Annotated in this window: 49 protein-coding genes and 3 pseudogenes (1 of these 52 cut by a window edge); 31 read left to right on the forward strand and 21 right to left on the reverse strand. The window is 70.0% G+C overall.

Going from position 1 to position 57,671, the window contains the following annotated elements; translation table 11 throughout:
* The 6 genes from ACQPXS_RS18330 to ACQPXS_RS18355 form a co-directional block, all read left to right on the forward strand.
* On the forward strand, window positions 1-312 hold the 3' portion of the coding sequence (locus ACQPXS_RS18330; RefSeq protein ID WP_433450399.1) for a glutamate ABC transporter substrate-binding protein. It extends 723 nt beyond the left edge of the window; only the last 312 of its 1,035 coding nucleotides appear in the window; its start codon lies beyond the left edge, outside the window; it ends in the stop codon at window positions 310-312.
* A 41-nt stretch (window positions 313-353) separates the two neighbouring features.
* Window positions 354-1,634: a hypothetical protein gene (locus ACQPXS_RS18335; protein WP_351797609.1), complete on the forward strand. Its 1,281-nt coding sequence runs from the start codon at window positions 354-356 to the stop codon at window positions 1,632-1,634.
* Window positions 1,631-4,111 carry a tetratricopeptide repeat protein gene (locus ACQPXS_RS18340; RefSeq protein WP_433450400.1) on the forward strand — a complete coding sequence of 827 codons (2,481 nt, stop codon included), beginning with the start codon at window positions 1,631-1,633 and terminating at the stop codon, window positions 4,109-4,111. Before ACQPXS_RS18335 ends, ACQPXS_RS18340 begins: the two co-directional genes overlap by 4 nt.
* A 3-nt stretch (window positions 4,112-4,114) precedes the next feature.
* Window positions 4,115-5,479, forward strand: a complete 1,365-nt coding sequence (locus tag ACQPXS_RS18345; RefSeq protein ID WP_433450402.1) for a PP2C family serine/threonine-protein phosphatase — start codon at window positions 4,115-4,117, stop codon at window positions 5,477-5,479.
* Between the two features lie 95 nt (window positions 5,480-5,574).
* Window positions 5,575-6,915 (forward strand): VWA domain-containing protein, encoded by a 1,341-nt coding sequence (locus tag ACQPXS_RS18350; protein ID WP_433450404.1) that lies wholly within the window; start codon window positions 5,575-5,577, stop codon window positions 6,913-6,915.
* A 35-nt stretch (window positions 6,916-6,950) separates the two neighbouring features.
* Window positions 6,951-8,351, forward strand: coding sequence for an FHA domain-containing protein (locus tag ACQPXS_RS18355; protein WP_433450405.1), 1,401 nt, complete (start codon window positions 6,951-6,953; stop codon window positions 8,349-8,351).
* A 16-nt stretch (window positions 8,352-8,367) separates the two neighbouring features.
* Here the strand turns inward: ACQPXS_RS18355 and ACQPXS_RS18360 are convergent, their stop codons facing one another.
* Both ACQPXS_RS18360 and ACQPXS_RS18365 read right to left on the reverse strand, forming a co-directional pair.
* Window positions 8,368-9,345: a methyltransferase domain-containing protein gene (locus tag ACQPXS_RS18360; RefSeq protein WP_365323614.1), complete on the reverse strand. Its 978-nt coding sequence runs from the start codon at window positions 9,343-9,345 to the stop codon at window positions 8,368-8,370.
* A gap of 463 nt (window positions 9,346-9,808) precedes the next feature.
* A pseudogene (locus ACQPXS_RS18365) lies at window positions 9,809-10,399 on the reverse strand (sugar transferase); the annotation flags it as partial.
* A 257-nt stretch (window positions 10,400-10,656) separates the two neighbouring features.
* On the opposite strand from ACQPXS_RS18365, the gene ACQPXS_RS18370 reads away from it, so the two are divergent.
* From ACQPXS_RS18370 to ACQPXS_RS18420, 11 genes are all read left to right on the forward strand, one after another.
* Window positions 10,657-11,655, forward strand: coding sequence for a UDP-glucuronic acid decarboxylase family protein (locus ACQPXS_RS18370; RefSeq protein ID WP_433450406.1), 999 nt, complete (start codon window positions 10,657-10,659; stop codon window positions 11,653-11,655).
* 206 nt (window positions 11,656-11,861) lie between these two features.
* The gene (locus ACQPXS_RS18375) at window positions 11,862-12,617 is read left to right on the forward strand and encodes a WecB/TagA/CpsF family glycosyltransferase (protein WP_433450408.1); all 756 of its coding nucleotides are present in this window, start codon (window positions 11,862-11,864) and stop codon (window positions 12,615-12,617) included.
* The gene (locus tag ACQPXS_RS18380) at window positions 12,614-13,426 is read left to right on the forward strand and encodes a class I SAM-dependent methyltransferase (RefSeq protein WP_433450409.1); all 813 of its coding nucleotides are present in this window, start codon (window positions 12,614-12,616) and stop codon (window positions 13,424-13,426) included. The genes ACQPXS_RS18375 and ACQPXS_RS18380 overlap by 4 nt, the downstream gene beginning before the upstream one ends.
* Window positions 13,427-13,470: 44 nt before the next feature.
* On the forward strand, window positions 13,471-14,715 hold the full coding sequence (locus tag ACQPXS_RS18385) for a glycosyltransferase family 4 protein (protein ID WP_433450410.1): 1,245 nt from the start codon (window positions 13,471-13,473) through the stop codon (window positions 14,713-14,715).
* Window positions 14,709-15,896, forward strand: a complete 1,188-nt coding sequence (locus ACQPXS_RS18390; protein WP_433450411.1) for a glycosyltransferase — start codon at window positions 14,709-14,711, stop codon at window positions 15,894-15,896. Before ACQPXS_RS18385 ends, ACQPXS_RS18390 begins: the two co-directional genes overlap by 7 nt.
* A 377-nt stretch (window positions 15,897-16,273) precedes the next feature.
* Window positions 16,274-17,356, forward strand: coding sequence for a glycosyltransferase (locus ACQPXS_RS18395; protein ID WP_433450412.1), 1,083 nt, complete (start codon window positions 16,274-16,276; stop codon window positions 17,354-17,356).
* Complete coding sequence (locus ACQPXS_RS18400) at window positions 17,353-18,207, forward strand: glycosyltransferase family 2 protein (RefSeq protein ID WP_433450413.1); 855 nt, start codon at window positions 17,353-17,355, stop codon at window positions 18,205-18,207. The genes ACQPXS_RS18395 and ACQPXS_RS18400 overlap by 4 nt, the downstream gene beginning before the upstream one ends.
* Entirely contained in the window at window positions 18,198-19,436 is a 1,239-nt protein-coding gene (locus ACQPXS_RS18405; RefSeq protein ID WP_433450415.1) for a glycosyltransferase family 4 protein, read from the forward strand. The genes ACQPXS_RS18400 and ACQPXS_RS18405 overlap by 10 nt, the downstream gene beginning before the upstream one ends.
* Before the next feature lie 150 nt (window positions 19,437-19,586).
* Window positions 19,587-20,693: a glycosyltransferase family protein gene (locus ACQPXS_RS18410; protein ID WP_433450416.1), complete on the forward strand. Its 1,107-nt coding sequence runs from the start codon at window positions 19,587-19,589 to the stop codon at window positions 20,691-20,693.
* 99 nt (window positions 20,694-20,792) lie between these two features.
* The gene (locus ACQPXS_RS18415) at window positions 20,793-21,176 is read left to right on the forward strand and encodes a hypothetical protein (protein WP_433450417.1); all 384 of its coding nucleotides are present in this window, start codon (window positions 20,793-20,795) and stop codon (window positions 21,174-21,176) included.
* A gap of 16 nt (window positions 21,177-21,192) precedes the next feature.
* Window positions 21,193-22,143, forward strand: coding sequence for a transposase (locus tag ACQPXS_RS18420; RefSeq protein WP_433450418.1), 951 nt, complete (start codon window positions 21,193-21,195; stop codon window positions 22,141-22,143).
* A 53-nt stretch (window positions 22,144-22,196) separates the two neighbouring features.
* On the opposite strand, the gene ACQPXS_RS18425 is transcribed toward ACQPXS_RS18420, so the two are convergent.
* Both ACQPXS_RS18425 and ACQPXS_RS18430 read right to left on the reverse strand, forming a co-directional pair.
* The gene (locus ACQPXS_RS18425; RefSeq protein ID WP_433450419.1) at window positions 22,197-23,711 is read right to left on the reverse strand and encodes an oligosaccharide flippase family protein; all 1,515 of its coding nucleotides are present in this window, start codon (window positions 23,709-23,711) and stop codon (window positions 22,197-22,199) included.
* 309 nt (window positions 23,712-24,020) lie between these two features.
* Window positions 24,021-25,382, reverse strand: coding sequence for an O-antigen ligase family protein (locus ACQPXS_RS18430; protein ID WP_433450420.1), 1,362 nt, complete (start codon window positions 25,380-25,382; stop codon window positions 24,021-24,023).
* A 509-nt stretch (window positions 25,383-25,891) separates the two neighbouring features.
* Between ACQPXS_RS18430 and ACQPXS_RS18435 the strand changes: the two genes are divergently transcribed.
* Window positions 25,892-26,689 (forward strand): hypothetical protein, encoded by a 798-nt coding sequence (locus ACQPXS_RS18435; RefSeq protein WP_433450421.1) that lies wholly within the window; start codon window positions 25,892-25,894, stop codon window positions 26,687-26,689.
* A 237-nt stretch (window positions 26,690-26,926) separates the two neighbouring features.
* Window positions 26,927-27,232 (forward strand): annotated as a pseudogene (locus ACQPXS_RS18440) (transposase); the annotation flags it as partial.
* A 21-nt stretch (window positions 27,233-27,253) separates the two neighbouring features.
* On the opposite strand, the gene ACQPXS_RS18445 reads toward ACQPXS_RS18440, so the two are convergent.
* The 5 genes from ACQPXS_RS18445 to gmd form a co-directional block, all read right to left on the reverse strand.
* Window positions 27,254-27,862, reverse strand: a complete 609-nt coding sequence (locus ACQPXS_RS18445) for an IS3 family transposase (RefSeq protein ID WP_433450422.1) — start codon at window positions 27,860-27,862, stop codon at window positions 27,254-27,256.
* Window positions 27,862-28,125, reverse strand: coding sequence for a hypothetical protein (locus ACQPXS_RS18450; RefSeq protein ID WP_433450423.1), 264 nt, complete (start codon window positions 28,123-28,125; stop codon window positions 27,862-27,864). The genes ACQPXS_RS18445 and ACQPXS_RS18450 overlap by 1 nt, the downstream gene beginning before the upstream one ends.
* Complete coding sequence (locus ACQPXS_RS18455) at window positions 28,122-28,430, reverse strand: transposase (protein WP_433446195.1); 309 nt, start codon at window positions 28,428-28,430, stop codon at window positions 28,122-28,124. The genes ACQPXS_RS18450 and ACQPXS_RS18455 overlap by 4 nt, the downstream gene beginning before the upstream one ends.
* Window positions 28,431-28,504: 74 nt before the next feature.
* Complete coding sequence (locus ACQPXS_RS18460) at window positions 28,505-28,933, reverse strand: hypothetical protein (RefSeq protein WP_433450424.1); 429 nt, start codon at window positions 28,931-28,933, stop codon at window positions 28,505-28,507.
* 319 nt (window positions 28,934-29,252) lie between these two features.
* The gene (gmd, locus tag ACQPXS_RS18465) at window positions 29,253-30,278 is read right to left on the reverse strand and encodes a GDP-mannose 4,6-dehydratase (protein ID WP_433450425.1); all 1,026 of its coding nucleotides are present in this window, start codon (window positions 30,276-30,278) and stop codon (window positions 29,253-29,255) included.
* A 275-nt stretch (window positions 30,279-30,553) separates the two neighbouring features.
* Between gmd and ACQPXS_RS18470 the strand changes: the two genes are divergently transcribed.
* Window positions 30,554-31,558, forward strand: coding sequence for a GDP-L-fucose synthase family protein (locus ACQPXS_RS18470; protein ID WP_433450427.1), 1,005 nt, complete (start codon window positions 30,554-30,556; stop codon window positions 31,556-31,558).
* A gap of 67 nt (window positions 31,559-31,625) precedes the next feature.
* On the opposite strand, the gene ACQPXS_RS18475 is transcribed toward ACQPXS_RS18470, so the two are convergent.
* The 3 genes from ACQPXS_RS18475 to ACQPXS_RS18485 are packed head-to-tail and all read right to left on the reverse strand — an operon-like array spanning window position 31,626 to window position 35,027.
* The gene (locus ACQPXS_RS18475) at window positions 31,626-32,435 is read right to left on the reverse strand and encodes a glutaminyl-peptide cyclotransferase (protein ID WP_433450428.1); all 810 of its coding nucleotides are present in this window, start codon (window positions 32,433-32,435) and stop codon (window positions 31,626-31,628) included.
* Window positions 32,428-34,254 carry a DUF4012 domain-containing protein gene (locus ACQPXS_RS18480; RefSeq protein ID WP_433450430.1) on the reverse strand — a complete coding sequence of 609 codons (1,827 nt, stop codon included), beginning with the start codon at window positions 34,252-34,254 and terminating at the stop codon, window positions 32,428-32,430. The genes ACQPXS_RS18475 and ACQPXS_RS18480 overlap by 8 nt, the downstream gene beginning before the upstream one ends.
* Window positions 34,255-34,313: 59 nt before the next feature.
* A complete protein-coding gene (locus ACQPXS_RS18485) occupies window positions 34,314-35,027 on the reverse strand; it encodes an LPXTG cell wall anchor domain-containing protein (protein ID WP_433450432.1) in 714 nt (237 codons plus the stop codon).
* A gap of 340 nt (window positions 35,028-35,367) precedes the next feature.
* On the opposite strand from ACQPXS_RS18485, the gene ACQPXS_RS18490 reads away from it, so the two are divergent.
* The 6 genes from ACQPXS_RS18490 (at window position 35,368) to ACQPXS_RS18515 (ending at window position 45,560) form a co-directional block, all read left to right on the forward strand.
* Complete coding sequence (locus ACQPXS_RS18490; RefSeq protein WP_433450434.1) at window positions 35,368-36,813, forward strand: polysaccharide biosynthesis tyrosine autokinase; 1,446 nt, start codon at window positions 35,368-35,370, stop codon at window positions 36,811-36,813.
* Window positions 36,810-37,388: a low molecular weight phosphatase family protein gene (locus ACQPXS_RS18495; protein ID WP_433450436.1), complete on the forward strand. Its 579-nt coding sequence runs from the start codon at window positions 36,810-36,812 to the stop codon at window positions 37,386-37,388. The genes ACQPXS_RS18490 and ACQPXS_RS18495 overlap by 4 nt, the downstream gene beginning before the upstream one ends.
* A 407-nt stretch (window positions 37,389-37,795) precedes the next feature.
* A complete protein-coding gene (locus ACQPXS_RS18500; RefSeq protein ID WP_351797555.1) occupies window positions 37,796-38,200 on the forward strand; it encodes a globin in 405 nt (134 codons plus the stop codon).
* A gap of 152 nt (window positions 38,201-38,352) precedes the next feature.
* Window positions 38,353-41,709: an FtsX-like permease family protein gene (locus ACQPXS_RS18505; protein WP_433450437.1), complete on the forward strand. Its 3,357-nt coding sequence runs from the start codon at window positions 38,353-38,355 to the stop codon at window positions 41,707-41,709.
* A gap of 34 nt (window positions 41,710-41,743) precedes the next feature.
* Window positions 41,744-44,458 carry an FtsX-like permease family protein gene (locus ACQPXS_RS18510; RefSeq protein WP_433455854.1) on the forward strand — a complete coding sequence of 905 codons (2,715 nt, stop codon included), beginning with the start codon at window positions 41,744-41,746 and terminating at the stop codon, window positions 44,456-44,458.
* A gap of 139 nt (window positions 44,459-44,597) precedes the next feature.
* Window positions 44,598-45,560 carry an ABC transporter ATP-binding protein gene (locus ACQPXS_RS18515; RefSeq protein WP_433450438.1) on the forward strand — a complete coding sequence of 321 codons (963 nt, stop codon included), beginning with the start codon at window positions 44,598-44,600 and terminating at the stop codon, window positions 45,558-45,560.
* Window positions 45,561-45,572: 12 nt separating this feature from the next.
* Here ACQPXS_RS18515 and ACQPXS_RS18520 read toward each other — a convergent pair whose 3' ends face one another.
* The 5 genes from ACQPXS_RS18520 to ACQPXS_RS18540 form a co-directional block, all read right to left on the reverse strand.
* Window positions 45,573-46,250, reverse strand: a complete 678-nt coding sequence (locus tag ACQPXS_RS18520; protein WP_433450440.1) for a hypothetical protein — start codon at window positions 46,248-46,250, stop codon at window positions 45,573-45,575.
* Window positions 46,247-46,669 carry an acyl-CoA thioesterase gene (locus tag ACQPXS_RS18525; RefSeq protein WP_351797547.1) on the reverse strand — a complete coding sequence of 141 codons (423 nt, stop codon included), beginning with the start codon at window positions 46,667-46,669 and terminating at the stop codon, window positions 46,247-46,249. Before ACQPXS_RS18525 ends, ACQPXS_RS18520 begins: the two co-directional genes overlap by 4 nt.
* A gap of 6 nt (window positions 46,670-46,675) precedes the next feature.
* The gene (ettA, locus tag ACQPXS_RS18530) at window positions 46,676-48,340 is read right to left on the reverse strand and encodes an energy-dependent translational throttle protein EttA (RefSeq protein WP_351797545.1); all 1,665 of its coding nucleotides are present in this window, start codon (window positions 48,338-48,340) and stop codon (window positions 46,676-46,678) included.
* 1,453 nt (window positions 48,341-49,793) lie between these two features.
* On the reverse strand, window positions 49,794-50,213 hold the full coding sequence (locus ACQPXS_RS18535) for an arsenate reductase ArsC (RefSeq protein ID WP_433450442.1): 420 nt from the start codon (window positions 50,211-50,213) through the stop codon (window positions 49,794-49,796).
* 43 nt (window positions 50,214-50,256) lie between these two features.
* Window positions 50,257-50,892 carry a low molecular weight phosphatase family protein gene (locus tag ACQPXS_RS18540; RefSeq protein ID WP_433450443.1) on the reverse strand — a complete coding sequence of 212 codons (636 nt, stop codon included), beginning with the start codon at window positions 50,890-50,892 and terminating at the stop codon, window positions 50,257-50,259.
* A 102-nt stretch (window positions 50,893-50,994) separates the two neighbouring features.
* Between ACQPXS_RS18540 and ACQPXS_RS18545 the strand changes: the two genes are divergently transcribed.
* Complete coding sequence (locus ACQPXS_RS18545; protein ID WP_433450444.1) at window positions 50,995-51,309, forward strand: ArsR/SmtB family transcription factor; 315 nt, start codon at window positions 50,995-50,997, stop codon at window positions 51,307-51,309.
* Between the two features lie 63 nt (window positions 51,310-51,372).
* Window positions 51,373-52,176 (forward strand): aquaporin, encoded by an 804-nt coding sequence (locus tag ACQPXS_RS18550; RefSeq protein WP_433450446.1) that lies wholly within the window; start codon window positions 51,373-51,375, stop codon window positions 52,174-52,176.
* A gap of 59 nt (window positions 52,177-52,235) precedes the next feature.
* Here ACQPXS_RS18550 and ACQPXS_RS18555 read toward each other — a convergent pair whose 3' ends face one another.
* Entirely contained in the window at window positions 52,236-52,604 is a 369-nt protein-coding gene (locus tag ACQPXS_RS18555; RefSeq protein ID WP_433450447.1) for an ArsR/SmtB family transcription factor, read from the reverse strand.
* A 193-nt stretch (window positions 52,605-52,797) separates the two neighbouring features.
* Between ACQPXS_RS18555 and ACQPXS_RS18560 the strand changes: the two genes are divergently transcribed.
* From ACQPXS_RS18560 to ACQPXS_RS18570, 3 genes are all read left to right on the forward strand, one after another.
* Window positions 52,798-54,165 carry an FAD-dependent oxidoreductase gene (locus ACQPXS_RS18560; RefSeq protein ID WP_433450449.1) on the forward strand — a complete coding sequence of 456 codons (1,368 nt, stop codon included), beginning with the start codon at window positions 52,798-52,800 and terminating at the stop codon, window positions 54,163-54,165.
* 25 nt (window positions 54,166-54,190) lie between these two features.
* Complete coding sequence (locus ACQPXS_RS18565) at window positions 54,191-54,655, forward strand: ArsI/CadI family heavy metal resistance metalloenzyme (RefSeq protein WP_351803970.1); 465 nt, start codon at window positions 54,191-54,193, stop codon at window positions 54,653-54,655.
* 435 nt (window positions 54,656-55,090) lie between these two features.
* Window positions 55,091-55,612, forward strand: a complete 522-nt coding sequence (locus ACQPXS_RS18570; protein WP_433450451.1) for a DinB family protein — start codon at window positions 55,091-55,093, stop codon at window positions 55,610-55,612.
* A gap of 315 nt (window positions 55,613-55,927) precedes the next feature.
* Here the strand turns inward: ACQPXS_RS18570 and ACQPXS_RS18575 are convergent.
* The 3 genes and pseudogenes from ACQPXS_RS18575 to ACQPXS_RS18585 all read right to left on the reverse strand — a co-directional run.
* A pseudogene (locus ACQPXS_RS18575) lies at window positions 55,928-56,194 on the reverse strand (NUDIX hydrolase); the annotation flags it as partial.
* Between the two features lie 131 nt (window positions 56,195-56,325).
* The gene (locus ACQPXS_RS18580; protein ID WP_433450452.1) at window positions 56,326-56,823 is read right to left on the reverse strand and encodes an SRPBCC family protein; all 498 of its coding nucleotides are present in this window, start codon (window positions 56,821-56,823) and stop codon (window positions 56,326-56,328) included.
* 74 nt (window positions 56,824-56,897) lie between these two features.
* Window positions 56,898-57,524 carry a TetR/AcrR family transcriptional regulator gene (locus tag ACQPXS_RS18585; protein WP_433450454.1) on the reverse strand — a complete coding sequence of 209 codons (627 nt, stop codon included), beginning with the start codon at window positions 57,522-57,524 and terminating at the stop codon, window positions 56,898-56,900.
* Window positions 57,525-57,671: the final 147 nt, after the last annotated feature.

Consider the following 57,671-nt stretch of genomic DNA (forward strand, 5'->3'; position numbering starts at 1 on the left):
AACCAGCTCGACTGCCTGGTCAGGCTGCAACTCGGCGAGGTGGACGCGGTGGTGACCGACGGCGCACTCGCCGCCAGCCAGGCCGCGCAGGACCCGACCGTCGAACTGAAGGGCGGGGCGTTCACCACCGAGTACTACGGCGTGGCGATGAAGAAGGACGCCTCCGATCTGGTACGCCGGGTCAATCGCGTTCTGGTGGGCTACCGCGCCGGTGGCTGGCAGGCGTCGTACGACAAATGGCTGTCGGCGACACTGGGGAAGGACTCCAGCGCGTCCAAGCCGCCCGCGCCGCAGTACCTGCGCACGAACTGAGCCACATCCGACCGAGACCTGGAAGCAGCGAGAGGTGATCGATGGGCGTCACGGACCCCGCCGGGCCGGTGATGGACCGGGACGAGGTGGACCGTGCGCTGGCGCGGCTCGGCCAGGAGCACGAGGCGATCGAGACCTCGCTGCTGGCGCTGCAGGACCACGCGGGCCGCAGGCTCCTCGAAGGCGCCGAACTCACCGGCGTCACCAAGGAACGCTGGCAGGCCACGGAGGCGCGGATCACCCTGCTGTGGGGGTACTTCGACGCCTACGCGGCCGCGCTGCGCTCCGCCCGCGAGATCCGCGCCCGGCGCCGCTGGTCCAGCCGCGAGGACCTGGTGGAGCTGACCGAGCTGCTGCGCGGCGAGTCCGTGACCGTCCCCGGAGCCGGGAACGGCGTGCTCAGCGAGTCCTACTCGCTCTCGGCGCTGGTGGACCGGATGAACGAGCTGTACGCGACCAGCCTGGACCTGGTGGTGGCCTGCGACGCGGTGTGGTCGGCGCTGCCCGCGCGGATCGATTTACTCGCCGCGGAACTCCAGCGCACCCGCAAGCTCGCGCACTCCGTCGGCGTACGCCCCGGCGAGCACCCGGCCGGCGACGACCTGGAGCGGATCACGCGCACGCTGACCAGGCTGAGGGAGGACGTCGTCTCCGACCCGCTCGCCTTCTGGGTGCCGAACGAAGGCAGTTCGGCGCCCGGCGGCGGCCGCCCGGACACCACGGTGTACGACCGTGAGGCGCGCGCCCTGGAGGACGTGCGCCGGGAGATCGACGCCGTGCTGACCGTCCGGCAGGACGCGGAGGCCCGGCTGATCCGGCTGCGGGACGTGCTCTCGCGCGCCGACCGCACCCTCGCCGAGGCCCGCACCGCGCGCGGCGAGGTGCTGGCGAAGATCGCCGCGACCGAGGTGCCGGTGGTCAGCGGCCCGCCGACCGTGCTCCAGGAGCAGCTGGCGACGGCGGCCGAGTACCGCAGGCAGGCCCAGTGGCACCGGCTCTCCCCGCTGCTCGAGTCCCTGGAGGAGAAGGCGGAGGACGAACTGCTGCGGGCCCGCGAGTCGTTGACCGCGGTCACCGCGCCGCTCGCGGTCCGCGCCGAGCTGCGCGGCCGGCTCGACGCGTACAAGGCGAAGGTGGCCCGGCACGGGCTCGCGGAGGACCCGTTCCTGGTCGAGCGGTACGACGCGGCCCGCCGGATGCTGTGGAGCGCGCCCTGCGACCTGCGGGTGGCCGAACAGGCCGTGCTGCGCTACCAGCAGTTGGCGGCCGAGCTGCTCGGCGGCGCGGGCGCGCCGGAGGACCGTAAGGGGGACCAGTCATGAGTCAGGCGGGGCAGACCTGTCAGCGGCCGGGCTGCGAGGGGTCGTACGAGGACGTCGGCGGCGGCGAGCTGTACTGCGACACCTGCGGACTCGCGCCGGTGGTGTCGGCTGGGGGTCCCTCCTCTGGGGGAGGGCTGGTCGGCTCGTCGGCGACCGGGGTGACCAGGGGCGCGGCGGACAGCGGCAGTTCGCGCAGCAGCTCGCGCACGTCCTCGCAGTCGTCGAAGTCGCGCCGCTCGGTGTCCGGGCGGCTCTCGCGGTCCCTGTCGGGCCGCTCCAGCGGGCGTTCGGTGTCGGTGCGCAGCTCCGGCTCCTCCTCCGGGGCCTCCACCCGCGGGCGGCTCGGCGCCGGTCTGGTGCACGTGCCGCAGGTGCCGCGCCCTGATCCGCGCGCGATGGTGCTGGAGAACCCGGAGGTGCCGGAGCGGAAGCGATTCTGCTCGCGCTCGGACTGCGGGGCGCCGGTGGGGCGCTCGCGGGGTGACCGTCCCGGCCGCACGGAGGGTTTCTGCACCAAGTGCGGGCACCCGTACTCCTTCGTGCCCAAGCTGAAGGCCGGGGACATCGTGCACGGCCAGTACGAGGTCGTGGGCTGCCTCGCGCACGGCGGGCTCGGCTGGATCTACCTCGCCGTGGACCGGGCCGTCTCCGACCGCTGGGTGGTGCTCAAGGGTCTGCTGGACACCGGGGACCAGGACGCGATGGCCGCCGCGATCTCCGAGCGGCGCTTCCTTGCGGAGATCGAGCACGCCAACATCGTGCGGATCTACAACTTCGTGGAGCACCTGGACCAGCGCACCGGCTCCCTCGACGGCTACATCGTCATGGAGTACGTCGGCGGCAAGTCCCTGAAGGAGATCGCCAACGCCCGCCGTACGCCGCAGGGCCGCCGGGACCCGCTGCCGGTGGAGCAGGCGTGCGCGTACGGCATCGAGGCGCTGGAGGCGCTCGGCCACCTGCACAGCCGTAATCTCCTGTACTGCGACTTCAAGGTCGACAACGCCATCCAGACCGAGGACCAGCTCAAGCTGATCGACATGGGCGCCGTGCGCCGCATGGACGACGACGAGTCGGCGATCTACGGCACGGTCGGCTACCAGGCGCCCGAGGTCGCCGAGGCCGGCCCGTCGGTGGCGAGCGACCTGTACACGGTGGGCCGTACCCTCGCGGTGCTCACGTTCGACTTCCAGGGCTACACGAACGTCTACGTGGACTCGCTGCCCGACCCGGACACCATCGACGTCTTCCGCCGCTACGAGTCCTTCTACCGGCTGCTCGTCCGCGCCACCGACCCCGACCCGGCCCGCCGGTTCGCCTCCGCGCAGGAGATGGCCGAGCAGCTGACCGGTGTGCTGCGCGAGGTGGTCTCGCTGCAGACCGGGCAGGCGCGGCCGGCGCTGTCGACGCTGTTCGGGCCCGAAGTGAAGGTGACCGACCGGGAGTTGTTCCCCCGGCTGGACGGGGATGTGTCCCGGCTGGGGGCGCGGGAGGTGCGCAAGGCGGCTTCCGCTGTCCCGGAGCTGCCCCCGGCCGTCCTCGTCAGGCCCGTCGACGCCCCGGCCACCGCGCTCGCCCTGCCGGTCCCGCTGGTCGACCCGAACGACCCCAACGCGGGTTTCCTGGCCGGTCTGATGACCTCCGCGCCGGCCGAGCTGATCGCCGCGCTGGACGCGGCGCCCACGCAGACCGTGGAGACCCGGCTCAGGCAGATCCGCGCCCGGCTGGAGAGCGGCGACCACCAGGCCGCGCTGATGAGCCTGGCCAAGCTGGAGGAGGAACGGCCCGACGACTGGCGGGTGGTGTGGTACCGGGGCGTGGCCGCCCTGGTCACCGGCGACTTCGAGGGCGCCGCGCTCTCCTTCGACGCGATCTACGACGCCTTCCCTGGCGAGGCCGCGCCCAAGCTGGCGCTCGGCCTGTGCGCGGAGGTGCTCGGGCAGCTGGACAACGCGGCCGAGTACTACCACCTGGTGTGGGCGACCGACCCCAGCTATGTGAGCGCCGCCTTCGGGCTCGCCCGGGTGCAGCTGGCGGCCGGGAACCGGCACGAGGCCGTGCGGACCCTGGAGTCGGTGCCGGAGTCCTCCATCCACTACACGGCCGCCCGGGTCGCCGCCGTCCGGGCGCGGCTCAGACAACGCACCGCGACCGCCGGTGACGTACCGTTCCTGGACGACCTGACGGCCGCCGCCGGGCAGGTCGAGGCGCTGGACGCGTACGGTCTGGACCCGGCGCGGCGCGAGCAGTTGTCGGCGGAAGTCCTCGGCTCGGCGCTGGACTGGATACTCTCCGGTGGCCAGGGCACCCCGCCCGCCGCCGGTGGACGGGTGCTGCTGGGCAGCGGTCTGGACGAGCGGGGCCTCCGCTTCGGCCTGGAGCGCGCCTACCGCACGCTGGCCCGGCTGGCGCCCGGCGGCGAGGAGAGGATCGAGCTGGTGGAACGGGCCAACCGTTACCGCCCCCGGACGTGGGTGTAGTTGATGTCGCAGATGCCCCAGCAGGCCGCACTGTCGAAGTGCCCGAGCTGCGCGGAGCCCGTCGAGCCGGGTGACCTCTTCTGCGGAGCGTGCGGGTACGACCTCTCCGTCGTACCCGAGCCGCCGCAGGACCATCCGACGCTCACCATGAACGGCTCCGCGACCGGCCCCTCCGGGGACGGCGTGGCCTGGCCCGACCCCGAGCCGGACGGCTCCGGCACCCCGCCGGCGGCGCATCTGCCGGCCGACCTGGCCGGCACCGACTCCGGCGGCGGGCCCCTGCCCGAGCACGAGCACGAGTCCGGCACGGACCCGCACGCGCAGGGAGCGCGGCAGCCGGCCGGTTCCGGGGTGCGCTTCGACCGGCCCGCTGAGCCCGACGAGTACCCGCTGCAGGCGCCCGACCCGCGGGTGGCCGAGAACCCCGGGAGCACAGCCGTGCCGGAGGAGCCCGCGCAGGTGTGCGTGGCCTGCCGGGCCGGCCGGGTGGACAGCGACGGCTACTGCGAGAACTGCGGGCACGCCCAGCCCCGCGAACGCGACCACATGGAGCGCGAGTCGGGCCCGGTGGCCGCCGTCAGCGACCGGGGCCTGCGCCACCACCGCAACGAGGACGCCTTCGCCGTCGGCCACACCGCGCTGCCCGACGGCACCCCGGCCACCCTCGCCATCGTCTGCGACGGCGTGTCCTCCGCGACCCGACCCGACGACGCCTCGACCGCCGCCTCCCAGGCGGCCGGCGACGCGCTGCTGGCCGCCCTGCCGCGCGGCACGCATCCGCAGACGGCCATGCACGAGGCGATCGTCGCCGCCGCACAGGCCGTGAACGCGCTCGCCGAGGAACCCGCCACGGCCCGGGAGCACGCCCCCCACCAGAACGCCCCGGCGTGCACGATCGTCGGCGCGGTGGTCGCCTCGGGGCTGCTGGTCGTCGGCTGGGTCGGCGACAGCCGCGTCTACTGGGTGCCGGACGACCGCAGCGCGCCGGCGGCCCGGCTGACCGAGGACGACTCCTGGGCCGCGCAGATGGTCGCCGCCGGCCTGATGAGCGAGGCCGAGGCGTACGCCGACGAGCGCGCCCATGCGATCACCGGCTGGCTCGGCGCGGACGCCTACGAACTGGAGCCGCACACCGCGTCCTTCAAGCCGGACCGGCCCGGAGTCGTGGTGGTGTGCACCGACGGCCTGTGGAACTACGCCGAGACGGCCGAGGAGATGTCCGAGGTCGTGCCCGCCGACGCGGCCGCGCGGCCGCTGCACAGCGCCCGGGTCCTGGTCGGCCACGCCCTGGACGGCGGGGGCCACGACAACGTAACAGTGGCCGTCGTGCCGTTCCCGGCGCCGCCGCAGGGGGCAGGATCGGCCTGAGGGCCCGAGGTCTGGGGCCGCGAGCCGGAGGGGACCGGCCCGTTCACAGCCATCGCCCTGCGTCGGCAGAGCGGTCAAGGGGGATTTGAGTACGCATGGCCAATTTCGCGAAGTCGCATGTGCCGCAGTTCTCGATGGACGTCTATCAGAACGAGTACCTGCCGGAGGGCGGGCGCGAGGTCAACGCGATCGTCACGGTGACCTCGACCGGCGGCGGCACGGTCGGCAGCGCCGTGGCGCCGCTGTACCCGCGGGGCCGGGGCCCCTCGGCCGCCGTGGCGCTCATGGTCGACTGCTCCGGTTCGATGGACTACCCGCCGACCAAGATGCGCAACGCCCGGGACGCCACGGCCGCCGCCATCGACACCCTGCGCGACGGCACGCACTTCGCGGTGATCGGCGGCACCCACGTGGCCAAGGAGGTCTACCCGGGCGGCGGACGGCTCGCGGTCGCCGACGCCGGCACCCGCGAGCAGGCCAAGCAGGCGCTGCGCAAGCTCGGCGCGGGCGGCGGCACGGCCATCGGCACCTGGCTGCGGCTCGCCGACCGGCTGCTGAACTCGGCGGACGTCACCATCCGGCACGGCATCCTGCTCACCGACGGCCGCAACGAACACGAGTCGCCCGAGGACCTGCGGGCGGCGCTGGAGGCGTGCGCCGGACGGTTCACCTGTGACGCGCGGGGCGTGGGCACCGACTGGGAAGTGAAAGAAGTCACAGGGATCGCCTCCGCGCTGCTCGGCACCGCCGACATCGTCGCCGATCCGGCCGGGCTCGCCGCCGACTTCACGCGGATGATGGAGACGGCGATGGGCAAGGAGGTCGCCGACGTCTCCCTCAGGGTGTGGACGCCGGTCGGCACGACCATCCGGTTCGTCAAGCAGGTCGCGCCCACCGTGGAGGACTTGACCGCCCGCCGCACGGAGGCCGGACCGCGCGCCGGGGACTACCCGACCGGGTCCTGGGGCGACGAGTCCCGCGACTACCACCTGTGCGTCGAGGTCCCGGCGGCCGGCCTCGGCCAGGAGATGCTCGCCGCGCGGGTCTCCCTGGTCGTGCCGCAGGGGGACGGATCGGTACAGAACCTCGGCGCGCAGGGCCTCGTACGGGCGGTGTGGACCGACGACATGGCGGCCTCCACCTCGATCAACCCCCAAGTCGCCCACTACACCGGACAGGCCGAACTGGCACAAGCCATCAAGCAAGGGCTCGATCTTCGCAAGGCGGGCGATTTCGACGGCGCAACGGCCAAACTGGGGCGTGCGGTTCAGCTCGCCAACGCCTCCGGGAACGCCGATACTGCGAAACTGCTTGCGAAGGTGGTGGACGTGGTCGACGCCGCGACAGGTACTGTGCGGTTGAAGGCGAAGGTCGCGGAGGCCGATGAGATGACTCTGGAGACCCGGTCCACAAAGACTGTTCGTGTAAAGAAGTGACCCAGTAGGACATCCGGAGAAGGGGAAGCACCGACATGCCGACCTGCCCGAACGGACACCAGTCGGGTTCCGACGACTGGTGCGAGGTCTGCGGTCACCGCATGGCCGGTGCCGTACCTCCGCCCCCGCCGCCCCCGCCCGCGGGCGGTTACGGCTTCCCGCCCCCGCAGGGCGGCCCGGCCGGCTCACGCCCGCCGGCCGCGTCGGCCCCGGAGCCGGAGCTGTGCCCGCAGTGCCGTACGCCCCGCGAGGGCGGCGCGCCCTTCTGCGAGGAGTGCCGGTGGAACTTCCTGACCAACACGGCCACCTCGTACACCCCGGCCGCGCCGCGCCCGCCCCAGCCGCGGTTCCAGCCGCCGAGCGCGACCTACGGCGGCAATGACGGGTACGAGTACCAGGGCTCGCGGCCCTCGCAGATGAACCGGCCCGCCGAGCCGATCCCGTCCTTCGGCAGCGAGCCGTCGGGCCCGACGCCGTTCGCCGGCGAGCGCGGCCCCTCCGGCCCGCCGACCTCGCCGGGTCCCTCCGGCCCGGGCGGTCCGGGTGGCTTCGGGGGCCCGGGCCAGGGTGGCCCGGGTGCCGGCAGTCCCTCCGGTTTCGGCGGCGGTCAGGGGCAGGGTCCCGGCGGCCCCGGCGGTCCCTCCGCCTTCGGCGGCCCGGGCCGGCCTCAGGGCCCCGGCGGCCCCGGTGGTCCCCCCGGTCCGCCCCAGGGCGGTCCCGGCGCGCCCGGTCCCTCCGGCTTCGGCGGCGCCCCCTCGCGCCCGGTGCCGCCGCCCGGCCCGTCCGGTCCCGGCGGTGCCCCGCAGGCCTTCCAGCAGCCCGGTCCGCCCGCGCCGCCCGCTTTCCCGGGCGAGGCCGGCGATCCCCGCCCGGCACCCGCGTCTCCCGGCCCCTCCTTCGGCGGTGACGACGACTGGGTGATCTCCCCGCCGTCGGCCTCCGGCCCCGGCGGCGGCCAGGGCGGCGGGTACGGCTACCCGCAGCCCGGCGCCGCGCAGGCCCCGTCCGTCCCGGGTTTCCCGCAGCAGCGGGCCACCTGGACGGCGACCATCGGCCCGGACCGCGCGTACTTCATGGCGATGATGCAGCGCTCGGGGCCCGAGGCCGCGGGCCTGAACCTGCCCGCCTACTCGCCCGAGCAGCAGCGCACGCTCGGCGGGAACCAGGTCACCATCGGCCGCCGCCGGCACTCCACCGGCGACACCCCCGACATCGACCTGTCGGTGCCGCCGGAGGACCCGGGCGTCTCGCACCAGCACGCGGTGCTGGTGCAGCAGCCCGACGGCAGCTGGGCGGTCGTCGACCAGAACTCGACCAACGGCACCACGGTCAACATGTCCGAGGAACCGATCCAGCCGTTCGTGCCGGTTCCGCTGCAGGACGGCGACCGGGTGCACGTGGGCGCCTGGACGACGATCACCATCCGCCGGGCCTGAGCACCACCGGGGGCGGTCACGGGAGGGGCCAGGCGTACGGCCCCTCCGGCTCGCCCAGCCAGGCCCAGGCGTGCGCGCCGTCGACCGTGACGCCGTACCGCTCCCGCTCCGGCTCGCCCTCGCGCTCCCACAGCGTGTAGGCCGCCTGCGGGTCGAGGGTGCCCCGGGTCAGCGCGAGCAGGAAGCGGAACGTCTCCTGCTCGCGGGCCCGGCCCGGCAGCCCGGCGAGCGACACGCCCTCCGGACCTCCCCGGCCCCCGCCGCGCAGCGGCACGAAGAAGGCCGCCGTGGGCAGGAAACGGCCCTCGCCGTGGGTCGCGTCCCGGACGGTCAGCGCGAGCAGGCCGGTGGCCAGCGGGGTCAGGATGCGGGCGCCGGGGCGGCACTGGGCGAGCCAGGCGCGCGGGACCGTGGACAGCTCGCAGGTGGCGATGATCCGGTCGAACGGGGCGCGTTCGGGCACACCGCGCGCGCCGTCGCCGGTGACGACGGCCGGATGGAATCCGGCCGCGTCCAGGTGCCGGCGGGCCGACTCGGTGATCTCCGGTTCCAGATCGACGGTGGTGACCAGGTCGTCGTCGCCGAGCCGGTGGGCGAGCAGGGCCGCGTTGTAGCCGGTGCCGGCCCCCACCTCCAGGACCCGGTCGCCGTCCTCGACCTCCAGCGCGGCCAGCATCCGCGCCATCAGGGAGGGCTGGCTGCTGGAGGAGACCAGCTCGCCGTCGCGCAGCCGGGTGGCCAGCGGAACGTCCTCGTAGACACCGCGCACCCAGCGCTCGCGGGCCTCGGCGTCGGGGCTCTCGCCCCAGCGGCGCTCATAACCGCGCGGCCCGGCGACGTAGTAGTACGGCACGAACAGGTGCCGGGGCACCGCCGCGAACGCCTCCCGCCACACCGGGTCCCCGGCCCAGGCCCCCTCGGCGTCGATCTCCCGCACCAGCGCGGCCCGCGCGGCGGCGGCCAGATCGTCGGTCTCGGCGTCGTAGGCACCCATGGGTCCACAGTAGGGGCGGCGCGTCCGCGGTACGGGCGGGCCGGGCCGCAGTCCCGGAAATCGTGAGTCGTGTCCGCGTGAAGGCGCCGGCGCTCGGCACAGTCGCCGTGCGATTCGTGTGCCGATGTGGAAATCGGCGACCACCGGCTTAAGTCCGGGCTGTCACGGGTGCTTGCCACACAGAGGCCGACGCGCGAGGGGGCCGCTCGCGTCCGACAGGAGGTGCGTCCGGAAGCCCCGGCAGAAACCGGCGGCGCACCCGGTGTCCCCTCGCGGCGCTCCGCGTCGTCCGGCCGCCGCGGCCCTGGCTCGCCCGCCGGGTGACCACCTCGCGCAGCCGGCCGGCGGTCACCGCGGTGATGACGCCGGCGGGCTGCTGATCCGCGCCGTGCCCGCGCCCGGAGAATGTGACAGAGCAGCGGCCGGGGGTGTTCCAGGCACCGGGACGCAGCCGGTCGCTCACTCAGTAGGCACCGCTACCACGCAGCACAGCAGGGAGGGTACGAAAGAGGATCGCCAGATCCAGCTTGAGGGACCAGGTGTCGACGTACTGCAGGTCCAGCCGAACGGCCTCCTCCCATGCCAGGTCGGACCGCCCGCTGATCTGCCACAGTCCGGTGAGTCCCGGCCGCACCCGCAGGCGATGGCGCGCCTCGCCGGTGAACGCCGAGTCCTCCACCGGTAGCGGCCGGGGACCGACCAGGGACATCTGACCCTTCAGCACATTGACCAACTGCGGCAGCTCGTCGAGGGAATAGCGGCGCAACCAGCGTCCGGTCGCGGTCACGCGCGGGTCGTCACGGACCTTGAACAGGTGCCCGTCGGACTCGTTGCGAGCCGCCATGGACGTCCGCATCTTCTCGGACCCGACTCGCATCGTGCGCAGTTTGAGGATCTCAAACTCCTTGCCCTGCCAGCCCGTTCGCCTCTGGCGGAAGAGAAGGGGGCCCGGTGTGTCCACCTTCACGGCGACGGCGGCGACCAGGAAGAGCGGCGCTAAGAGCAGGAGCAGCACGGTGGCCCCCACCGCGTCGATGGTGCGTTTGATCGCCCGGTCTGTCCACACGGAGTGCCGCGGCAGTGCCGAGCCATGACGAGCGGCTTCTACAGCGGATACGGATGCCGCCACCTACTACCTCCTTTGGGTTGAACAGGTGAAATGCCATCAGCTAGAGACATGTCAACAAACCCAATGCCCCCATTGGTGCATGAGTGAGTAATAGATAGATACACGACGTCAACCTGATCTTCGGAAGCGACATCGCAACTTGCCACCGTCCGGTCTTGGGCGGTGCAGCCGAAAGGACCTGCATGCGTGCAGTAGTGACGGGCGGGGCCGGATTCATCGGTTCCCACTTGTGCGAACGACTGCTCCACCAAGGCCACGAGGTGGTCTGTGTGGACAACTTCGTGACCTCCAGCCCCCGCAACGTCGAACACCTCGGAACCGAGGGGAACTTCCGGCTGGACCGACGGGACGTCACCCAGGGCCTGGAAGTGCCCGGTCCCGTGGACGCCGTGTTCCACCTGGCGTCACCGGCCTCGCCCGCGGACTACCTGAAGCTGCCCCTGGAGACGCTGCGCGCCGGGTCGGCCGGCACCTGGCACGCCCTGAACCTCGCCGCCACGAAGGGCGCCCGCTTTCTGCTGACCTCCACCTCCGAGTCGTACGGCGACCCGCTGGTCCACCCCCAGCCGGAAAGCTACTGGGGCAATGTCAACCCGGTCGGTCCCCGGTCGGTGTACGACGAGGCGAAGCGCTTCGGTGAGGCACTGACCATGGCCTACCGCAGGCACCGCGGTGTGGACGCGAAGATCGTGCGCATCTTCAACACCTTCGGCCCGCGGATGCGTGCGGACGACGGAAGGGCCATCCCCACCTTCGTCGGCCAGGCACTGCGCGGAGAGCCGATCACGGTCACCGGGGACGGCAGCCAGACCAGGTCGCTGTGTTACGTGGACGACCTGGTCGACGGACTGCTGCGCATGCTGGCGAGCGACCACGGCGGCCCGGTCAACCTGGGCAACCCCCACGAGGTCTCCATGTTCGAGCTGGCCGAGTGGATCAGGAAGCTCACTCGGACCACCTCTGAGATCACGCTGATTCCCCGCCCCCAGGACGACCCGGAACGACGCCGTCCGGACATCACCCTGGCTCGCGAACTGCTGGACTGGGAGCCCTCGACCCCGGTGGAACAGGGCCTTCGCGACACCATCACCGACTTCCGGCTCCGCCTGGTCTCCGGGAGCCTCGCCGAGCGCGAGAGACGAACGGTCCCCTCACCGCTGACGGCCTCGGCCCGCTCATGATCGCTCCAGCGGGCACGCAACACGCGCCGGTCCCGCACACGGCCCCCGTGGTCCGATGCATGGGAGTGCCCATCACCGCACACACACGGGAAAGCGCCGCCCGGGACGTCGTACATCTCGCCCGACGGATCCGCGCGACTCGCCTTGCAGACCAAGGAGTTGCAGCCGACGCACCCCATGTCACCGACGCGACCGCCCGTGGCGACGTGCACCTGTGCAACGCCTACACACTCGCACTCGCCGACCGGGACCCGGAGTTGCACGGCATCCTCCGCGCGGCGCCCCTCAACCTCCCGGACGGTCAGCCCGTCGTCTGGGCCAACCGGCTCCTCCACCGGAAAACGACGCTGCCGGCCACCCGCGTCTACGGTCCCGACCTCTTGCTGGACGTCTTCGCCCTCGGCCGGCGGAGCGGACTGCGCCACTATCTGCTGGGCTCCACCCCGCACGTGCTGGAGGCGTTACGGCGGGAGCTGCGACAACGTTTTCCGGATGCCCTGATCACCGGCACCTGCTCCCCGCCCTTCCGGCCCCTGACTTCTCAAGAAACGCGGAAACAGCAGGAAGCCATCCGCTCGGCCGAGGCGGACATCGTGTGGGTGGGACTGGGCACTCCGAAACAGGACCGATGGGCCGCCGAACTGTGCACCGCACTGCCCGTCGTGGCCGTCGCGGTGGGCGCGGCCTTCGACTTCATCGCCGGCACCAAACCGCAGGCACCACATTGGATGCGGCGCAGTGGGCTGGAGTGGGTGTTCCGTCTCGGTTGCGAGCCGCGACGCCTGTGGCGGCGGTACCTGTTCGGCAACGCGCGGTTCCTGTGGGGGGTGGCACGGCAGGCGATCCGGCCCGTGAACGAGAACGGCGGGAGAACACCATCGGCGGCCAGTCGCCTGAATTCAAGCCGACTCGTCGAACAGGGCAGGGACATTCCCGGCCGCATTCCTAAGGTACGGCCATGACGTCCACTCAGCCGAAGCCCTCGATGAGCGAACTCCAACAGCGTGACCACGGAGTTGGGCACGACTATGCCAAGGGCTCTCCGCACATTCGTCACCACGCCATTCGGGACCGGCTCATCACGGGTTTGCACACCCTGGTGCAGGAGGTCATCGACCGGAACGGACGATGCCGCGTACTCGAACTGGGAGCCGGCCACGGCACCTTCACCGATCACCTCCTGGCCGCAGGCGCACAGGTCACCGTGACGGAGATAAGCGAGCCGAGTGTGCGGTTTCTCGACAGCCGGTTCAGCCGCAATCCGAATGTCACGGTGGTTCACGACCAGGACGGCACCGCGGCATGCCAGGCGGGTCCGGTGGACGCGGTCGTGTGCGTCTCCGTTCTGCATCACATCCCGGACTACCTGGGCACGGTCAAACAGCTCGTCGAGAACATCACTCCCGGAGGGGCGTTTTTCAGCGCCCAGGATCCCCTGTGGTATCCGCGTCGCTCACGAACGTCCATGAGCCTGGACCGCAACGCGTACTTGCTGTGGCGCCTCGGTCAGGGCCAGTTCCGGCGGGGCCTTTCCACTCGTCTGCGGCGGATGCGCGGCGTCTATGACGAGGCCAACGAGGCCGACATGGTCGAATACCACGTCGTCCGCGACGGCGTGGACGAGGAGGCGCTGCGGGACCATCTTGCGTCGGCCTTCGAGGAAGTCGAGGTACAGAGTTACTGGTCGACGCAGTCAGGGGTGTTGCAGGCCATCGGAGAACGGATCTTCCCGCCGAGTACCTTCGGCGTCGTCGCCAGAGAACGCCGGTGATGCCCCGTGGATGGCCCACACCGGATTATGCCGAAGGTGGACAGGTGAACGCTCATTCCCCGATTGATCCGCCACCCGCTGGTTCCGCACCCTATCGGGTGGCGCTGGTGCACAGCTTCTACTCATCGGGCCAGCCCAGCGGGGAGAACGTTGCCGTGCTCGACCAAGCGGAAGCGCTGCGCTCCGCCGGGCATGAGGTCACCGTGGTCTCGGCACACACCGACGAATTGCAGAGTGAGCGTGGGTACAACGTGCGCGCGGCCGCCCGTGTTGCCACCGGTTTCGGCCGGTCACCGCTGGCCGCCCTCAGCCGTTTCGCTCCTGATGTGGTTCACGTCCACAACCTCTTTCCCAATTTCGGGACCCACTGGCTCCACCGTTGGCCGGGCGCCGTCGTTGCCACTCTCCACAACTACCGGTTGGCCTGTGCCAGCGGAACGCTCTTCCGAGACGGAAAGATGTGCACCGCATGCCCCGACGGCGATCGATGGGCGGGGCTGCGACACCGTTGCTACCGAGGCAGACGCGGCGCCACGCTCCCCATTGCCTGGGCCGGCCGGGGTGGTGCGGATGCCCATCCCCTGCTGCGCCGCGCCGAGCGGCTCGTGATGCTCTCCGAGCTCAGCCGGGACCTGTTTCTGCGATTTGGTGTACCTCGGGAGAAACTCACCGTGGTACCCAACTTCGTCAACCTGGAGGACCCGGCCGGACGGAGGGAATCAGGTGGGGTAGCAAAGGGAACTGCCCCCCGCTGGCTCTACGTCGGCCGACTCAGCGAGGAGAAGGGTATCCTGCCCCTGCTGCGGAACTGGCCGGAGAACGAGCCTCTCGACGTCATCGGGTCTGGGCCACTGGAACTGGCCTGCAGAGCTGCCGCGCCCGGGAACGTCCGATTCCTCGGTAAGTTCTCGCGCAAGCAGATCGCGGCCCATCTGGCAGGTTGTATGGGTTTGATCTTTCCCAGTGTCTGGCCCGAGACGGCACTGTCGCTCGCCTGTCAGGAGGCTCTCGCCGCCGGGGTGCCCGTACTCGCACGCGAGGGCTCGGCGGCGGCAGACAGTGTGAAGCAGGACGCCACAGGCCTTGTCTACAGCGATACTGACGAACTGCCGCGAGCCCTCTCCGAGGCACGTCGACACTTCCCCCGACTACGGGACCACTGCAGGCAGGTTCACACCGAGCGATACACTCCGCGATCTTGGACGAGCCGTATGGAGGCCGTGTACGCACAGGCGCTGGAACAGATCACGGTCCAACGGACGGTCCGTGCTACGGAGACGACATGCTGAGCGCTGGAAGCACCCGACGTGTTGTCGTGGTGCAGCCGTACGTTCCCGGCTACCGGACGTCCTTCTTCAATCACCTGCATGCTCGTCTGGATGCTTCAGGCGTCGCCCTGGAAGTACTGCACGGACCTCCACCGCCTCAGCATGCGGCCCGGCGAGACGCGTCTTCCTGCGCCTGCGCGGTGCAGGTGCCGTCTCGGCGGCTAACAGCCCCTGGTGGGCGGTCCCTTTTCTGGAATCAGGTGCTCCGCCGCACGGCTTCCGCCGACGTGATCGTGCTGGAACAAGCGCTGCGCAATCTGGATGCGTATCCGCTCCTGCTGAGACAGCTGGCCGGGCGAACGACCGGGCGGGGTCCCCGAGTGGCCTTCTGGGGACACGGACGGACCTACACCAAACCGCACAGTCGTCTGGAGACCACCGCAAAGAATCTGGTGACCAGACTGGGCTCATGGTTCTTCGCGTATACGAAATCCGGAGCCACATATGTTGCAGCGCAAGGTTTCCCCCGGCAGCGAATCACCATTGTGCGTAATTCCGTCAATACCGTTGAACTAACAACCGGCCTCGCTCGAGCGACACGGCCGGGAACACCTGAGTTCGCCGAGGCAGAGCTGCTACGCGAACGGTACGGCTTGGTCGCCGGGCGCACGGCTCTGTTCATCGGCGGGTTGGACACTCCGAAACGCATCCCTTTCCTGTTGGAATGTGTCGACAGGATCGCTGCCGAACTTCCCGGTTTCCGCCTGTTGGTCGCCGGCGAAGGCTCCGATCGTTATCTGGTGGACCAGGCGGCATCTCAGCCTGGCAGTCCGGTCGTCACCATGGGACACGTCGACACGCGGAGGACGGCGCTGCTCGGTGCGGTGAGCGACGTCATGTTGATGCCCGGGCGGGTGGGACTGTGCGCAGTGGACTCGTTCGCCCTGAAGACACCCATCGTCACCACCGACTGGCCCTGGCATGCTCCCGAGTTCGAGTATCTGGAGGACGGTCGCAATGCTGTGGTCACGCGTGACAATGTCGCGGCGTATGCCGCGGCGGTAAAGGCGCTGCTGAGCGACCGCGCACGGCTGGCATCCCTTCGACTGGCGTGCAGCGAAGAGGCGACTGACTACACGGTGGACGGCATGGCGGCGCGTTTTTGCGACGGTCTGCTCAAAATGCTTGAGCGAGACGCCTGAAATGGGGTGAGGTGAAGGGACTCGTGACAGCGCTGGCGGCAGACGGTGGAATCTTTTCGCAACCAGAGTGTCCGGGCAATAGACTGCGGATCTTCATGCCACGCTGTCGCCATGTCATTGCCCGATGAAAGCGTCAAATTTGCCATGGGCGCGCTGCATCGGCCAGTAGACGTGTGGCTTCTCGGGGCGGTCAACACATGGGATGTCCATGGGACTTCCAGGCACTGCGTGACGAATGGAGCCTGGCGGGTTCGGCGACATCCGCGGTTCGGTCCGGGGGAGCGATTCAGACAGTGCCGCACCTCGCTCGCTGGACTCAACGGAGGTCTGGAATGGATCAGCCTCGATCCGGCTCCATGTGCGTACGCGTTCTGCACGTGCTGAACCAGCTTCGGGCGTCAGGCGCCGAGGTGATGCTCCACAGGGCCGCCGGGCAGTGGAAACACCATGGCATCGAGGCGGAGGTACTGGCTGTCGCCCCGGCCCCGGGGCCATTCGCGGCCGACCTCCGAAGCGTGGGCTACGCGGTGGCGCACGAGCCGGACGAGCAACTGATCCGCGTACCGCCTCGACTCGCACGCCGTGTGCGCGACGGCGGCTTCGACGTCGTTCATCTGCACGCCGAGCGGGCCAGCTTCTACTTCGGGCTCGCCGCCCGCACCACCGGAGCCGGGGTCGTCCGCACGGTGCACAGCGTCTTCGGGTTCGACGGCGTCCTCCGTGCGCAGCGAGAGCTGCAACGCAGGATCCTCCGCCGTATGGGTGTCGTTCACGTCGGTGTCAGCCGTGGGGTCGCTGACAATGAGCAGTTTCGCTTCAGGAACCCCGCGCAGATCGTGAACAACTGGTACGGGGATGAGTTCGTCCCGCCCACGCCGGCTCAGCGCGAGGCTGCGCGCCATGCACTTGGCCTCGCGATCGGCGCCCCAGTGGCGGTCAGCGTGGGCAACTGCGCGCCCGTCAAACGCCATGAAGCGCTCCTGAAGGCACTCGCGCACCCGGCGAGTCCGCCCGGTCTGGTGTATCTGCATGTGGGAGAGGAAGAGGGCGGACACGCCGAGCGGCGGCTCGCCGAGCGCCTGGGCCTCTCCGACCGGACCCGCTTCCTGGGACGCGTCCATCCGTTGCACGCGCTCTACGCGGCGGACGTCTTCGTCATGACGTCGGCCTACGAGGGGCTCGGGCTCGCCGCGGTCGAAGCCGTTGCCACCGGGTTGCCGACGGTGTTTGCGGACGTCCCGGGGCTGCGGGAGGTGGCTCAAGCCGCCCCCTCCGCCTGGCTGACAGACATCACTCCCGCACAGCTCGCCGAGACGATCGGCAGGGCGGTCCGTAGCGCGGAGAACCGCTCCGCCGCCGACGACCTCCGCGCCTTCCGGGACCGGTACGACATGCAGCGCGGCGTGGCCCACTACTCCCGGATCTACCGCAGCCTTGCAGCGGCCGGAGAGCCGCGATGACCACCGTTGTCACGCTGATGACCTGCCACAACCGCCGGGAGACGACTACCGGCTGCCTTCGCTCGCTGCGCGGGCAGAACGGTCCGGGAGTGGCCCTGCGGGTCGTGCTCACCGACGACGGCAGCACCGACGGGACGGCCCGGGCGGCCCAGGAGGTGTGGCCCGGTATCCATGTGGTGCGCGGTGATGGATCGCTGTTCTGGGCGCGCGGCATGGCCGTGGCCGAGGCCGCCGCCCCCGCATACGACTTCTTCCTGTGGCTGAACGACGATGTCGTCCTGGACGACGGCGCTCTGTCGCAGTTACTCACCACGTACCGTGCCCTGGCCGAGGTGCAGGAAGAGGTGATCGTCGTCGGCGCGGTGCGGGACCCGTCCAGCGGGACCGTGACGTACTCCGGGGTCAGGCGGAACAGCCGGCTGCACCCGATGCGCTTCGATCCGGTCGTTCCGGGTGACACGCCGGTCCCAGCCGACACCATGCACGGCAACGTGGTGCTCGTCCCGCGGAGCGTGGTCGCGCGGGTCGGCCCGATCGATGGCGGCTTCGGCCATGGCATGGCCGACTTCGACTACGGCCTGCGGGCACGGGCTCTGGGGGTCCGGATCTGGGTCGCCCCCGGAACGGTGGGCACGTGCGCCCGGAATCCGGCGCCCGCGCACGCCGATTCCTCCCTTCCGTTCCGTGCCAGGTGGAAACTGATCCGTTCGCCCAAGGGACTGCCACCCGGCAGTTGGCGGCGCTTCACCCGCCGGCACGCCGGGCCGATGTGGCCGGTGTTCTGGCTCCTGCCGTACGCACGCCTTCTCATCGTCCCTCACGCACGCAGGAGGAGTCGGCCATGCACGTGACCATCGCCGGTCCTGTCGATCTTCCGTTGCTCGCACGGCTTCTCGAGGAATCCGCCGAGGCCCTCCCGTCGGGACTGGGCGGAACGGTCCTGGCGTCGCTTGTCGCGGAACTGTCCAGGTCGGGCCATGAGGTGACGGTCGTGACGCTGGGCCCCGGAATCAGCAGGCCGGTACAACGGCGGATCGGCGCCGTCGACATCCGAATGGGCCCCTACCGGTCCCGGCACCGTGCCGCGGACGCGTTCCGCCAGGAGCGCCGAGCCGTCAGGGACCTCCTCGACGGGCTGAAAACCGATGTCGTCCACGCGCACTGGACGTACGAGTTCGGACTCGGCGCACTCGCCTCCCGGCATCCGGTCCTCGTGTCCGTCCACGACTGGGCGCCCGCGATTCTGCGGCATCACCGGGACCACTACCGAGCGGTGCGGCTGGCGATGCAGATCCGCTGTCTGGCCAAGGCCCGTCACCTCGCCGTCGTCTCGCCGTACATCAAGAAGGCGCTCAGGCGCCACGGCCGCGGCGCGGCCCTGCTGCCGAACGGCCTGCCGACAAGGTTCCTCGCCACAGAACCGGGCCGATCGGCCGGGTCGGTGCGCCGCATCCTCTCCGTCAACTCCGGGTTCTCGGCCTGGAAGAACGTCACCTCCCTGCTACGAGCGTTCGTCCATGTCCGCCAGCACCTGCCGGGAGCGGAACTCGTCCTTGTCGGCAGCGAATTCGAACCGGGCGGCAGCGCGGAGGCCTGGGCGCGGTCAGCCGACCTCGCCCAGGCGGTGGTGTTCGCCGGCCCGACGCCTCTGGAGAAGATCATCGAGCTGATGGACACCTCTGACCTCTTCGTGGCGCCGACCCTGGAGGAGTCGTTCGGGATGACCGTCCTAGAAGCCATGGCCAGAGGTGTTCCGGTGGTCGGAGGCCACGCATCGGGCGCCGTTCCCTGGCTGCTGGACTTCGGCCGGGCCGGTGAACTGACGGACGTTCGACGTCCGGAGCGGATCGCGGACGCGGTCGTGATACTGGCGGGCGATCCCCGACGCAGGGCGCGGCTGCGGCTTGCCGGGCTGGAACGGGCCAGGTCGTTCGGCTGGTCCTCCCTCGTGCCGTGGTACGAGGAGCAGTACCGGCGTGTCGCCCGCGACCGCCATGTGAACGTGCTGGGCCCTTCCGCGCGACAGGCCCCGGCAGTCCCCGCTGTGTCTCCGCCCGCCTCTCCCAACTCCAATGCATAGAGGGGAATCTGTGTAACCGAGGCGGTGGCGGCCAGAGAGCATCCGGTGCGGTATTCGCTCGGCATGACGATCCCTCCTACCGCCTTGGTGGTAACACACACCTCGTTCGTCGCACGCGCATGCTCAAGTGAAAGGGAACTGGGCACCGACATGAGCCTGCCCGTAGTTCTACATCTCAGTAATGAAGCGTCGGTCGGTCCGACTCTCGGCTTCGGCAGCGACTTCGGCGAGCTGGAAGTTGAGTCGCTGCTCCATTATGTGCCAGTGACACCAATGGAATTCCTGCCACGAGGGCTGTCGCGGGCACTCCAGGAGGTGTCGAGACGCGCTGTCGAGGCCAAGCCCGACGTGATCTTTGTGCAATCGCCGCACGGCTTCCCGTGGACCGAGAAGTCTGTAGCACGGCTGCTGCGGCAAGTCGGCCACCCGCCTGTCATCTACTGGGAAGGCGACGGGTGGGGAGGGCGCAGGACGCTGCCCGAAGGCAGCAGGGCGTGGTTGCGTCACGCCGATACGGTCTTCTCGGTAGCCCTCGGCCCACAGGCACAACTGCTCGGTAGCCACAGCAGGCATCCGGTGCGATACGTCTGCAGCGTCATGTCCACCTGGCTGCAGGTGTCCGGGCCGGTGACACCGATCGAGGAGGCGGAACACGATGTGATGCACATCGGAGGTTGCTACACACGCCTCGGGTTCTTCGCATGCATCGACGGAGCGCTGGAACGCCGTCGCTTGGTACGCAGGCTCTCCCGCGAGCACGGCCGCCGTCTCGCCGTCTACGGTCCGGGGTGGCGCGGGCCGAGCGCAAGAGGGCGTCTCGCCTACAGTGAACAGATCCGGACGCTGCGCCGGTCGCGGCTCAGCGCCAATTGGCAGCACTTCCCCCACTACCCGGGCTACTTCTCCGACCGGCTGCCGATCAGCCTGTATGCGGGACGTCCGCACATCAGCTCACGGCCACCGGGCGTCACCTGGCTCCCCGGTCCCGACCAGGGCCTGCATCTAGTAAACAGCGTCGACGAGGCCGTGAGTCGAGTACGTGACCTGCTGCGCACGGATCCAGCCGAGTTGCATGCGGCAGGACTTGCGGCTCACCACTGGGTGCGGTCCCGGCTGACCAGCAGAAACGCGCTGCGTTATATGCTCGGTGACTATCTTCCCGTGCCGCCTCCCCCCGCCGACCCCTGGCAGGCGATCGCGGCGATGGACGGCCTGGTTTCCGCACGAGGCCACGTGCGTACGGCGTCCACTGGCTGACCAGTACATCGGCGTCGATGCCCTCTCTGTCAGCCTTGGGTGAGACGTCCCGCTTCGTCGGGTTGGCCTGAGAGGGCACAACAGGAGAACCACCCTCTCATGACCAGCACCACCCCCGCCGGGTCCGATCCGGCTCCCCGGCCGAAGCGCCGCACTTTCAGCCCCGAGTACCAGCTGCGGATCGTGACCGAGTACGACACCGCGCCCAAGAACGAGAAAGGCACGGTCCTGCGCCGCGAGCGGCTGGACCACTCGCACGTCAAGGAATGGCGGGCCGCGCGGGATGCCGAAGCGCTGGAGAAGCTGGTCGACCAGCGGACCAGCCCGGCGAGGCAGAAGAAGCCGGCTGCCGAGGCGGAGAACGAGAAGCTGCGCCGCCAGGTGGAACGGCCGGAGAAGGAACTGGCCCGGAACAAGGCCGCGTTGGAGGTCATGGGAAAAGCTTCCGCGCTCCTGGAAATGATCTCCGAGGGCGCGGACTGAACGCTGCCGTCGGCCGGTGGTCGAGGACGCGTTCACCGGCATCGAGGGCGAGCTCGGCATCACGGCGGCCTGCCGGCTGACCGCTCGCTCCCGGGCCACCCGCTACCGTCGGCTGCGTCCGGCACCGTCGCGCGGAGCCCGCAAGCGGCAGGTCCAGCCCTCGGCCCTGACGGCTGAGGAGCGGGCTGCGGTCCTGGAGCTGATGAACTCGGGCGAGTACGCCGAGCTGCCGCCCGCGCAGATCTGGCCCGTGCGCTGGATCCTGCGCGAGAAGGGGCAGACCGGCGAGCGCCGCCGCCAGGCCACCCACCCGGCGAAGACGGTGCCCGAACTGGTCGCCACCGCGCCCTCGCAGGTGTTCACCTGGGACATCACCAAGGCGGCCGGACCCGTCAAGGGTGTCTGGTATCACGCCTACGTCGTCATCGACATCTTCAGTCGCCACGTCGTCGGCCATACCGTCGAGCGGGTCGAATCAGTGGTGTGGGCCGAGGAGTTGATCCGCAACGGCATCGTGCCCGAGACCGTGCACGCGGACCGTGGCACGTCGATGGCCTCGAAGAAGGTCTCGCAGCTGCTGATCGATCCCGGCGTCACGCGGTCGCACTCGTGGCCGAAGACCTCCAACGACAACCCCTACAGCGAGGCCCACTTCAAGACCACGAAGTACATGTCCGACTACCCCGAACGGTTCGACTCGCTGGCCCATGCCCGCGAGTGGTTCGAGGCGATCATCGCGTACTACAACCACGCGCACCGTCATTCGGGCATCGGCTGGCACACGCCGGCCACCGTGCATCTCGGCACCGCCAAGGAGGTCCACGACCAGCGTGCCGTCACCCTCGCCGAGGCATACGCCCGCCACCCCGAACGCTTCGGCCGCCGGCGCCGACCACCCCGGATACCCCAGCAGGCACGGGTCAACGACCTGGCCAAACGCAGGGAACCCGCACCACAAACCTCATAGCGTCACGACCGCCTCACTGGGCTTGAAATCTTCCGATGAGGCCGATCACTCCCTCACGCGGCCGGAAAGGCCGATTCCCCCGGTCCGCGGCCTCTTTCATTGCCCCGGCCGTCTTCCTTCTCAGCCCCCGTCACCTCCGAGAGACCAGCAGAACGCCTTGCCGGTGGAATCAGGCCTACGGCGATCGCCGCCCTGTACAGGGGGATGCGACTCCGGAACAGCAAGCAGACGGGAACAGCCAACAGCGTGGCAGCGAGCCCCCAGAACAAGGCGGACACCGGATCTCCGCCCAACGAACTGCCGAGAGCGGCGGCACTTCCGAGTACGGCTCCGATCAGGATGTGAGGCAGGTGGATGCGAGCGGCGGTGTCGAACCGCAGCAGGCCTGATCGGTGCCAGAACCACAATTGCACGACATGGCCTGCTGACTGTCCCACAATTGCCGCTGTCACCAACAGCGAGAGATCCCGCAGGCCGGCGGCAACCGCGATGCCGAGGACCGAGCCGGTCGTCACCGTGAACTGTGCACCGATCACGGCAGCAGAAGCATGTCGCGCCTGGTCGATGGAGGACCCGAGGGAACACAGAAGGGTGGCGGCCGAGGCCGCTGCGAGCAGTGGTACAAGCCCCGCCGCAGTGCCCCAGCCCTGACCCAGCAGGATCGTCAGTGCGGCCGGCCCGAGACCGCCCACCACGCCGAATCCGATGAACGCCGCGGCCGAAGTCATGCAGAGAACATGCTCCATTGCGATACGAAGCCCATGCCAGCGCCGTTCGGTGATCAACGGAGTGACGGCCCGGATCAAGCCCTGAGCCACAAAGGTCAGCGGTAGTCCTGTCAGGGTGGAGGCACGGGAAAGAGTGCCTGCGGCACCCGCCCCGAGCAACCTGGCGGTGGCCCATACCGGCGCACTATTGGTGGCGAACTGTACCAAGCTGTACGCCGTGAGAAAGCTGCACGAGGCCAAAAGGTCACGCAATCCCACGGTCGGACCGGGAGCCAGTCGCAGCGAGGCGACTGCGATGGTTCCCATGATAAGTGTCACGGAAGCGGCGACACCTTGGGTAGCGGCCACCCCCCAAGGGTTCCAGCCACAGGCGAGCAGTGCACTCCCCGCGGCCATCCCAACCGCCTGTCCAGTCACTTCGACCGTGACCGCTGTACGCGCTCGCCCCAGGCGTCGCAACGCGGCCACGACGATCGAAGCCCCTGGCATGAAAAGGAACTGGCATGCCATCACCTGAAGCATGGGACCGAGCTCAGGCATTCGCCAGAGATGACCCATCGCAGGGGCTGTCGATTCGATCAGAATGAGGCAGACCAAGCCGGCCAGCACACCCAATCGGTGGGCCGCCCGGACCATCCGAAGAGTCACCCGCTCCGCACGCAGCAGGCTGGGGGCCAGACCCGCGGTGGCGAAGTAGCCGAAGAACTGGATGACCGTGAGCCCGACGGCGTATGCGCCAAATGACGACGGTGCGACGGTCCTGCCCGTGTATGCCGTGTAGCCCAGCTGAAGAAACACGGACACAACCGAGCCGGCATAGTTCCACAGAATGCTGGCCACGACCGAGCGTCCTGTCGCAACAGGTGGCGGGCTCTGCTGTTTGGAAGTCATGCCACCGCTTCCCCTCGCCGACCGGATGACGGATTGGTGAGCCGGAGAGCGCGGGAGCGCGCGTATCGAGTGGGCCCGCGCAGGCACGACCGTGTTACGGCGCCATTCATAAGATGCTTGGTGCCTTCCGCGTATGCGGTCGAGGTCAGTCGAGCGCAGCCATCGCCGGTTGAACGGCGCGGCGATTTCGCGTAATTCTGCCTTCAGGACGGTGGCAACATATTGACGAGAGGGCTGGCGTCGCGTGGTCAGGCGTCGTCATACCGTAGCCCGACTAGGCTGAACTGGCATGATTTTCTCAGACTCAGCGGCTGGGCCGGGTTGCGCCTTGATTCCGTAAGACGGAACCGAAATGGTCGGCGATTGCATGTCGCTATGGCCATCGAGCGCAGAAGTGATGAGAACAAGAACCATTGCCACTAGCATCAGATTACAGGTCACCGCGCCCAGCCCCTCAAGAGGTGACTCCGTGAATCCCCGAATCACCAACATAATGGGCAGAGACAGCGTCAACCCTGCCGTGCGACGTGCTGCGAGACGTCCGAGCACAAGGATGACATACAGGAATACGACGAGGCCGGCGAGCCCCAGGAGACCGGAAGTTGCCATGGTCTGAAACAACTGATTATGTGCTTGCCCGGCCCACATGAGTGTCGGATCGCGAATAACGTTCTCTCGATACTCCGGAGAGAACACCATAGGCCCGCGGCCATACAAAGGGCTTTGCATGAATTCTGCCAGAGCGATCTTCCAGACTCGTGTGCGGCCATTCAATGACATGATGTCGCGGCGACCCATCATGTCCGGGATGAATTGCTGCCCATTCGCAACGAGCGCGACCACGGCCAAAAGTCCTGCACCGCACAGGGAAAACACTCCCCATCGGTGCAGGTTTTGCTTTGGCGCATTACGCAAACGTACGTGCAGACAGACAAGTGCAAGGACGCAGAACCAGCCGGTGCGCGACTCGGTCAGCATGAGAGTAGCGGTTGCAACCAGAGCATGAAGCACCCACCATGGCTTCCGTCCAATCCTTGCGAATTCGACCGCGAGTGAAACAGCACAGATCGGCCCCAATGCGTTGGGGTGCGGCGTCAGCCCGGCAAGTCGCCCGACCCCGAGGTCCATGTAATCGTGGTGAGTGATGAGCGCGTCAACGTTGTCACCATAATGCGTCGCCCAATCCGGGGCGACAAGGAGAGAGGCGAGGCTCCCCCACACATACACTCGCAAGACGTATCGAAAGTGAAGAACCAGTTGCTCAGTCCGAGTCTTTGAGGCCAGGAAGAGTGCGGTAGACACGAGCGGCGCCATCAATAATTGTTGCAAATGGTTGCCGTTTCCTGTCAGAATTGACGAGACAATCGGCCCGGTAAACAGCAAGAAGAATCCCACCAATAGTGCCGTCGCACGCCTGACGTGATCATTCCACGCTTGAATAATAGTGATGAGTGATGAACAGCCAAGTGTTGCGGTGAGCGCCTGTGCTGCGACCAATCGCCAGCCGACGAATGGCGCGCTGCCTGCCAGCAGGGAAGTTGAAACCGACTCGCGCGGAAGTAGCAGGGCCACTACGAGCGGTCCAAGCCCGATCAGCCACAGCAGTACGCGTTTCGCCATCGTGACGCCTCCTTTGATGACTTCCTGGTTCGTTTCACTTACGGACCTTGGCCGCTAACCATCCAGCCATTCTCGCGCGTGCCGGTTGCTCGACCTCGGTGGTCGTCTGCGCTTCGGGCCGGCTCTTCCGGATGGTTCTTTTTAAGGTCTCGTTGTCTTGGAGCCGAAGGCGCCCAACCGGCTCAATTGTCAAGACAGGCGCAATGCGACCTCGCACGAGAACTGCTCAGACTCCTGGCCAGGATACAGAAACCTCGCTTCATGCCGTGCGTCATGACGGCGTGTCGGAGGCACTCGAAGGGGGCTCTTGGGCGACGGCGAAAAGAGGTGAGTGATGCCCTTGGCTATCTCCCTGGCCTGGGCGACCTGCTGCCCAGCGTCGCTTCCGACGTCCTCACTGCGGTCGTCTGCGAATTTCCCTTGACATCGCTAATCTCCTGGCGGCTTTCATCTACTCGACGACACTGCCGTGGTATGACAGAGGCCCGATCGACCGACAGGGAGAGCGAGTGGCAACGAAGCTGGCTACCGAACTGGAATCGTTCCAGAGCATCTGGAAAGGCGGGTTCTTCAAGGCTGATCCCCTCGAACCACTGGATTCCCTGTACGGGCTGTGGGGCTACACGTCGATGCAACACGCCACTTACCTGGCTTGTATCAAGCCGTACATCAACAGCACGACGCGTGCTGTGGAGATCGGCCCCGGGAGGGGAGCCTGGACGCGTGCCATGGTGGGTGCCGACGAGGTCATCTGTTTGGACGCCCTCTCGCCCGAGCACAACGGCTTCTGGGAATACGTCGGCAGGCGTGAGAACGTTCGGTACTGCAAGGTCGAGGATTTCAGTTGCGGCATGCTGACCGACGACAGCGTCGATTACCTGTTCAGCTTCGACGCGCTGTGCCACGTCAGTTTCGACGGCATCTCCGCTTATCTGACGAACCTCTTTCCGAAGTTCCGGTCAGGGGCGCATGGTTTCATCATGGTGGCCGACTACGCCAAGTACAACAGCTTCGTGCAGAACCAATCCCGCTTCGACGTGACGAGGACTCTGCTGGCGAAGAGAAGCGGACAGTTGAAGCGACGCCTGATCGACGCCTACCTGCTGCCGTTGCAGACACACGCCCGCAACCGCGCCAACTGGCGTCTGCTGGACCTTTCGGAGGACGACGTGGCTCGGCCGGGCCGGTGGTACAACGCGGGGGGCGCGCGCACCTGCGAACTGCTTGAGAGGCTGGGCTATGAGGTTGTGGACCCGGATATGGAACTGGACTACCGCAGCCCTGTGATCCACTTCCGCAGGCACTGAGCCTGTTCCATCCTCAGTCCCAGCCGGTCGGATGGAGGCGGAGACCGCGTGTGCGGTCCGCCATTTCCTGCTACACGTAAGGCCGTTGAGCCGATCATGGGGCACGATCGCGGTGAGTATCCGTCCGATCTGACGGACGAGCAGTGCGCAATGGTGGCGCCGTTGCTCCCGCCGGCCAGGGCGGGGCCGAAGTGCGGCCGGCGGGAGATCCACGACTCCCTCCGCGGCTAGGACCACGAGGCCGACGGCCGCAACGCTGGGCCGAGTGCGGGGTTGATCGACTCGCACTCGGACCGCACCGTCGGTACCCTGCCGGCCGCCACCAGGAGCTTCGACGCGGGCAAGAAGGTCAAGGGACGCAAGCGGTGCATCGTCATCGACACTCGTCCGGAGACCATGACTCGCCAGGCACTGATCGGCATCACGGTGCGGCGGCTCACGCGCACGGGTCCTGCTACACGGCCAGGTCCCGGGCCGCTCGCCCGGGTTCGGGCAGCGGAACAGACGGCTGGTGCGTGGGTGATTGAACTTGCTCCGCTTTGACGGACACCCTCGCTGTGGTGGTCAAGCCGCCAGGGCGTTCTCGTAGTCGGCGGGACTGCGGTAGCCGAGGCTGCTGTGCAGCCTGCGTATGTTGTACCAGCCCTCGATCCACTCGAAGATAGCTGAGCGGGCAGCCGTGCGGCTTGGCCAGGGCCGGTCGTTGATCAGCTCCCGCTTGAGGGTGGCGAAGAACGACTCTGCGAGCGCATTGTCCCAGCACTGCCCAGTTCGGCCGACCGACAGGCGGACACCGAATCCTGTTGCCAGCGCCGCGAATTCACGACTGGTGTACTGACAGCCGCGATCCGTATGGAAGATCACCGGGCCCGATGGACGGCGGGTCCGGCAGGCCGCCCGTAGGGCGTCGGCGACCAGTTCGGTGCGCAGGTGGCCGGCGGTGGCCCAGCCGACGACGCGACGGGAGGCAATGTCGATGACGGTGGCCAGGTAGAGCCAGCCCTCCTCGGTCGGGATGTATGTGATGTCGCCGCACCAGCGCGCGTCGAGGCCGGTCGGATCGGGCTGGAAGTCACGCAGAACCAGGTCCGGCCGCACAGCGGCATTCGGGTCGGGCACCGTGGTGCGGTGACGTCGACGGCGGTGCCGACCCTCAAGGCCGGCCTGACGCATCAACCGGGCGACCCGGCGCCGTCCGCACCGGTCACCACCTGCTGGAGCACGGCATGGACACGCGGGACTCCGTAGCTTCCCCTGGGGTACGCATGGATTTCGGTGATCTTTGAGGTCAGCTCGGTGTCGCGGACGGCGCGGGGACCGGGCTCGCCGTTGCGGCGCGCGTAGAAGGCGGCACGGGAGACCTTGAGCAGCTCACACGCTCGCTTGACGTTGTGGCCTGCCTGCTTCTCCGCCTCGATGAACGGGTGGACCGTCACCGGGTCTCCTGCGCGAAGAAAGCCGTGGCCCGCTTGAGGATGTCCACGTCCTCGCGCAGCCTGCGGTTCTCCCGCCGCAGCCGGGCCAGCTCCTCGCGCTCGTCGCTGGTCAGCCCGTCGCGCTCGCCGGCGTCGACCTCGGCCTGGCGCACCCAGTCCCGCACCGCGGTCTCGGTCAGGTCGAAGTCCTTCGCGACCTGACCCACGGACCGGTCGCCGCGCTGGCACAGGTCGACGATCTCAGCCTTGAACTCCGGCGTGAACGAGCGCCTGGGCCTCGGCTTCTTCTTCCCCATGCTCTCCATGATGGACATCATCCTTCCGAGGCCGAAGCCCCTGATCAGGAGTGTCCGTCAAAGCGGATCAAGCCCAGATTGGCTCAGTCCCCCTCGCCACAGAGAAGGATCGCCTGCAGTGCGAGCAGGTCCGCGTCATCGAGTTGTGGGACCGTCCAGCCGTTGGCTTGCGCGTGCGCCAGGAACTGCGGGTCGAGTGCCACGTGGTAGTGCTCGACGTAGTGGGCCAGGTCCGAGTACCAAAGCCAGTGCCCGTCCGTCAGCAGGTGCAGTCCGCCGATCGCAGGGTTCTCGGGGCTGAGAACGTCCCGCACGAGCGTGGTCGTCGCAGGCAACAGGGCTCCGCTCCGCAGGTACTCGACCAGCTCACGAGCGTTCGCGGACGCCTCGGCTTTGACCGCGGACCGCAGCGACGGTCCATCTGGGCTGCCTTGCTCAAGCTCTCTGAAGTCTCCGACAAAGAGGACCCGCGCATCGCTCACCAGCAGAGGCTGGAACATCTCCTCGCCCACGACACACCTATATCTCAGACCAAGCGCCCGGATCTTCGCATGGGCCCGATTGACGCCCTGCGACCTACAGTGGACGGCCCTTCGAATTGGCTATGACAGGTCTGTCGGATCGGTGACCGATCCACACCGCGAGCGTATGTGTCGGCAGGTTCCATCCCTCCAGGCCGGGCCTGAACAGGAACACCATCCGCCCGCCGGACAGCAGTAGCCGCCCAACACCTCGACAGCGCGATTCCCCTCAGCCCGTCGACGAACGCGAGGCCGCCGTCACCGCGAGGCATGCTGGCGCCCGTCGCGAGGACGGCTGTCCTGAGTACTTTCACGTGGCCATGGCGGGAACCTTGGCTGCCCACCCGGCGACCGTCCCCCCCAAACCGGCCAGTTCGGCGTCCACCATCAGCCGGGCGAGTTCCGGGGCGAGCACCGTCGGGCGCCAGCCGAGGACCCGTTCCGCCTTCGACGCATCCCCGACCAGGTCGTCGACCTCGGACGGGCGCAGGTATCGCTCGTCGAACCGGACGTGGTCTCGCCAGTCGAGCCCGACGTGGGCGAAGCAGTGCTCGGCGAAGTCGCGGACGCTGTAGCTGGTGCCGGTGGCGACGACGTAGTCGTCGGGCTGGTCCTGTTGCAGCATGCGCCACATCGCTTCCACGTACTCGGGCGCGTATCCCCAGTCGCGTCGGGCGTCCATATTGCCCATGTAAAGCTCGTTCTGGAGGCCGGCCTTGATGCGGGCGGCGGCCATGGCGATCTTCCGGGTGACGAAGGTCGGGCCGCGGCGAGGGGATTCGTGGTTGAACAAGATTCCGTTGACGGCGTGGATGCCATAGGCCTCGCGGTAGTTGCGGGTCAGCCAGTAGGCGTAGACCTTGGCGACTCCGTAGGGCGAGCGCGGGTGGAAAGGGGTGACCTCGTTCTGGGGCGGGGGTGTGGCACCGAACATCTCGGAGCTCGAGGCCTGGTAAAAGCGGCACGGCAGACCCGTCGTCCGGATGGCCTCGAGTAGCCGAGTGGTGCTCAGGCCGGTGGTGTTGCCGGTGAATTCGGGTTCGTCGAAGGACACACGCACGTGGGACTGGGCGGCCAGGTGGTAGACCTCGTCGGGCTTCAACTGCTCGAGCAGTCCGGCGATCCGGGTTCCGTCCGTCAGGTCGCCGTAGTGCAGGAAGAGACGTGCCTGCGGGTCGTGCGGATCCTGGTAAAGGTGGTCGATGCGTTGCGTGTTGAAGGTGGATGCCCGGCGGACGATCCCGTGCACCACATATCCCTTCTCAAGCAGCAACTCCGCGAGATAGGAGCCGTCCTGGCCGGTGATGCCGGTGATGAGCGCGGTCTTGACCGTCACGCACACTCCTTTTGCTGGACTGGGGGGGCGCGGACCGCTTATGCGAGTCGAGTGGAATATCCCTCGCCGGAAAATCCGCCACGAAAGGCAGGTTAGGGAAGAAAAGCGGTCGAATCGAGCGCCTGGCCCAGCATACGAAAACCTGCTTCGGAAAGGCCCGTGCCTGCGTGTCGCATTCACTCGGATGCCGTGAACCGCGCGCGCCTCCCTCACCGGCGCAAGTCGAACGGGGAAGCTCTTCGCCGTCGGACATGAGTGAAGAAGGAGCGACGCCCATGGTCACCTGCACCGGTTCCGTCGTCGTGCCACCGGACGGGCCGGTACACCGCCCCCTCGGCCGCTCGGCCCGTGTCTTCGTGGCCGGAAGCCGTGGGCTCGTCGGCTCGGCCGTATGGAGGGAACTGGCCCGGGAAGGCTTCACTGATGCGGTCGGGCCCGGCTCGGCGGAGTTGGACCTACGGGACCGCCGGGCCGTATTCGACTGGTTCGCGGCCGCGCGCCCAGACGTGGTCGTACTCGCTGCCGCACGTGTCGGCGGGATCAAGGCGAACGCCACCAGGCCCGCCGAGTTCCTCTCCGACAATCTGCGCATCCAGGTCAACGTGTTGGACGCTGCCCTGGAACAGCGAGTGGAGCGGCTGCTGTTCCTCGGGTCCAGTTGCATCTACCCCAAGTTCGCCGAGCAGCCCATCCGGGAGGAGGCGCTGCTGACGGGTCCGCTCGAGCCGACCAACGACGCCTACGCCATCGCCAAGATCGCCGGCATTCTGCAGGTGCAGGCGGTGCGGCGGCAGTACGGGCTGCCGTGGATCTCCGCCATGCCGACCAATCTGTACGGGCCCGGCGACAACTTCCACCCCGAGCACTCCCATGTTCTGCCCTCCCTGATCCGGCGCTTCCACGAGGCGAAGGAGTCGGGGGCGCGACGCGTGGTGAACTGGGGCAGCGGCTCGCCCCGCCGGGAGTTCCTGCACGTGGACGATCTGGCCCGGGCGTGCCTGCACCTGCTGGAGCACTACGACGGGGACGGGCCGGTCAATGTCGGCACCGGCACGGATCTCACCATCCGCGAACTGGCGGACATGGTCGCGGAGGTCGTCGGCTACCAGGGGAGTATCGAGTGGGACACGAGTCAGCCGGACGGCACCCCGCGCAAACTCCTCGATGTCTCCCGGCTCACGGCGTTGGGCTGGGCGCCCCGCATCGAACTGCGCGAGGGACTCGGCCAGACGTACGCCTGGTACGTGAAAACCCTGGGATCCGGCGCTTTGCGGCAGTGACCGGCGCCGCCACTGCACGACGACGGCAAGGGCCGGTACCGCTCGACCGGTACCGGCCGCGCGTCCGTCAGGCCGGAACGAACACCACTCGGAACATCTTGGGCCAGAACTTCCCGGTGATCAGGAACTGATCCGTTCCGGGGACGGCCGCGATGCCGTTCAGCGTGGATCCCGGGACGAGCTCGTCACCGCGCAGCAGGCCCGACGCGTCGATCGTCGCCTTCACCGCTCCGGTGGCGGGATCGATGCGCAAGATGTGCTCGGTGAAGAGCACGTTGGCGTACACGGCCGCGCCGACGCACTCCAGTTCATTGAGGTTCGTGACCGGGCGGCCTCCCTCGGTCACGGCGACTCCGCCCGTCTTCGCGAGCGTCCCTGGGTCACGGAAGGTCAGGCGCGCCGAGCCGTCGCTCGTCACCAGCCGGCGCCGTGCCCGCTGGAAGCAGGCGCCCCAGCCGTCGTCGGGGTAGGGAACGCGGCGCAGTTCCGCGAGCGTCCTGGTGTCCCGCTCGATGGCGATCCGGTCCCGCCAGGTGAGCTGCCACAGCGTCCGGCCGAGCAGGGTGATCCCCTCGCCGAAGAGGGGTGCGGGCAGCGCGGCGCGGCGCGTGGGCGGTCTGCCGGGGGGCCCGGCCCGTACGGCGGATCCGCCGGACAGCCCGGTGCTCTCGTAGAGCGTGCCGCCGGCCATCTCCAGGCCCTCGGTGAACACCTTCGGGTCGTGCGGCAGGACCTGCAGGACCTTGACCCGCAGGCGCTCGACCCGGCGTGCGGCGAGCGTCCGTTCGTCGGCGGCCGCTCGTGTGGCCGCACAGGACCCGAGCGCGAGCGCACCCGCGAGCACCAGCGCCCCCGCTCGCCGCAGGCGCTCACGCACCGCACGCGCCCTTCGCCTTCAGCGTGGTGCGCAACGGTGTCACCAGTGGTTGCCGCAGCAGGACGGGCGTGCCGTTCGCGTGGGGTTCCACCAGGTGCAGGACCAGCGTGCGGTGGGAGCGGGCGGGGAGTTCCAGGTCCAGGGTGTACACGGGGTGGCCGCGTTCGACGCCGGGTGCGAGCAGAGCGGGGCGGCCGTCCAGGGTGGCGCCGGTGAGCCTGGCACCGACGCCCGCGTAGTACGACATCAGGAGCCGGTTGTCGCCCGGCCGGGTGCGGTAGGGCGGCTGGTCGACCCGTTGCGTGACGTAATCGGGCAGGCCGGAGGTGGGGGCCCGGTTGGTCAGGGTCACCGTTGCCGTGACCTGACGCTCACCGCCGGAGCAGCCGTCCGCCTCCCAGCGCAAGCTCCGGTCCAGGTAGTAATCCAGCTTGGAGCCCGCCGCGTTGTTCAGCACGAGCCCGGCGAAGGGCCCAGGGGTGTCCGGGAGCGTGCCCGAGTAGGGGCGTGTTCCGAGGAGGCGCTGCTCCGCCGCGTGGGCGCTCCACACCTTCAGCCGTCCGTCCCGCTCGGCGTCGTGCAGGGCGACGACCAGTGCGGGCAGCAGACGGGCGTTGTCGGCGGCGGCCATCAGCGGCGCGGCGGCGGCGCGGGCCGCGTCGACGAAGAACGCCTTGCGCCGGGCGACGTCGTCGTACTTCGCGTAGCTGGTCCGTTCGGTGAGGTCCACCACATTGTCTGCGGTGAGTTGGGTGCCGTCTGCCATGCGAGCCGGGCCGGTGACCCGCAGCAGACGGCTCAGTGTGGCGGGGTCGACCGCGATCGCGCCGTCCACGCGCTCGCCGGAGTGCTTGCGCCACGCGGCGGCCCAGATACGGGCCGCGTAGGGGAAGTGCGGGCTCACGTTGGAGTTTTCCCACACGGTGGTGGGTTGGTCGCCCCGGTAGCGCGCCGTGAAGTCGGCTCCCAGGTCGACGTCGGCCTTCGCCTTGGCCATCTCGGTGTTGTTGCCGAACCTCTCGAAGGCCAGGTGGCCCCGGTCGGCCCGTAGCACGGCGAAGGCTCCCGGCAGGCCCCCGGTGCCGCGTGCCTCGGCGAAGTTCTGGAACGCGAGGAAGTAACGCCGTTTCCCCTGCAGGCCGAGCATGGACGGCAGGACGCGGGCCGTCACGGACGCGTCGGCCATCACCGGGGCCAGCCGGTCGGTCTGCAGCGCGAGCTGGTCCCGGGCCCGGTCGGCCGCCGGCAGCCAGGTGGATCTCGGCAGTCCGTGCACGTCGGCCTGCACCTCGGCCGCCACCTGGGCGGCCCTGACGATGTCCGGGGTGTGCCTCTGCAATGCCATGAGGGCCTGTGACATCCCGGCGCCGTCGCTGTGCGCGGTGGGCTGTGGCAGGGCGTGTGCCAGGGGAGCGAGGACGTCGCCGGCCAGTCGGTCCGCCGCGTACGCGGCGCCGCGTACGGTTCTCATCGGGCCGCCGAGGAACGGAAGTTGGGCGCCGGTGTACCAGGCTGGGCCGGTGGTGAGGTCGTGCGCGCGAGCCGCATGGGCGGCTGCCGAACGTACCGCCCGGTCGCGTTTCTGCGCGGACGAGGGGGCCGTGGGGGAGGCGGAGGCCGGCGCGGGCGCGGCCGTCACCGACTGCCGCAGGGTGTCGAGGTCCTGCTGGGCCGCCAGCAACTCGGAACGGGCGAGCAGCCCGGTGACGCCGATCCAGGCGGCGCCGACGAGCGGCAGCGCCCCGCCGGCCAGCAGGGCGATGCGGAGGATGCGACGGCGGCGGGGCATCCGGTCGCAGGAGTGGCCGGACTCGGGCATGGGGCCAGCGTCCCGGCCGAGGCCGGGACGCTGTTCCGCCGTGCGGAGGTCTCCCCGTGTCATGAATTGCGGCGGCGGCGCACGGCCAGCAGCGTGCCGCTGCCCGCCACGAGCAGTGCCGCTGCGGCGCCGCCCACGGTCATGGCCTTCTCGCTGCCCGTCTCCGCGAGGCCGGCGTGCTGTGGCCGGTGCATCTGGTCGGCGGAGTTGGTGCGATCGTCGTCCCTCCACTGCCCGTTGTCCGCGTTATTTCCGTGATGTCCACCGTGGTGGCCCTTGTGTCCATCGTGGTGTCCCGGCTTGCCCGGGTGGTGGTGCGGCGGCTTGTGCGGGGGAGGTGAGGTGGGGGGAGGCGAGGTCGGGGGCGGGGAGCCGACCCCGCCCTGCACGTAGATGGTGACGCCGACACTGGGGTCGGGGTCGTCCGAGGTGAGCCGGAAGACGTGGAAGCCGGTGACGGTCGACGTCGGGATGGTCACGGACCCTGACACCAGTCCGTCGTCGTCGGCCTCGAAGTGACCGAGGACGACCGGCGTTGATTCCAGCATCGCCGTGACGCCCGTCCCTGGGTCGAAGGCCCTCGAGCTGAAGGTCAGCGAGTCTCCGGCCGTCACGGTGGTGGCGCTGACGCTCAGCGTCTCCGCCGCCCCTGGCGGATACGGCTGTGCGTGAGCGGTCTGAGCTGCCGCCAGGGGTGCGGCCACGAGCAGGGCGGCGGAAGCCGCCGATGCGAGTGCGACGCGCCATCTGGGCGGTGCCGTCATTCTCTTCATTCACTCTCCTCGACTTCGGTACGGGCCAAGCGGTCGCGCGTCGGCCGTACTCAAGATCCGGATGTTCAAGACCTGCGTACATGGAATGAATGGGACATATCAGGAACCGTTAACGTGGCGTCGCCCAGAAGTCACCGGATGGGGTAGCCCTCGCTTCTCGATGGCCCAAGCAGGCGCGCCGGTGAGTGGTCGCGCCGTGTGCGTCGCCCGGGTCGCTCGACGGGGTGACATGGGGGTGGCTTCCCCGCTCCGGACGCGCGAGTCCCTATCGTCGGCTGTGCGCAATGGGAGCAGAATGCCCTGATTGGGGCGGTTCCCTCGGCTCTATGAGGGGTGCAGCTTGGAATTCCACGCTTTTCTGAAGGCTCTTGCCAGACGCTGGCCGACCGTCGTGGTCTGTCTGGTACTCGCGGTAGGTGCGGCAGCCGCCGTAACGGGCTTGAGTACCCCTGTCTACGAGGCCAGGACTCAGCTCTTCGTCGCCACCCACACCGGTGAGGATTCCGCCGAGCTGAACCAGGGGCAGAGCTTCTCGCAGGCGCGTGTGCAGTCGTACGCGGCGATCGTGACCACCCGTCAGGTCACCGAGCCTGTGGTCAAGAAGCTGGGGCTGCGCACCACACCGGAGGAACTGGCATCACGGATCACCGCTACCGCCCCGCTCAACACGGTGCTCATCGACATCGCCGTCCGGGACACGGCCCCCGAGCGGGCGGCGCGCATCGCCAACGCCGTGGCGGAGCGGTTCAGCGCGGTCGTCGAGCGGCTGGAGACGCCCAAGCTCAATCAGGCGCAGCACGGAAAGAGCCGCACGGACGCCAAAACCGCATCGTCGCCCGTTTCCCTGGGCGTCACTCAGGAGGCCGTCGCCCCCACCGGACCGGTCTCGCCCCGCCCGCTGCTGAATCTGTCGGCAGGGCTGTTCGGCGGACTGCTGCTGGGTGCCGGGGTGGTCGCCCTGCGCGAGACGCTCGACACCACGCTCAAGTCCAGCGAAGCGCTGAGCGAGTTCACCGCGCTGCCCGGTCTCGGCACCATCCCCTACGACAGAAACGCCACGAGGCGGCCGCTCGTCAGCACCGACGTGCGCTCCAAGCGCGCCGAGGCCTTCCGCAAGCTGCGCACCAATCTGCAGTTCTCACAGGTCGACGACCGGCCCCGGGTCATCGTGGTGACGAGTTCGGTGCCCGGTGAGGGCAAGACCAACACCGCGGTGAACCTCGCGCTTTCGCTGGCCGAGGCCGGCGTCTCCACGTGCCTGGTGGACGGCGATCTGCGCCGCCCGTGCGTGGCCTCGACCTTCGGACTGGTCCAGGACGCCGGTCTGACCACGGTCCTCATCGGGCAGGCCCGCCTCGAGGAAGTGATGCAGCAGGTGGAGGGCCGGCTCTCGGTGCTCACCAGCGGCGCCGTGCCGCCGAATCCCACGGAGCTGCTCGCCTCGGGGCGCATGGAGGAGGTGCTGCGTGAGCTGGCGGACACCTACGAGGTCGTGATCGTCGACACCGCGCCGTTGCTGCCGGTCGCCGACACCGTCGGACTCGCCTCGCTCGCCCAGGGCGCGCTGCTCGTCGTCCGTGCCGCCAGGACCAGCCGGGACCAGGTTCGCGCCGCCGCTGCATCGCTGGACCGCGTGGGCGTCCGCGTCCTCGGCACCGTCTTCAGCATGGCTCCGGCCCCCAAGGGCGACCGCTACAGCGCCTACGGGCCCTACGGGGAGCTGCCCGCTCCTCGTGTCTCGGCCGCCCATGAAAAGGCGGGCGCACCTGGCTCAGGCCAGAAATGACCCGGGTCCTGTTCGTCTGCACGGGCAACGTGCATCGTTCGGTGCTCGCCGAGCGACTGCTGGCTGCCAGGCTTCCGCCCGGCTCGGCCGTGCGGCCGGAGAGCGCCGGCACACAGGCGTGGCACCGCTACGGCATGGACGCCCCCACCAGGGCGGTGCTGGAGGAGCTGGGCGGTGACGGCTCGGGGTTCGCGGCCCGCCCGCTCACCGCGCAACTGGTGGCGGAAGCGGCGCTGGTGCTCGGGCTCGCGCGTGAGCACCGCGAGGCGGCCGTGCGTCTGGTGCCGTCGGCGCTGCGGCGCTGCTTCACCCTGAAGGAGTTCGTCCGTCTCGCCGCCGGGTCCCCCGGCTCGGTGCGCACCAGGCGGGACCGAGTGGATTCGGGAGACCGTGATGTCGTGGTGGCGGACGCGGCGGCCCGCAGGGGTGCCGTCCCTCCCGTCCCGCCGGTCGAGGACGACATCGCGGACCCTGCGGGGAGGCCCAGGGACGTGCTGTACGGGTGCGCCCGCGAGATCGACAGGACGGTGAGCAGGCTCGCCGGGCTGCTGGACGGCGACAGGGTCGGGCACTGACCCCCTGTGCCCACAAGGTGTCCGGCATCGCACCAACGCGGCGCGATGACCGCCCAGCGCTCCCGCCGGGTGGCGTCGACGGCCGGGAGCTCCCGGGCCTGCTCACCGACCAGCGCCGATACCGCCCCGGGCCCCACGGCTCACGCCCGTCCCGGCGCTCCGTCCGCGCGACGCCGGCCGCCGCCTCTCTTCCGGCCGCCGTTTTTCCGGGCCTGCCTTCGACCGCGCAGGATCCGGCTGCGGACAGGGCACACCGAGGAGACCCACCGGCCCGCCCGTGCCCGGCACGGGACCGGGCAGAAGCCCCCCACACACATCGCCGTAGCGACCACCTCGGCCCACGCCTCCCCCGACCATGACGGTGCATGGCCCGAGACCTCGGCCACCCGGTCTGAGACGATGGACGGGTGAATGAGATTCGGCGCGGCACGCTTCAGGAGCAGACCTTCTACGAGCAGGTCGGTGGGGAGGAGACCTTCCGCCGGCTGGTCCACCGTTTCTACGAGGGAGTCGCCGAGGACCCGTTCCTGCGGGCGATGTACCCGGAGGAGGACCTGGGGCCGGCCGAGGACCGGCTGACCCTGTTCCTGATGCAGTACTGGGGCGGCCCCACCACCTACAGCGAGAACCGCGGCCACCCCCGGCTGCGCATGCGGCACGCCCCGTTCAAGGTCGACCGGGCGGCGCACGACGCCTGGCTGCGGCACATGCGGGTGGCCGTGGAGGAGCTCGGGCTGTCCGAGGAGCACGAGACGACGCTGTGGAACTACCTGACGTACGCCGCCGCGTCGATGATCAACACCCCGGACTGACGAACAACCGTCGCCGAACGCCGCATTCCGGTCGTACGTGGCCGTATTCCGGTCACGATCTGGTATAGACCGCTCGACGACCGCTTACCCGGAGCCGGCCGGCTCTGTCAGCATCGCCCGGAGGTCTGCAGTACCGGACACACGGGGGCCGGGTGACGGGGTTGGTCTTCTCACGCGCGCGTGCGCACCGGCTGCTGCTGGGTGCCGCGTTGCTCACCGTGGTGCTGACCACCGCGGTACTGGCGACTCTCACCGCGTACTCGGCGGCGATCGGCGACGCCGCGCTGCGGCATGTGCTGGCGGATCCGCGCAACGCCGCCGACGCGGCGCTGATCGTCAAGGCCGACGTGCCGCCGCAGGGCCGGGCCGCCGCCGACGCCGCCGTACGCGCGGGCGCCCGGCGGACCTTCGACGGTCTGCCGGTGACGCTGAGGACCCTGCGCCGCTCGGGCCCGTACGCGCTGCCCCGCTCGCTGCAGCCGCTCTCGGACCGGTCCGGCGACCCGGACCTGACCTACCTCGCGGCGCTGGACGGCACCCAGTTGCGGCTGACCGCCGGCCGCCTCCCGCGCCGTAGCGAGGGCGGCGTCGAGGTCGCCGTCCCGCAGACCGCCGCCCGGGCGCTGCGGCTGAAGCCCGGTGACCGGCTCACCCTGACCGACCGGCTGGACGGCCCGGCGGTACGGGTGCGGATCACCGGGCTGTACCGTCCCGTCTCGGTGACGGCGCCGTACTGGCAACTGGACGACCTGCTCGGCCGCGGCGCGAAGAAGTACGCCTTCATGACGTACGGCCCGCTGCTCGCCGACTCCTCCGTCCTCACGGGCGGCCGGGTCAGCACCGGGCCCACGGCGTGGCTCGCGTCGGCGGACTTCGGCCGGATGACGACCGCGCGGATCGGCCGGCTGCGTACGGCCGCCCGGGCGGGCAGCGCGGGCCTGCGCGACCGCGCGGCGCTGCACGGTACGACGATGGCGCAGACCTCGCTGCCGGACGTCCTGGACCGCATCGACCGCTCGCTGCTCGTCGCCCGCTCCACGCTGCTGATCGTCACCCTGCAACTGGTGCTGCTCGCCGGGTACGCGCTGCTGCTGGTGGCCCGGCTGCTCGGCACCGAACGGGCCGACGAGACCAGGCTGTTGCGGGCGCGCGGCGCCTCCCGGGCCCGGCTCGCCGCCCTCGCCGCCGCCGAGGCGCTGCTGCTCGCGCTGCCCGCGGCCGGCTGCGCACCCCTGCTCGCCGGCCCGCTCACCGCCCTGCTCGCCGCACACGGCCCCCTGGCCCACCTCGGCCTCCACCTCGACCTGCCCCCGGCCGGCCGCCCCCTCGTCTGGCTGGTCGCGGCCACCGCGGCACTGGGCTGCGCCCTGGCGGTGACGGCACCGGCGGTGGCGGACACGGGGGCGTGGGACCGAAGGGGCCGGTCACGATCGCCGGCGCCCCGGCGGGGCGGGCGGGGCGCGACGCCCTCGCATGCGGGTGCCCGGCGCCCCGCGAGGCCCCTCCCGCTGTGGCGGCGCCGCCACGCCTCCGCCGGGCTTCTCCCCGCTCCCCTGCGCGCCGGTGCGGATCTCGGGCTCCTCACGGTCGCCGGGGTGGCCTACTGGCAGTTGGGGCGACAGGGGTCGGGAGGTGTGAGCGCCGACCGGTCCGGGGCGCTCGGGGTCGATCCGCTGCTGGTGGCCGCGCCCGCGCTGGCGCTGCTCGCCGGGACCGTGCTCACACTGCGCCTGCTGCCGCCCGTGGCGCGCTTCGCCGAGCGGTGGGCGGCGGGCGGGCGCGGGCTGCCGGTGGCGCTGGCCGGCTGGCAGTTCAGCCGGCGCACCGCACGCGGCGCGGGCCCGGTGCTGCTGCTCGTCCTCGCCGTCGCGCTCGGCATGCTGGCGATCGGGCAGGCCGCGTCCTGGGGCCGCTCGCAGGACGACCAGGCCGACTTCCGCGCCGGCGTGCCGGTACGGGTGGTGTCCGCCGGGGAGGGCGGGCTCGGCCGTACCGACCTGTACGCGCGGCTGCCGCACGTACGCGAGGGGGCGCCGGCCGTGCGCGTCTCCCAGCCGCTGTCCGGCGACCGTGCGGCGACCGTGCTGGCGCTGGACACCGGGCATGCCGCGGACGCGGTGCTGATGCGCCCCGACCTGGCCGGCGTACCGGTGCGGCCGCTGCTCGCCGGGCTGGCGCCGCGGGGCTCCCTGGCCGGGACCCGGGTGCCCGCGGGCACCGCCCGGCTCGGGCTGACGGCGAGCCTGCGCAGTTCGGCGGGGCCGGGGGTGGTCACCGACGTGACGGTGACGCTGGCGGACCGGTACGGGGTGCCGTACCAGCTGCCGTTCGGACAGCTCCCCGCGGACGGGCACCCGCACGCGCTGAGCCTCGACGTGAGCGCCACGCCCGGCCCGCTGACCCTGACCGGGCTCCGCCTGGACATGAACCAGCCCGGCAAGAAGGCCGAACACCGGCTGACCCTCGGAGCGTTGGCGGCGACGGACGCCGACGGCCGGGCGCACCGGCTCCCGCTGCCCGCCCGCTGGAAGACCACCGCGGAGGCCGCGGGCGACGCCGTCGCGAGCCAGGCCACCAGCCCGACCCGCCCCAGGGCGACCGGCAGCCACACCTTCGTCTACGGCACCGGCTACCTCCCGGAGGCCGACGCATGGCGGGTCGCCTCCCTCACGATCCGGCTGGAGGTGCCGCAGCACGCGCCGGCCGCGGTGCCCGCCGTGGTCACCGACCGCTATCTGGCGTCGGCCGGCGCCAGGGTCGGGCAGCGCGTCGACCTGACCATCGGCGACCACACGCTGCCGGTGCGGATCGTCCGCGGGGTGCGCGGGCTGCCCGCCACCGCCGACCCGACGGCCACCGGCGCCCGCGACGGCGGCGCCGTCCTGCTCGACCTGCGCGCCCTGAACCAGGTGCTGCAGGCCCGGTACGGCGACGGCGCGACGCCGAACGAGTGGTGGCTGGACACCGGGCCGGGCGCCGCGGCGGGAGTGGCCGCCGCCGTACGGGCCCTGCCGGACGTGGATCCGGGACAGGTGGTGGTCCGCGACGAGATCGCCGCCGAGCTGCGCGACGACCCGTTCGGGGCGGGCCCGACGGCCGCGTTCACGGCGGCGGCCGTGGTGGCGGCGGCGCTCGCCGCGGTCGGGTTCGCGGTCGGCGCGGCGGCCGCGCAGCGGGCCCGCGGCACGGAGTTCGCCGTGCTGCGCGCACTCGGTGTGCCCCGCCGCCGGCTGGCCCGCACGGTCGCCGCCGAGCAGGCCGTCCTGGTGGGCCTGGCGCTCGCGGTGGGCCTGGGCCTCGGCACCGTACTGGCCCGCGCCGTCCTGCCGCTGATCGTCCTGACCGGCGAGGCCACCCGCCCGGTACCGGACCTCCTCGTCCAACTTCCGCCAGGCCGAGTGGCGTTGCTGCTCTGCGCGGTCGCGGTGGTCCCCCTCACGGTGGCGGCCCTGCCGGCCCTGCGCCGCACCGACCCGGCTCGGGCGCTGCGTGAGCAGGGGGGTGAGTGAGGTGGACCACGACAAGAGCGGGGTGGGCCGTCCCATGTCGCGTGTCGCCGCGCCCTGGGTGCGGACCCGGCTGCGGGCCGCGCCCGCTGCCGCCGGCGCGCTCGCGCTGCTGGTCGCGCTGGCCGCGTGCCTGGCCGGCGCCTTCCCGCGCGCGGTCGACCGGTACGAGGACGCCGGCCTGCGGCGGGCGTTCACGCAGGCGCAGCCCACCCACACCACCGTGCTCGTGCAGGCACCCGCGCCCGACCTCGGCCTGTCGGCCGGGCAGCGGGCCACGGCGATGCGCCCGGCCGCGCTGGAGCGGCAGTACCGGCAGATCCTCCCCACGGTCCACAGCCCGCTGGCCGTCGACCGCGCCCAGTCGGTGTACGGCATCGCCGGCGGCGTGAACCCGGAGGTGCCGGACGCGTTCCTGCCCCGCCCCACCGGGTTGCCCGCCCGTGTCTCGCTGTTCGCGCCGAGCGGCCTGGCCGACCACGCGCGCCTCCACGCCGGGCGCATGCCGCGCGCCGACCGCACGGTGGACGCGAGTACGCCCGAGGTGGAGGCCGCCGTGACCGCCGCCACCGCCAAGTCCCTGCACATCAAAGTCGGTTCCGTCATCCATGTGCCCGGGGCCGGCCGGCCCCCGCTCGCGGTCCGGATCACCGGCATCCTCGACCCGCGCGACCCCGACGGCGCCTACTGGTCGACCGTGCCCCGCATGCGCACCCCGTTCCTGGTGGCGATTCCCAGCCCCGGCGGGGACCCGCCGAAGTACTGGCTCGGCACGCTGCTGCTGCCCCAGGAGGCGGCGCCCGCACTGCTCGGCACGGCCGCGCGCCCGTTCCGCTACTGGTTCCTCGCGCCCGACCCGCACGCCCTGCACGCCCACGACCTGGACCGGCTGAAGTCGTCCGTGGCCGCCCTGGAGTCCGGCCCCGCGCTGCGGCGCACCCGCGCCGTCACCGACGTCGACACCGACATCAGCACCGGCCTGGACGACACCCTCGGCTCCTTCGCCGAGCTGCGCTCCGGCATCGCCCCGCTGGTGTCCGTGGCCGCCGCCGGCACCGGAACGGTCGTCGCGGTCGTCCTGTTCATGACGGGCGGGCTGGCCGCCGACCGGCGCCGCGCCGAACTCGCCCTGCTGCGCGCCCGCGGTGTCTCGCTGCCCGCGCTCGCCGGCCGGCTGCTGGCCGAGACCGCCGTGGTCGCCGTACCGGCCGGCGCGCTCGGCCTGGCCACGGCCCTCCTCACGGTCCCGGTCGGCCGCACCGCGTACGCCGTGGCCGCCGCGGCCGCCGTCACCGTCACCGCCTGTGCCGCCCTGCCGTTGCGCGCCGCCCTGGAGCACCGCGTGGTGCGGGCGGCGGCCGACCGCGCGGACGTGGCGACCGTACGGCCCTCCCGGCGCCGTACGGTCGCCGAGCTGACCCTGCTGGTGCCGGCCGTCGGAGCGGTCGCGGCGCTGCGGCGGCGCGGCACCACCGGCGACCAGCTGATCGCACTGGCCCCGGTCCTGGTCGGCGTCATCGCCGCGCTGCTGCTGCTCCGCCTCTACCCGCTGCTGCTGCGCCGCCTCACCGGCCCTGCGGCACGCCTGCGCGGGGCGACCGGCCATCTCTCGCTGGCCCGCGCGGGCCGCGCCCGGATCTCCGCGGTGCTGCCGCTCGTGGCGCTGCTGACCGCGCTGACCACGGCGGCGTTCGGCGGCTCGGTGCTGGCGGGCGTGGCCGACGCCCGGAACCGGGCGGCACTGCTGACCGTCGGCGCCGACGCCCGCGTGGACTCCGACGCCCCGCTGCCGACAGCGGCGCCGGCCCGGGTGCGGGCCGTGAACGGGGTGCGGGACGTGGCGGCCGTGAGCATCGACTACCAGGCCAAGCCGGTGGACGGCCAGGATTCGGTGTCGCTGGTGGGCGCGGACCCGTCGTCCTACGGCGCGCTGGCGGCCCGTACCGGCCTGGGCGCCTTCCGCCCGGCCGCGTTGGCCTCGCGCTCCGGCCGTCCGCTGCCGGCGGTGGCCTCGCCGTCCGTCGCCTCCGAGTACGGCACCCGGCGCCCCTTCCCGGTCCGGCTGTCGGACGGCAGCACGGTCACCGTGCGCATCGCACTGGTCCGCGACGCCACTCCGGCGGTGTCCGGCGGCAACTTCCTGATCGTGAACCGGGCCGGCCTGCCCTCCCCCGCCGGCCGCCCGACGGCCCTGCTGCTGACCGGCGACCGCCTCGACGCCGGCGCGCTGCGGCACGCGGCCGACGGCTCCACCACCGTCCGTCTCCTGACCGCGGAGCGCGCCCGGTACGCCGACTCGCCCCTGCAGTCCGGGGCCGAGCACGTCTACACGGCGGCGGTGGCCGCGGGCGCCGGGTTCGCCGTACTGGCCCTGCTGCTGGCCCTCCTCCGCGCGGCTCCCGAGCGCGCCGCCCTGCTGGCCCGCCTGCGCACGATGGGCCTCACCCGCGCGGAAGGCCGCCGCCTGCTCGTCCTGGAGTCCCTGCCGCAGGCCTTCCTCGCCGCCCTCGGCTCCATCCTGACCGGCTGGGCCACCATCCGTCTCCTCTCCCCCGGCATCGACCTGACGACCATCGCCCTGTCCTCGGCCCAGTCCCCCCTGTCCGAAGCCGAGCTGAAACCGGACCCCTGGTCCCTGACGGTCCCGGCGCTCCTGGTCGTGGTGGTGACGGTGGGCGTCGCGACGGCACAGGCGTGGTGGACGGGCCGGAGAGGCTCGGTGCAGGAACTGAGAGCGGGGGACGGCCGATGAGGGCGCGAAGCCCAGCGGCACCCCGCAAGCGCGGGCAAGCGAAGCCGACCCCCGGCCGGCCACGGCACCGGGCACCCGTACAGCACCGGCACCCGCACCGCCGTACCGCAGCACAGGGCACCGTCACGCAGGAGACCCGATGACCAGCAACCCCACCCTCACCGACCTGGCGGACCGGGTCGCGGAATCCCGGAACCAGCCTGCCTACGGCCATGACGCCCTGATCACCTGCGACCGTCTCGTGCGCATCTTCTCCACGGACGGCATCGAGGTCCAAGCCCTCCAGGGCCTCGACCTCCTCGTCCGCGAGGGCGAGCTGATGGCCCTCGTCGGTGCCTCCGGCAGCGGCAAGTCCACCCTGATGAACATCCTCGCCGGCCTGGACACCCCCACCGCCGGCGCCGGCCGCGTCGCCGGCCACGACCTGCTCACCATGACCGCACGGGACCGCCTGGCCTACCGCCGCACGACCGTCGGCTTCGTCTGGCAGCAGACCTCCCGCAACCTGCTCCCCTACCTCACCGCCGCCCAGAACGTCGCGCTCCCCCTCCAGCTCTCCGGCACCCGCCCCCGTACCCGGGCAGGCCGCCGCGCCCGCGCCGAACGCGCGCTGGAGCTCCTGGAGTTGCTGCAGGTGGCCGACTGCCGCGAGCGCCACCCGCACGAGCTGTCCGGCGGACAGCAGCAGCGCGTCGCGATCGCCGTGGCCCTCGCCAACGGCCCGGCGGTGCTGCTCGCCGACGAGCCCACCGGCGAACTCGACTCCCGGACGGCCGCGCAGATCTTCGACGCGTTCCGCACGGCCAACGAGACCCTCGGCACCACGATCGTCATCGTGACCCACGACCAGGCCGTGGCGGGCGAGGTCCGCCGCACGGTCGCCATCCGCGACGGCCGTACGTCCACGGAGGTGCTGCGGCGCAGCGAGATCGACGCCACGACCGGCCACGAGACGGTCGTCGCCCGCGAGTACGCCATGCTCGACCGCGCCGGCCGGCTCCAGCTCCCCGCCGACTACCTCCGCGCCCTGGACATGCGCGACCGCGTGGCCCTGGAACTGGAGTCCGACCACATCGGGGTGTGGCCGGACGACACGGAGTGAGCCACGCGGGGCTCAGCGCACGCTGACGCCCAGCGAGCCCAGACCCGTCCGCCGTACGGCGACGGACCCGTACGGGGTGCGCAGACGGAGCCACGCCCCCGAGGAGAACAGCCCGGTGCCGGCCGGATCGGCGCCCGGCCGCAGGAAGCCCAGGGACTGCGCGGCGTGCACGGCCCGCACCGGGAGCCCGGTCCGCCCGATCTCCCGGGACCAGATGTCCCGCCCGATCCGGTCCAGATCGGCCCGGGTACGGCCCTGCGGCGCCAGCTCCTCCGTACGGGAGCGGAACTCGCCGACCGCCGCGGCGACGGTCGCCCGCAGCGCGTCCGGGGCGGGCAGCCCCGGCACGGGCTGCCAGCCGCCGCGCGGCGGCAGCACACCGGCCCACGGCGGACCGGTGACCGCGGCCGGCACGGCGGCGGTCACCGCGCGCTCGTCCACGGACTCCAGGAACTCACCGGCCGAGACGGTCACGTCGAGGGTGGCGTCGAGGCCCTTCTCGTAGGGCTTCGCCAGCCGTACGGCACGGACGGCCAGCACCTCGAAGGACGGGGGCCGGCCGAAGACGGCGAGCGCTGTGCCGGCCGCCTGCAGACGCACCGCGGCTCCACGGTCGTAGTGGAGCAGCCGGGAGAGGAAGGCGGCGAGGTCCGCCGCCTCCGTCTCGTCGGCCAGGTGCAGCACCGTCATGCGGCGACGGCCTCCTCGTCGGCTTCGTCGGCCCCGTCCATGTACTCCTGGAGGAACTCCCGCTCCTCCGCGGTGATCCGGCGCGGCCGCTGGGCCTCGAAGTCGAACGGCACGATCACCGTCGAGGCCCGCACATAGACCAGGTCGGCATCCTTCACCTCGTAGGCGATGGTGAAGGACGCGGCCCTGATCTCGGTGACCCACAGCTCGATGTCGACCGGGTGGTGCCGGTGGACGAGCTGGCGCTTGTAGTCGATCTCGTGGCGCGCCACCACGGACCCCTGCTTGAACTCCTTGTCCGGGCGGAACAGGAAGTCGATACGGGCTTCCTCCAGGTAGCGGAGGAAGACCACGTTGTTGACGTGGCCGTACGCGTCCATGTCCGCCCAGCGCAGCGGGCAGCGGTAGATGTGGCGCAAGACCGATCAGCCCCGGGTCAGCTTCTTGTAGGTGGCGCGGTGCGGACGCGCGGCGTCCGGACCCAGCCGCTCGATCTTGTTCTTCTCGTACGACTCGAAGTTGCCCTCGAACCAGAACCACTTGGAGTCGCCCTCGTAGGCGAGGATGTGGGTGGCGACGCGGTCGAGGAACCACCGGTCGTGGGAGACGACCACGGCGCACCCGGGGAACTCCAGCAGGGCGTTCTCCAGGCTGCTGAGGGTCTCCACGTCCAGGTCGTTGGTGGGCTCGTCGAGGAGCAGCAGGTTGCCGCCCTGCTTGAGGGTCAGCGCCAGGTTGAGGCGGTTGCGCTCACCACCGGAGAGGACACCGGTCGGCTTCTGCTGGTCCGGGCCCTTGAAGCCGAACGCCGACACGTACGCGCGGCTCGGCATCTCGACCTGGCCGACGTTGATGTAGTCGAGCCCGTCGGACACGACCTCCCACAGCGTCTTCTTCGGGTCGAGGTTGGAACGGCCCTGGTCGACGTACGAGATCTTGACGGTCTCGCCGACCTTGATGTCGCCGGAGTCCGGGGTCTCGAAGCCCTGGATCATCTTGAACAGGGTGGTCTTGCCGGCGCCGTTCGGACCGATGACGCCGACGATGCCGTTCCGCGGCAGCGTGAAGCTGAGGTTGTCGACGAGGACCTTCTCGCCGAAGGCCTTGTTGAGCTTGTCGACCTCGACGACGATGTTGCCGAGCCGCGGCCCCGGCGGGATCTGGATCTCCTCGAAGTCCAGCTTCCGCATCTTCTCGGCCTCGGCGGCCATCTCCTCGTACCGGGCGAGACGCGCCTTGGACTTGGCCTGCCGCCCCTTGGCGTTCGACCGCACCCACTCCAGCTCTTCCTTGAGCCGCTTCTGCCGCTTGGCGTCCTTCTGGCCCTCGACCTTCAGACGGGAGGCCTTGGTCTCCAGGTAGGTGGAGTAGTTGCCCTGGTACGGGTAGGCGCGGCCGCGGTCGAGCTCGAGGATCCACTCGGCGACGTTGTCGAGGAAGTACCGGTCGTGGGTGATCGCGACCACGGTCCCCGGGTACTTGGCGAGGTGCTGCTCCAGCCAGTTCACCGACTCGGCGTCGAGGTGGTTGGTGGGCTCGTCGAGCAGGAGCAGGTCGGGCTGCTCCAGCAGCAGCTTGCAGAGCGCGACGCGGCGCTTCTCACCACCGGAGAGGTTGGTGACGGGCCAGTCGCCCGGGGGGCACCCGAGCGCGTCCATGGCCTGCTCCAGCTGAGCGTCCAGGTCCCACGCGTTGGCGTGGTCCAGTTCCTCCTGCAGCTTGCCCATCTCGTCGAGCAGCGCGTCCGAGTAGTCGGTCGCCATCAGCTCGGCGATCTCGTTGAACCGGTCGAGCTTGCCCTTGATCTCGGCGACACCTTCCTGGACGTTCTCCAGGACGGTCTTCTCCTCGTTCAGCGGGGGCTCCTGGAGCAGGATGCCGACGCTGTAGCCCGGGGAGAGGAACGCGTCGCCGTTCGACGGCTGCTCCAGGCCCGCCATGATCTTCAGCACGGTCGACTTACCGGCACCGTTCGGGCCGACGACGCCGATCTTCGCTCCCGGCAGGAAGTTCAGGGTGACATCATCGAGGATCACCTTGTCGCCGTGCGCCTTGCGCGTCTTGCGCATGGTGTAAATGAACTCAGCCAAGAGAAACCGTCCGGCAGCTTGAAATCTGGCAGTGGGCAGATACACCCCATCTTGCCGTACGGCTACCCCTGGGCGAAAACGCGTATGGTCCGATCGCTCTGACCTGGGGTTTCGCTGCTGCGGGCTGCGGCGCGTCTGTCACTGTCGGTCGCCCTTGGTCGGCCTCGGGCACCCTCGCGCGGCCCAGAGACGGCCCAGCGCCGGCCCCGATTGGAACCAGCGGACCGTGGGCTGACCTCTTGGCCGCGGCAAGCCGTCAGTAATCGTGAGGCCGTGTGTTCCCACGGGAGCAGGGAAGGCGGCAGAGCGGGAGGGAGGACAGGAGACAACCGTGACCGTCCTCGCGATCTTTCTCCTCATCATCGGGACACTCCTGGTCCTAATTGGGGCACTTCTGGTCCTTATCGGGACATTTCTGATCGCTATCGGGGTGGCCTTGATCCTTATGGGGGCGACCCTGATCGCCGTGGGCACGTTCTTGCTAATCCGGAGACTTCTCGGCCGTGATCGGGGACGATCTCACTTCTGGTGAATCCGAGGACAGGCCCTCAGCACAGCCACCTCAGAATCGGATCGATGGATCAAGGCTGAGTCAAGGCGGCGGGGGCTGGCCAGCGGTGAGGACGGCACCCGCGCCAGGTGAAGGCTTTGAGGCCGACCGCTGGGGGCCGCGCTCGTCCGGGCGCGTTCGCCGCTGTTGGTGTCAGCCGGTGGTGTCAGGCCTGACGATGGGCTTGACAGGCGGCCGCGGAAGGCGCGCAGTGATCGTCTTCGAGATGATCAGTATGGTCACGGCGACCAAGAAGCGGCTCAGAGATTCATCACGGTCGGACCGGCCTGCTGTCCTGCAACATCGGTGGGATCTCACCGGGCACCGTCCAGCATTCCGGGCCGCCACCCCGGCGGGGCCAAACTTCCGGCCCGCCGCCGTGCCACTCGATCAGGTCCGATTCAGCGACGTCCAGCTCGTCCCCGCCCACCAGCCCGGCTCGTCGGAGAAGCAACGTCAGCTCATGCAACGAGTACGCCGTGCCCAGGACCTGGTCACCGACGCGCACACGCCGGCCTCCGGAGCCGCAGGGAGCCTCAACGCTCGCATGACGCTCGGCCATAGGCTCAGCGTCTCACCAGTCAGGGTCGCGCCGCATGTCCGAGGGACGACCTCCGCCGGGTGGGGCTTGCAGGGCTCCGAGCCGCTAGGGGTGGCGTACCGGCTTCCATCCCGTACGCCGTCGCCCCAACACGCTGTCTGAGTCTGTTGGTGCCTCGCGGGGCGGAGTACAGGGTCGTTCACCTGCGTTCATGGGCGGGTGACTGCTGGGACGACACTCGCGGATGGTCCTGCCTGAACGGCGGTTGGACCTCGCTGAATGAGACGGAAACCGAGACGGCCTGGCACAGGGCCAGACCGTCTTCACCCCGCAACTTTCGAGGGGCGCTCAGACCGGGATGGTCACGCCTCCTGCTGGGCGTCGATCTCGGCGATCAGGGCCTCGATACGGGTCTTGATCTCGTCGCGGATGGGGCGGACGGCCTCGACGCCCTTGCCGGCGGGGTCTTCGAGGTCCCAGTCGAGGTACTTCTTGCCGGGGAAGATCGGGCAGGCGTCGCCGCAGCCCATGGTGATGACGTAGTCGGACGCCTGGACGGCCTCGGTGGTGAGGATCTTCGGCTTCTGGTCGGAGATGTCCACGCCGACCTCCTTCATGGCCTCGACCGCGGCCGGGTTGACCTGGTCGCCGGGGAGGGAGCCGGCCGAGCGGACCTCGATCCGGTCGCCAGCGAGGTCGTTGAGGAATCCGGAGGCCATCTGGGAGCGCCCGGCGTTGTGGACGCAGACGAAAAGCACGGAGGCGAGCGGGCTGGAGGACATCGGTTCTTCCTTCTTAAGTGGATCAAGGGGGTTGGAGGTGGCTTCAGGTCCATGGGAGGGACGCAAGCAGTTCGGTGATGTGGGCGTCGATCTCGTCGCGGATCCTGCGCACGACGGCGATCGGTGCGCCCTCGGGGTCGGTGACCGGCCAGTCCAGGTAACGGCGGCCCGGCATCACGGGGCAGGCGTCGCCACAGCCCATCGTGATGATGATGTCGGCGGCCCGCACGACCTCGTCGGTGAGTGGCTTGGGGAACGCATCCGTGAAGTCCACGCCGACCTCGGTGAGAACGTGAGCGACGGCTGGTTCGATCTCGGCGGCAGGGCGGGTGCCTGCGGAGGAGACGACCACATGGCCGTTGGCGCGGTGCGCGAGCAGGGCGGCAGCCATCTGGGAGCGTCCGGCGTTGTGGCTGCACACGAACAGCACGCGTGGAAGACCACTGCCCGGTGCGCCCTGGACATACGCGAGGGCGTCCAGCCGCTCGGCGGCCAGGTGCTCGGCCAGCACGACCAGGTGGGTACGGATGCGCGCGTCTTCGGCGAGGCGCTCGTAGGAGTCGATTTCCAGGCGCTGGATGGTCTCCGGTGAAACGTGCCCGCGGTAACGGACGGCGAGGTGGGCGATGCCCGTAGCGAGGCGTTCGTCCGGCAGGACAGGGGGAGAAGATGCGGTCACGGAACCCCCTTCGGGGCATGGGTCCCCACAGCAGTGGGGATGCAGGTCCCAGGGATCACTCCAGACTGGTATCAGTCTGGAGTGATGTGAGATTATCAGCCCATGCTGACGTCAGTCGACACTGATCTGTTGCGGGTTCTGGCCGACCCGCTCCGCCTCCAGATCGTCACCTTGCTGGCTAAGGAGACGCTCTGCACCACGCATCTGATCGAGGAGACGGGGGCCAGACAGACCAACCTCTCCAACCATCTGAAGGTGCTGCGCGAGGCCGGAGTCGTGGAGACGGAGCCGTGCGGCCGGTTCACGTACTACCGGCTCAAGCCCGACGTCATCGCCTCGCTCGCCGGTCAGTTCGCCGACCTCGCGGAGACCGCGCGCGCCACCGCCGAGAACAGCGTCAAGCGGTCCTGCCCCTAATTGCCCCGGCGCCCGTCCATTGTCGTATCCCGAACGCCATCCCGCATGCACCAAGGAGTCCTGTTGACCGCCACCGAGGCCACCGAGCACGACAGAGCCGGGGACGCCATGGCCCACGCCGCCGAGCCGCAGCCTGCCCCGGGCGCCACCCCGCCTCAGGCTCCTCCGCTGTTCGCCAAGGCTGCCGCCGAACTGGTAGGCACGGCGGTCCTCGTCGCGGTCGTGGTCGGCTCCGGCATACAGGCCACCGAACTGACCAAGGATGTCGGTCTTCAGCTGCTGGCCAACTCCACTGCCACGGTCTTCGGCCTGGGCGTGCTGATCACCCTGCTCGGCCCGGTGTCGGGCGCGCACTTCAACCCTGCCGTGACTCTCTCCGAGTGGTTCACCGCCCGACGCGGCGGCGCCGGCGTCACCCTGCGCGAGGCGGCCGCCTACATCCCCGCCCAGATCATCGGGGCTATAGCAGGTGCCGTCCTGGCCGACGCGATGTTCGGCGAACCGCTGGTCAAGTGGTCCACCCATGACCGCTCGGCGGGGCATCTGCTGCTGGGCGAGGTGGTTGCCACGGCGGGGCTGATCCTGCTGATCTTCGGCCTCGCACGCACCGACCGGCTGCGCTTCGCGCCCGTGGCGGTCGCCTCGTACATCGGCGCCGCCTACTGGTTCACCTCGTCCACGTCTTTCGCCAACCCAGCGGTGACCATCGGCCGAGCCTTCACCGACACCTTCGCGGGCATCGCGCCCGGCTCGGTCGCGGCCTTCATCGGCATGCAACTCGTCGGCGCCGTGGTCGGCCTGGCGCTGGTGGCGGTCATCTTCCTGCCCGGCCGGACGGCTGAGGAGCAGCCGGACCCGGCAAGCTAGGCAGCCGAGCACGACCCGGTCTTTCCGCCTCAACACCCCCGTCGGTGGCTCGCCCCAGCTCAGCCGAGACTTCCGAGCATCTGCCCCATCGCGGCGACCACCGACGACTCCACCCGGTAATACACCCAGGTACCGCGCCGCTCGGAAGTCAGCAGCCCGGCGTCCTTCAGCTTCTTCAGGTGGTGGGAGACGGTCGGCTGCGAAACGCCGACGTCGGAGATGTCGCACACGCACGCCTCGCCGCCCTCGTGCGAGGCGACCAGCGAGAACAGCCGCAACCGCACCGGATCACCGAGCGCCTTGAACATCCGAGCGGTCTTCTCCGCCTCATCAGCAGTCAGCGGACGCTCGGTGAGAGGCGGGCAGCACGGCGCCACGGCACCGGAGCCCTCCGGCTCCAAAAGCGGCAGCACCTTGGTGTTCGACATGCGTCTATGTTGACACATGTCGAACCAGGCTGCCCAGCGTGCGCCAGGCTGCTCCGAGCGCGGGACGGATGGATAGCGATACAGCGCGCCACTCCGACCTCCGATTCGATGAATGTCTATATTGACGCTTGCCTAACCAAGTGCCATGCTGGCCGCGCAAGACATCGACAAACGTCGAAGCAAAGGGGAACCCGTGAACGTGCCCACCACCGACCAGCTGCCCGTCGTGGTCATCGGAGCCGGGCCCATCGGCCTCGCCGCAGCCGCCCACCTCGTCGAGCGCGGCCTCGAACCGCTGGTCCTCGAAGCCGGGCCGTCCGCCGGCGCCGCTGTCCGCGACTGGGCACACGTGCGGCTGTTCTCCCCCTGGTCCGAGGTCACCGACCCTGCCGCCGAAAAGCTGCTCGCCCCGACCGGCTGGGTGCGACCCGACGGCGCCACCTACCCCACCGGCGGCGACTGGGCCGAGAAGTACTTGCAGCCGCTCGCCGACACCCTCGGCGACAAGGTCCGCTACGGCGCCACCGTCACCGGCGTCGCCCGCGCCGGCCGCGACCGCATCGTCGCCTCCGGCCGCGACGAACAGCCCTTCACCGTCCACATCCAGCTCGCCGACGGCTCCGAGGAGCGCCTCACCGCCCGCGCCGTCATCGACGCCTCCGGCACCTGGTCCATCCCCAGCCCGATGGGCGCCGACGGTCTGCCCGCCATCGGCGAGAAGACGGCCACCGACCGCATCTCCTACCGCGTCCCCGACCTCAACGACCTAGCCATCCGTGCCCGGTACGCAGGCAAGCGCACCGCCGTCGTCGGCTCGGGAGCCTCCGCCTTCACCGCCCTCGCCCACCTTGCCGACCTGGCCAAGGAGGAAGACGGCACGCACGCAGTGTGGATCCTGCGCCGCGGCATCAGCGCGAACACCTACGGCGGCGGAGCGGCCGACCAGCTTCCCGCCCGAGGTGCACTGGGCCTGCGCGCCAAGGCTGCCGTCGAGTCGGGTCACGCCAGCGCGGCCACCGGGTTCCGCACCGAAGCCGTCGAACGGGACACCGACGGCCGCCTGATCCTGGTCGCCGAGGACGGCCGCCACCTGGACCCGATCGACGAGGTCATCGTCCTCACCGGCTTCCGCCCCGACCTGTCCTTTCTCTCCGAGGTTCGCCTCGGCCTCGACGAACGCCTCCAGGCTCCGACCTCCCTTGCCCCGCTCATCGACCCGAACGTCCACTCCTGTGGCACCGTCTACCCGCACGGTGTGAACGAGCTGTCCCACCCGGAGCGGGACGTCTACCTGGTCGGGATGAAGTCCTACGGCCGGGCCCCCACGTTCCTTGCGATGACCGGCTACGAGCAGGTCCGCTCCATCACCGCCGCCATCGCCGGAGACCGCGAAGCCGCTGAGCGCGTTGAGCTGACCCTCCCCGAGACCGGGGTATGCGGCGGCGCCGGCCTCTTCGACGACCCCGACGCCGCCCAGAACAGCGAGGGAGGCGGGTGCTGCGCAGCCCCGTCCATCTTGCAGATCGGCCTCGGCGCCCCGGCCGCCTCCGGCGGCTGCTGAACACACCCACACAAGGAGGTTCGCCATGTCCCGCGTACAGCTCGCCCTCCGCGTCCCCGACCTCGACGCGTCCATCGCCTTCTACACCAAGCTGTTCGGCACCGAGCCCGCCAAACTCCGCGACGGCTACGCCAACTTCGCCATCGCCGAACCCCCGCTCAAGCTGGTCCTGATCGAGGGGACCGCGGGCGAGGCGACCCGCATGGACCACCTCGGTGTCGAGGTCGAGTCGACCGAGGATGTCCACGCCGCCACCACCCGCCTGGGCGAGGCCGGCCTGGCCACTGACGTGGAGAACGACACCACGTGCTGTTACGCCCTCCAGGACAAGGTCTGGGTCCACGGCCCCGGCCAGGAGCCCTGGGAGGTGTACGTCGTCAAGGCAGACGCCGACTCCCTGGCCAAACAGCAGGGCAGTACCTGCTGCGCCAGCCCCGGCGAGGCCGACACCAGCCCGAAGCAACCGGTCGCCGCGGGTGGCTGCTGCTGACCCGCTGATGACCAACCTCCACACCAGCGAGGCCGCGACCGGAGCGGGGACCGGTCACGGCCTCGGAGCGGGTCACCACTCACGCGGTCGGTGGAGTCTGAACACCCAGACAAACCTTGCCGCCCAGGACCGAGAGCACCGGTTTGGACGATCGCGTACGCGGGTGGGCGCTGAGCTGGCGAGACGGTGACCTGCGCGTTTGGGGGCGGCTTGCCGAGGTTCCCCGTTGTTCCCCGATGCTCGCCATCCGACCGGGCACGCAGGGGGCACGTGCGCCGTTCTCCCGCCCTTCCACCTTGCCTGTGGTGCTTCCCCGGCCTAGGCGCCCTGTAAGGCTCCAGGAACGGCCCCTAAAGGGAAGCCATGAGTCTGGTGCCAGGCCGCCCAGTAGGCGTCATCATGTGGCGATGCACGATGGTCAGGCAGGAGGGGCGAATGGACCGGCAAGTCGTCCATGATGAGCTGCGGCAGGCGAGCGTGGCGTTCCATCGGCTCTTGGATACCGCTGCGGCCGAGGACCTGCGTCGCCCGAGCCAGGGGACGCGGTGGAACAACGAGCAACTGCTGTTTCACATGCTCTTCGGCTACATGGTCGTGCGGGCGTTGCTTCCGTTGGTACGCATGTTCGGCCATCTTCCGCTGGGCGTGAGCAGAGCCTGGTCTCGTCTGCTCGACGCGTCTACCCGCCCGTTCGATGTGATCAACTATCTCGGGGCGGTGGGCGGTGCGCGAGTCTTCAACCACCGCCGCATGGGTGCGCAGTTTGATCGCACTGTCGCGGCCCTTCGTCGCCGCTTGGATGCCGAGACAGAGGCCGAGTTGGCGCGCATGATGCGGTTTCCGACGCGGTGGGATCCGTTCTTCAAGGATGTGATGACCCTGGCTGACGTCTACCGGTACCCCACGCAGCATTTCGACTTCCATCGGGCCCAGCTCACCCTGGCCCCGCCTGACTGATCAGGGACGTCGGCAGTGATACCTGGCGCGCCGAGGTCAACGATCTACCTTCACCCACCACCCTCCCCAGCGCACGCCACTACGGGCCTGCAGTCGTGAACGGCGCCCCCTCCATCCCGGTACCGGCCGATCCCCCGCCGGAGGCACTGTTCTGACCGTCGCGTACACGGTGATCGGCTCATGGCCACCGGCCCTATCCACCAGTGGGCGCGCGTCGGCGCAGCCCGCGCGGAGCGGGCCGAAGGCAGGAGCGTCGCGCGGAGCGGAGCCGGGAAGCGCGCCCGGCGGAGCGGAGCGCAGCCGGGGCTTGATGAAGAGCCAGTTGACGGCCGCTGTCTCACTGGACGTGCGCTCGGTGCCGGCCACTGGTTCGCAGCGGAAGACCAGGGCCACGACGCCTGGCTTCATGTTCTTGTAGACGCCGGTCAGCTCGTTCACGCGAACCGTGACGCCGGTCTCTTCGAAGGCCTCGCGAATGACGCCTGTCTGTGGGTCCTCGTGCAGTTCCAGAACGCCTCCGGGTGCCTCCCATGCGCCGTTGTCTGCTCGACGGATGGCAAGAATCCTGCCGTTGATGGGGATCTCTGGAATTCCCCACCCGCGATCGGCTTGTTCCCCGGACCTGCTCTTGTTCCCCACCCCGCGAGGTGGCTGATGCCCTTCAGCTTCTGGTTCTGACTTCCTCTCTGACACGCGCCGCCGGAACCGGGTGGTCATGAGGTCCGGAGGGCGGCGACCCGGTCGGCGAGTGCCCGGTTCATCGCGCCGAACTGCGGCAGGGTGTTGGCGTGCAGTGTGCCTCGGTAGAACGGGACCGCTACGCCGGTGAAGTTCTCGCTCTGGGTCAGTCTGACCCGGCTGCCCCCCAACGGCTCGATCAGGAAACGGTGTTCACCATCGAAGATCCAGCCGGGGCTGATCCGGCCTATCCAGCGCAGTTCCTTGCCGGCCTCGGCGTTCAGCACGGTGGGCGTAAAGGTGGTGTCTCCGGTCTCATCGTGCATCACCAGGTGCAGGGTGGCGTCCCTCTCGACCGTGCCCTCGGCAGAGACGATGAACGGGTTCCACTCGTCATAGGCGGGCAGGTCGGTGAGGACTCGCCAGACTTCCTCGGGGGTGGCGTCGAGCTCGATCGAGGCGCTCACGGTGTAGGGGAGGGTGTTGGTCCAGACGGTGTAGATGGCCAGCAGGGCGAGGAGGGATGCGAGCACGGCGAGTAGGCGACGACGGCGGAGGCGGAGGCGCTTCCGGGGCGGGCGAACAGGGGTTTCCGGTAATACGGTCATCAGCTCTCCCGAAGGGGAAGGGCGCCGTTGAGGGCGGCGGTGACGAGGCGTTCGGCGTAGCTGCGGTCGATCGGTTGGCCGGTGATAAGGAGCCGGTAGTAGAGCGCGCCGGCAAGTTGGTCGAACAGCAAGCCGGGGTCGGTGGCGGAGTGGAGGGCACCGCGCTGCCGGGCTCGGTTGATCAGCGCCAGGACGAGCTTGTTGCGGCGGGCAAAGACGGCGCGTACCAGCGCGCCTGTGTCGGGATGTCGGGCGGCCGCGGCGACCAGCTCGGCCACCACGCCGGCCGAAAGGTCGTCCTCCTCGCCCTGCCGTCCGGCGCGTCGCATGCGGTTGAGTCCCAGAGCGATCTGCTCCACGTAGTCAGTGAGATCCGCACATACGTCACCGGTCTCCAGGACGGCCACGTCGTCCTGCATCCGGGCGATCACCGCGACGGCCAAGTGATCCTTGGTGGGCCAACGCCGGTACAACGTCGTCCTGGCCACTCCGGCCTGCTCGGCGACCTTGTCCACGACGAAGCCGGCATAGCCGTACTCCATGAGCTGCTCCAGTGCCGCCCGCAGAATCCGCTCATCCGCCTCCGTGTCCCGAGGCCGCCCCCGTTGCGCCACCTTCGCGCCCACCTACCTTTTCGCTACGGATGTTTCGTAAATCGACCGTAGGGTGTTCCCGACTTTTACGCAACAGCCGTAGCGGAATATCTGTCCCGGATGGCCTGTCTCGGATCAGCCGGACGACACAACGACCTCGTGATCATGCGGACCTGACCC

Source organism: Streptomyces sp. CA-142005 (assembly GCF_050942335.1).
Classification (GTDB): domain Bacteria; phylum Actinomycetota; class Actinomycetes; order Streptomycetales; family Streptomycetaceae; genus Streptomyces.

Coding starts and splice junctions, on each gene's coding strand:
- ACQPXS_RS18370 (WP_433450406.1), top strand. CDS start 10,657: ATGCGTGCAGTAGTGACGGGCGGGGCCGGATTCATCGGTTCCCACTTG.
- ACQPXS_RS18380 (WP_433450409.1), top strand. CDS start 12,614: ATGACGTCCACTCAGCCGAAGCCCTCGATGAGCGAACTCCAACAGCGT.
- ACQPXS_RS18455 (WP_433446195.1), bottom strand. CDS start 28,430: ATGGAGAGCATGGGGAAGAAGAAGCCGAGGCCCAGGCGCTCGTTCACG.
- ACQPXS_RS18390 (WP_433450411.1), top strand. CDS start 14,709: ATGCTGAGCGCTGGAAGCACCCGACGTGTTGTCGTGGTGCAGCCGTAC.
- ACQPXS_RS18350 (WP_433450404.1), top strand. CDS start 5,575: ATGGCCAATTTCGCGAAGTCGCATGTGCCGCAGTTCTCGATGGACGTC.
- ACQPXS_RS18445 (WP_433450422.1), bottom strand. CDS start 27,862: ATGCGTCAGGCCGGCCTTGAGGGTCGGCACCGCCGTCGACGTCACCGC.
- ACQPXS_RS18345 (WP_433450402.1), top strand. CDS start 4,115: ATGTCGCAGATGCCCCAGCAGGCCGCACTGTCGAAGTGCCCGAGCTGC.
- ACQPXS_RS18520 (WP_433450440.1), bottom strand. CDS start 46,250: ATGACGGTGCTGCACCTGGCCGACGAGACGGAGGCGGCGGACCTCGCC.
- ACQPXS_RS18535 (WP_433450442.1), bottom strand. CDS start 50,213: ATGTCCTCCAGCCCGCTCGCCTCCGTGCTTTTCGTCTGCGTCCACAAC.
- ACQPXS_RS18410 (WP_433450416.1), top strand. CDS start 19,587: ATGAGCCTGCCCGTAGTTCTACATCTCAGTAATGAAGCGTCGGTCGGT.
- ACQPXS_RS18510 (WP_433455854.1), top strand. CDS start 41,744: ATGTCGCGTGTCGCCGCGCCCTGGGTGCGGACCCGGCTGCGGGCCGCG.
- ACQPXS_RS18555 (WP_433450447.1), bottom strand. CDS start 52,604: ATGTCGAACACCAAGGTGCTGCCGCTTTTGGAGCCGGAGGGCTCCGGT.
- ACQPXS_RS18495 (WP_433450436.1), top strand. CDS start 36,810: ATGACCCGGGTCCTGTTCGTCTGCACGGGCAACGTGCATCGTTCGGTG.
- ACQPXS_RS18565 (WP_351803970.1), top strand. CDS start 54,191: ATGTCCCGCGTACAGCTCGCCCTCCGCGTCCCCGACCTCGACGCGTCC.
- ACQPXS_RS18405 (WP_433450415.1), top strand. CDS start 18,198: ATGCACGTGACCATCGCCGGTCCTGTCGATCTTCCGTTGCTCGCACGG.
- ACQPXS_RS18470 (WP_433450427.1), top strand. CDS start 30,554: ATGGTCACCTGCACCGGTTCCGTCGTCGTGCCACCGGACGGGCCGGTA.
- ACQPXS_RS18340 (WP_433450400.1), top strand. CDS start 1,631: ATGAGTCAGGCGGGGCAGACCTGTCAGCGGCCGGGCTGCGAGGGGTCG.
- ACQPXS_RS18480 (WP_433450430.1), bottom strand. CDS start 34,254: ATGCCCGAGTCCGGCCACTCCTGCGACCGGATGCCCCGCCGCCGTCGC.
- ACQPXS_RS18515 (WP_433450438.1), top strand. CDS start 44,598: ATGACCAGCAACCCCACCCTCACCGACCTGGCGGACCGGGTCGCGGAA.
- ACQPXS_RS18545 (WP_433450444.1), top strand. CDS start 50,995: ATGCTGACGTCAGTCGACACTGATCTGTTGCGGGTTCTGGCCGACCCG.
- ACQPXS_RS18360 (WP_365323614.1), bottom strand. CDS start 9,345: ATGGGTGCCTACGACGCCGAGACCGACGATCTGGCCGCCGCCGCGCGG.
- ACQPXS_RS18415 (WP_433450417.1), top strand. CDS start 20,793: ATGACCAGCACCACCCCCGCCGGGTCCGATCCGGCTCCCCGGCCGAAG.
- ACQPXS_RS18400 (WP_433450413.1), top strand. CDS start 17,353: ATGACCACCGTTGTCACGCTGATGACCTGCCACAACCGCCGGGAGACG.
- ACQPXS_RS18335 (WP_351797609.1), top strand. CDS start 354: ATGGGCGTCACGGACCCCGCCGGGCCGGTGATGGACCGGGACGAGGTG.
- ACQPXS_RS18355 (WP_433450405.1), top strand. CDS start 6,951: ATGCCGACCTGCCCGAACGGACACCAGTCGGGTTCCGACGACTGGTGC.
- ACQPXS_RS18570 (WP_433450451.1), top strand. CDS start 55,091: ATGGACCGGCAAGTCGTCCATGATGAGCTGCGGCAGGCGAGCGTGGCG.
- ACQPXS_RS18485 (WP_433450432.1), bottom strand. CDS start 35,027: ATGAAGAGAATGACGGCACCGCCCAGATGGCGCGTCGCACTCGCATCG.
- ACQPXS_RS18430 (WP_433450420.1), bottom strand. CDS start 25,382: ATGGCGAAACGCGTACTGCTGTGGCTGATCGGGCTTGGACCGCTCGTA.